This window comes from Rhodococcus zopfii NBRC 100606 = JCM 9919 (assembly GCF_001895025.1).
GTDB classification, from domain to species: domain Bacteria; phylum Actinomycetota; class Actinomycetes; order Mycobacteriales; family Mycobacteriaceae; genus Rhodococcus; species Rhodococcus zopfii.
Genome location: NZ_BCXI01000011.1, coordinates 171,767 through 214,567 on the forward strand (window position 1 = coordinate 171,767; position 42,801 = coordinate 214,567).

Sequence of the window (42,801 nt, forward strand, 5' to 3'; positions counted from 1 at the left end):
CCTACGCGCACACCGTCGAGGCGGTCTGCGAGACGCTGCCCCCGGCGACCGATCAGGAACTGCGGCGCGCGGAGCGGCTCGCGCAGGCCGGGCCGCCCGCCGAGGCCATCGGTCTGCAGCCGTTCACCCTCACAGTTCCACCCCGACGAGACGAAGGAGACCGGTGAGATGTCCGCAGGGGAGATCTTCTGGGATGTCGTGCCGTACGTGACGCTGGCGATCGTGATCGTCGGCACCTGGTGGCGCTACCGGTACGACAAGTTCGGCTGGACCACCCGCTCGTCGCAGCTGTACGAGTCCCGGTTGCTGCGCATCGGGAGCCCGCTGTTCCACTTCGGCATCCTTGTCGTGATCATCGGGCATGTCATCGGCCTGGTGATCCCGCAGTCGTGGACGGACGCGCTCGGACTGAGCCAGCACGCCTATCACATCCAGGCGATCACGCTCGGTTCCATCGCCGGGATCGCCACCCTCGTCGGTATCGTGCTGCTGATCTACCGGCGCCGCACCCGGGGTCCGGTGTTCCTCGCGACCACCGCGAACGACAAGCTCATGTACGTCGTGTTGGTCGCCGCGATCGTCGCCGGCCTGGCGACGACGCTGCTCGGCTCCGGTTTGGTCGGCGAGGAACACAACTACCGCGACACGGTCTCCCCGTGGTTCCGCTCGATCTGGATTCTGCAGCCGCGCGGTGACCTCATGGCGGAGGCTCCGCTGTACTTCCACATTCATGTGCTCATCGGGCTCGCATTGTTCGCGCTGTGGCCGTTCACCCGGCTCGTGCACGCCTTCAGCGCCCCGTTCGGCTACCTGTTCCGTCCGTATGTCGTGTACCGCAGCCGGGACGTGGCGGGGAAGGGACAGCTCGTCGGGTCGCAGCCTCGGCGCCGCGGCTGGTGAGATCCCCGGCGCAGCCGGTGTGCCCATCGGCTGCGAGGCGCCGCGTGTAGGGTGTGCTTTTCCCGCTTCGTACCCACGTGCCGATCGCCTCAGGACCACAGAACACTTCCATGGCTTCCAACCGCCGTACTCCTTCCGCCACCTCCGCCGACCTTGCCGCAGCCGTTGCGGATTCCGGTGTGCGGCGAACCGTCCTGCCGGGCGGCGTCCGTGTCGTCACCGAGCACGTGCCGGGCGTGCGGTCCGCCGCCGTCGGCATCTGGGTGGGGGTCGGTTCCCGCGACGAGCACCCGTCCGTCGCCGGGGCCGCCCATTTCCTCGAGCATCTGCTCTTCAAGGCCACTCCGACTCGCACCGCGCTCGACATCGCCGAACTCGTCGACGGAGTCGGCGGTGAACTCAACGCGTTCACGTCCAAAGAGCACACGTGTTTCTACGCGCACGTCCTCGACGACGACCTGCCGCTCGCCGTCGATCTGGTTGCCGACGTGGTGCTGCGCGGTCAGTGCCGCAGTGTCGACGTCGACGTCGAACGGCAGGTGGTGCTCGAGGAGATCTCCATGCGCGACGACGACCCCGAGGACCTGCTCGGCGACAGCTTCCTGACCGCGCTGTACGGCGACCACCCGATCGGACGGCCGGTCATCGGCTCCGTCGAGTCGGTCGAGTCGATGACCCGCAACCAGCTCCACTCGTTCCACGTCCGGCGCTACACACCGCACCGGATGGTCGTCGCGGTCGCCGGCAACGTCGACCACGACCACACCGTCGATCTCGTGCGCCGCGCATTCGGCGCCCACATCGACCCGGGTGCCCAGCCGGCGCCACGCCGGGAGGGAACGGCGCGGCTGCGCACGCCGCCGGCACTGAGCATCACCGACCACGACGGGGAGCAGGCTCACCTGTCGCTCGGGGTGCGCGCGTTCGGACGGCACGACGGCCGCCGCTGGGCGCTGTCGGTGCTCAACGCCGCGATCGGCGGCGGCCTGAGCTCGCGGCTGTTCCAGGAGGTGCGCGAGAAGCGCGGCCTGGCGTACTCCGTCTACTCCGGGGTCGACACATTCGCCGACACCGGCGCGTTCTCCATCTACGCCGGCTGCCAGCCCGAGAACCTCGGCGAGGTCACGACCGTCGTCCGGGAAGTGGTGCGCGACGTCGCCGACCACGGCATCACCGACGCCGAATGCGCGCGGGCCAAGGGGTCGCTGCGCGGCGGACTCGTCCTCGGGCTCGAGGACACCGGTGCCCGGATGCACCGGATCGGCCGCAGCGAACTCAGCTACGGCACCCACTGGAGTGTGAGCTCCACCCTCGAACGCATCGCCGAGGTCACCTCCGACGAGGTGCGCGCGGTCGCGGCGGAACTGCTGAACAGGCCGTTCGCCGCGGGCGTTGTCGGACCCTACCGTCGCGCCCGGGACCTGCCCGCGTCGGTGCGCGGCATCGTGGCCTGAGCGGCGACCGTTCGCCGGCGACCGGCTGACCGGCCGGGCCACCGGATTGCGTACGCTCTTGTGCGACGGACGTGACGGAAGGGCGTGACGAGACAAGTGAACGCAGCAGCTATCCGGGTGGGTGTGCTCGGAGCCAAGGGCAAGGTCGGGCAGGCGATCTGCAAGGGCGTCGAGGACGCGGCCGACCTCGAGCTGGTCGCGACCGTCGACAAGGACGAGCGCATCGACGCGTTCGTCACCTCGGGCACGCAGGTCGTCGTCGACTTCACCAACCCCGACGTCGTCATGGGCAACCTGGAGTTCCTGGTGCGCAACGGCATCCACGCCGTCGTCGGCACCACCGGCTTCGACGAGGAGCGACTCGAGCAGGTACGCGGCTGGGTCGCCGAATCACCCGGAACCGGTGTGCTCATCGCCCCGAACTTCGCGATCGGCGCGGTCCTGTCGATGCGCTTCGCGCAGGCCGCCGCGCGGTTCTTCGACTCCGTCGAGGTCATCGAACTGCACCACCCGAACAAGCTGGACGCACCCTCGGGCACGGCCTACCGCACCGCCGCCCTCATCGCCGAAGCCCGGGCCGCCGCGGGCGTGGGCCGCAGCCCCGATGCCACCGCCACCGAACTCGACGGTGCGCGCGGCGCCGACGTCGACGGGGTTCGGGTGCATTCGGTGCGGCTCGCCGGCCTGGTCGCGCACCAGGAGATCCTGCTCGGCACCCAGGGCGAAACCCTCACCATCCGCCACGATTCGATCGACCGGACCTCGTTCGTGCCGGGCGTACTGCTCGGCGTCCGGGAGATCGGCGCGCGGCCGGGTCTGACGGTCGGGATCGACCCGCTCCTGAATTTCTGACGGCGCGGTTTTCCGGCGGAGCGGGTCGCCCTACGGCTCATGCCGAGGGGATCGTGGCGCGTGCGTACCAGGCGCGGGCGTCGAGCGAGAACGCGCCGGACGCCGGCAGGTTCTCTCGGCAGGCTTCACGGACGGCGGTTCGCTGCTGCTCGGTCAAGGTCTGCAGGTAGCGGCCGGCCGGTCCGACCTCGAACGTGAACGGCTCCCAGAAGTCGTCGAAATCGGCGTAGTCCGCGCGGGCGGTCAGTTTGCCCGCGATCACCTCGTGGAGACCGGCCCGACGGAACCGGTCGGCGATGTCGCCCTCGGTGGTCCCGGCCATGGCGGCCTCGCCGGTGACATCGGGGACGACGGTGCGCACCGCCGACCAGAACACCCGCAACATCGTCATCCCCCCGGAGGCGATATCCCACATGCACCCTGCGACGGTGCCGCCGGGCCGGGTGACGCGGGCCATCTCGCGCACACCGCGGTCGGGGTCGGACATGAATCCGATCACCAGCGACGCGGCGGTGACATCGAACGTGTCGTCCGGCCAGGGCAGGTCCTCGGCCACGCCCACACGCACGTCGACACCGGGATTCCGTTCCCGGCACGCCGCCGCGAACTGGGGTGCCGGATCGATCGCGGCGACGTGGTCCGGTCCGACCCGGGACACCATCTCCGCCGTCAGACCGCCCGGGCCGCAACCGACATCGCACACCCGGAGCCCGGAGGTCACCCCCGCGGCGTCCGAGAGCGCGGTCGCGAGGGTCGGGGTGTATCGGCCCATGAACCGGTCGTACAGCTCGGCGGGGGCGGCGAATTGCATGAGACCAGTGCACGCTGTGGGCGCGGGACCGTCAAGGGTGGGTCGGCGTGGGCGCGCTCACCCCGGCGGTGTTCGGCCGCGGGCCACGAAACGCGGCCTGCGACAATCGGGACGTGAAGAACGAACTGACCAAGGTCCTCGTGCCGATCGCGTTCATCGTGGTCGCGCTCGTCTTCTACTTCGTGCTGCTCGGCAGGGTGGGGATCGAGCTGGTCGGTACGGGCGGAGTTGCTGCGGTCGGTCTCGGCATCGGCGTGCTGCTGCTGCCGCTCATCGGCGCGTGGATCCTCTACGCCACGATCCGCGCGGGCCTTCAGCATCAACATCTCGCGCGCCGCATCCACGACGAGGGCTTGGACCTCGACGTCAGCGACCTTCCGCGGATGCCGTCCGGGCGCGTCGACCGGGCCGCTGCCGACGAACTGTTCCAGCAGGTCAAGCAGGAATGGGAAGCGGACCCCGACAACTGGCGCAACTCGTACCGGCTGGCGCGGGCGTACGACCACGCCGGTGACCGCCCCCGCGCCCGGGAGACCATGCGCCGCGCGGTGGCACTCGAGAAGCACGAACGCGACGGCGAGCCGTCGTAGTCTGCACCGTGTGACCGATCTCGACGCTCCGAACGATCCGGGCGAGCGAGTCCTGCTCGTCGTCCACCACACGCCGTCGCCGCCTACCAGGGAACTGCTCGAGGCGGTGCTGGCCGGCGCGACGGACCCCGACATCACCGGGGTGCGGCTGCATTCGGTTCCCGCGCTCGGGGCGACCGTGCCCGATGTTCTCGCCGCCGACGGCTACGTGTTCGGCACGTCCGCGAACTTCGGATACATGTCGGGTGCGCTCAAGCACTTCTTCGACACCGTGTACTACCCGTGCCTCGACGCGGTCGCCGGCCGGCCGTACGGACTGTGGGTTCACGGCAACAACGACACGGCCGGTGCGGTGGCGTCGGTACGGAAGATCGTCAGCGGACTGGGGTTGGTCCAGGCCGCCGCGGATGTCGAGGTCACCGGTCCGATCGACGGTGCTGTGCGGGAGAAGTGCTACGAGCTCGGGGCGACCGTCGCGGTGACGGTCGCGGGCGAGGCGGGCTAGCGCGCGGGTGCGTACTTCGGGCCGTCAGGGCACCCGAAGTACGCACGAGCCGCAGCTTCAGACGGTCTTGGCGACGAACGCGGCCAGTCCCTTGCTCGCCGTCTCGACCGCCATCTTCTGGGCCTTCTTCACGAGGAATCCGGGCAGCGGGATCTTCGGGTCGATGGTGAGCGAGAACTCGACGCTGGTGCCGACGGCAGTCGACACCAGGGCGTACGCGCCGTCCTGCTGCCTTTGCTGGCTGCTCTCGACGAGCGTCCACGACATCGATTCGGTGCCGTTCCACTGATAGTCGACGACCTGCTCGTCGGTGATACCGATGATCGACACCGTCATGCGCACACGATGCGGGAGCCCGTCCGGATGTGTGCTCTCGATGGTCACCGACTTGTGCGCCGAGGACCACTCGGGAAGGCGGTCGACTGCCGCGATCGCGGCCATCACCTGCTCGGGGGACGCCTTGATCTCCGAGGTGTGGGAACTGCTGACGGCCATCCGGTTTCGCTCCTTGGTCCAGGTTCGGTGCGTCGGCAATCTACCGCACCCGAGGGGAATTCACTTGTCGTCGCGACCGGCGTCGTCGCTCTCTGAAGGATGTCCGGACTGCTGAGGGCCGGAATCGCCGGGGGCCGAGTCCTTCGGGGCCTCCGACGTGCCGGAGCGCGGAGCGCCGGGGCGCCGGGGCGGACCGTACGAACCCCAGTTCCGGTCGAATCCGGAGGCCTGGTAGCGCATCTGATCGCGCAACGCACCCTGCACGGCCTGTGCGACCCAGGTGTTGAGCGAGAGGCCGTTCTGCGCTGCGGCCTCCTCGGCGCGGGACTTGATCTGCTCGACGAGTCGCAGAGTCACCCGGCTGATGTCTCCGGTGACCTCCTCGAAGGTCGGGTGAGGGGTTTCGGATTCCGGTGCCGGACCGTGATGGACCTCGACGACGGTGTCGCGTCCGTCGAGCCGGACCGTCACGCGCCGGTCCCCGAGTCGGTCGGAGACCTCGGTGGCGAGGTCGGAGAGGGCGTCGAGCAGCGCGAGCCGGACGGGGGCGGCGATCGCGGTGGCGAGTGCTGCGGCGGTGCGGCGGGTCTGTTCGTCACCGAGTTCCGCCGCGGCGAGCACGGCGTCGGTCACAGCGGCGGTGTAGGTGTCGATGTTCATGACGCCATAGTGATGCCATAGTTGACGTCGGTCAAGCATCGGAGTGGCGTCACCGTGGCCCCGTCGGGTGTGATCGGCACGGCGCGGCTACCGTTCGCATCGGAGTTAGTGGGCGAAGGCAGGAGGCAGCGATGACGCCCGAGGTTGTCACACCCGAGATCCGGCTCGTTGCCAGAACCGAATTCGTCGCGCCCGACGACGTGCCGTGGGACACCGACGCCGACGGCGGCGAGGCACTCGTCGAGTTCGCCGGTCGCGCGTGCTATCAGAGCTGGTCCAAGCCGAACCCGCGCACCGCGACGAACGCCGGATATATCCGGCACCTGCTCGACGTCGGGCATCTGTCCGTGCTCGAGCACAGCTCGGCGAGCTTCTACATCACCGGCATCTCCCGGTCGTGCACCCACGAGCTGATCCGGCACCGCCACTTCTCCTACTCACAGCTCTCCCAGCGATTCGTGCCCGGTGGAGACACGCCCGTCGTGGTGCCCCCGGCGATCGAAGGCGACGAGGAGCTCGAGCGGTTGTTCCTCGCCGCTGCCGAGACCAGCCGCGAGGCCTACGCCGAACTGCTCGAGGCACTCGACGAGAAGCTGTCCCACGTCCCCGCGGGCCCGCTGCGTGCGAAACGGGTTCGGGAGGCCGCCCGGGCGGTGCTGCCCAATGCAACCGAGACCCGCGTCGTCGTCACCGGCAACTACCGGGCGTGGCGGCATTTCATCGCGATGCGCGCCACCGAACACGCCGACGTCGAGATCCGTCGTCTTGCGGTCGGGTGCCTGCGCCGCCTGCAGGAGGTCGCACCGAACGTCTTCGGTGACTTCACCGTCACCACACTGCCCGACGGCACCGAGGTTGCGGTCAGCCGGTTCACGACCGAGGGTTGAGCAGCGCGTCGGGTGGGCAGCCGTGTGTCGCAGCGCCTTCTGCACGCGGTAGCCTTCTGACCATGACCAACGGTGATTCCGCTTCAGCTGTCGAGCTTCCGTTCGGCACCATCGCCACGGCGATGGTGACCCCGTTCACTGCCGACGGCAAGCTCGATGTCGATGCGGGAGTGCGTCTGGCGACCTATCTGGTCGACGGCGGCTGCGACGCACTGGTTCTCGCCGGCACCACCGGCGAGTCGCCCACGACGACCGAGAACGAGAAGCTCGAGCTGATGCGCGCGGTTCTCGCCGCGGTCGGCGACCGGGCGAAGATCATCGCCGGCGCCGGCAGCAACGACACCGCGCACAGCGTCGAGCTCGCCCGCGATGCGGCTCGTGCGGGTGCGCACGGTCTGCTCGTGGTCACCCCGTATTACTCGCGGCCCCCGCAGGCCGGTCTCTACGCGCACTTCACGGCCGTCGCCGATGCGACCGACCTGCCCGTGATGCTCTACGACATTCCACCGCGTTCGGTGGTGCCCATCGAAACCGAGACGTTGCGGCGTCTCGCCGAGCACCCGCGGATCGTCGCGGTCAAGGACGCCAAGGGCGATCTCAACGCCGGCGCCGAGCTCATCGGAACCACCGACCTCAAGTTCTATTCGGGTGACGACCCGCTGAACCTGCCGTGGCTCGCGGTCGGCGCGGTCGGCTTCGTCAGCGTCATCGGCCATCTCGTTCCCGGCCGTCTGCGTGAGCTGCACACCGCGTTCGAAGCCGGCGACCTCGTCCGTGCCCGCGCGATCAACCTCGAGCTCGTGCCGATCCTGCGCGCCGTGGCGCGTCTCGGCGGTGTGAGTGCCTCAAAGGCCGGGCTGCGTCTGATGGGCATGGACGTCGGTGAACCGCGGCTTCCGCAGGTGGCACCGACCACCGCGCAGATCGACGCGCTCGCCGCCGATCTGCAGGCCGCGGGGGTGCTGTCGTGAGCCGCCCGTCGCGCGGCCGCGCCACCCGCAGCGCGGGCCCGCCCGCCACCCGTCCGCGCCGCACCCCGCAGAACTCCGCGGCGACGCAGCGCCCCGACCGGCGGCAGCCGGTCGATCCGACAGCGCGCCTGGGCACACCGCCCAAGGCGCCCACGAAGGGCCTGCGGGTCGTCGCGCTCGGCGGCATCGGTGAGATCGGTCGCAACATGACCGTTTTCGAACACCAGGGCAAGATCCTGATCGTCGACTGCGGCGTGCTGTTCCCCGAGGACCAGCAGCCCGGCGTCGACCTGATCCTGCCCGACTTCCGGTACATCGAGGACCGGATGGACGACGTCGAAGCGATCGTTCTGACGCACGGTCACGAAGACCACATCGGCGCGGTGCCGTTCCTGCTGCGGCTGAGGCCCGACATCCCGGTCGTCGGTTCCAAGTTCACGTTGGCACTGGTCTCCGCGAAGTGCCGCGAGCACCGGCAGCGACCGGTGCTCATCGAGGTCACCGAGGGAGAGCGCACCACGCACGGCCCGTTCGAGTGCGAGTACTTCGCGGTCAACCACTCGATCCCCGACGCCATCGCCGTCGCGATCCGCACCGACGCCGGTCTCGTCCTGCACACCGGCGACATCAAGCTCGACCAGTTGCCGCTGGACAACCGGCTCACCGACCTCGCCGGGTTCTCCCGCCTCGGTGATGAGGGCGTCGACCTGTTCCTCGTCGACTCCACCAACGCCGAGGTGCCCGGATTCGTCACCCCCGAACGCGAGATCGGCGCCGTGCTCGACGGGGTCATCGGCAAGGCCACCAACCGCGTCATCGTCGCGTCGTTCGCCAGCCACGTCCACCGCATCCAGCAGGTCGTCGACGTCGCCGTCCGGTACAACCGGCGCATCGCGTTCGTCGGCCGCTCGATGGTCCGCAACATGCAGATCGCCCAGGACCTCGGATACCTGCGGGTGCCCGACGGTCTCGTCGTCGACATCGACACCGCGGCGAGCCTGCCGGGCGACCGGCTCGTGCTGGTCTCGACCGGATCGCAGGGCGAACCGCTCTCGGCCCTGTCCCGCATGGCCCGCGGCGAGCACAGGCAGATCAACATCCGCGCCGACGACCTCGTCGTGCTGGCATCCTCGCTGATCCCGGGCAACGAGAACTCGGTGTTCGCCGTCGTCAACGGCCTCGCCAAGCGCGGCGCGACCGTCGTCACCCAGCAGAACGCCAAAGTTCACGTCTCCGGCCACGCGTCGGCCGGTGAGCTGCTGTACCTGTACAACGCGGTGCGCCCGACCAACGCGATGCCGGTCCACGGCGAGTGGCGGCACCTGCGCGCCAACGCGAAGCTCGCCGAGGCCACCGGTGTGCCGCCCGAGCGGATCGTGCTGGCGGAGGACGGTGTCGTCGTGGACATGGTCGACGGTCTCGCCGAGATCGTCGGACAGGTTCCCGTCGGCCACGTGTATGTCGACGGCCTGTCCGTCGGCGACGTCGGCGAATCGACCCTGTCGGACCGGCTCATCCTCGGCGAGGGTGGCTTCATCTCGATCTCCGTCGCCGTCGACGCGACCACCGGTCGTGCGGTCAGTTCCCCCGAGGTGTCCGGCCGCGGTTTCTCCGACGACCCGACGGCCCTGTCCGAGGCCGGGCTGCTCGTCGACAAGACACTCGACGAACTCGCGGCGGAGGGCATCACCGAGGTCCACCGCATCGCGCAGGCTATCCGTCGCGTCGTCGGACGCTGGGTGTCGGAGACCTATCGGCGCCGGCCGATGATCGTGCCGACCGTCATCGCGGTGACGCCGCACGAATGATGCGGTGCCCCGATACACGGTGCCGCAGTGTCGGTGTCGCGTCCGGGGCGATGACGGTGTCGATGGGGCCGTGTACCGTCGGCGCGGTGAGCCTGGCCCAACGCGAACGAGCAGCCCTGGTCCGCACGATGTCGGAGGTGGGTCCGGACGCACCGACCCTGTGTGGTGATTGGACCACCCGGGATCTCGCCGCGCACCTGCTGGTGCGCGAGCGCCGGATCGACTCGATGCCCGGTATCGTCGTGCCGCAGCTCGCGGACCACACCGAGAAGGTCCGCCGATCGGCCACCGACCGGCCGTGGGCATACCTGCTCGCGGACATCGAGTCCGGGCCGCCCAGATGGTCGCCGCTGTTCCTGGTCGACGCGGTCGCGAACGCGGGGGAGATGTTCGTCCACCACGAGGACGTGCGGCGTGCCGCCGAAGGCTGGGAGCCGCGGACCCTGCCGGCCGAGGACCAGGACCATCTGTGGCGGCTGGCCCGGCAGATCGGCCGGCGCAGCTATCGCGGGAGCGACGTGAGCGTCGTCTTCGAACGTCCCGACGGCACGCGTGCGACCGTCCGCAAACGTGGCCCGCGCACGGTCGTTCTGCGCGGTGAACCGGCCGAGCTGCTGCTGCACGCGTTCGGTCGCGACCGGGTGCGGCTGGAGACGGACGGCGAGCAACGCGACATCGACGACCTCACCGCATCCTCACGCGGCGTGTGACGGTGCACATCGCCGTGGCCGGTGCGTGAAGGCGCAGGTCACGGTCACGTCTGTGACATGAACCGCGACCTGTTGCCGGTGTTGCGGATGGTTCGGATGGGGATCGAACGGCTAACCTGAGGGGCATGGCAGGAAAGTCGAGCAGTCGCGGATCGTCCCCGACCTCCCGGTCGAGGTCGACAGCGCGACGCTCGGCCGGGACCCCCGGCGGCTCCACGAAGAGCGGATCCGCGAAAAGCAGCACAACCAGGAGCGGCACTGCGAAGGCAGGGGCCGCGAAGAACGGTGCTCCCAAACGCCGGCCCACGTCGTCCACGCGGACCCCGGCACGGCGTCCGGCCGCGCCCGCACGTCCGTCCCGCCCCGCGGCCACCTCGAGAACCTCGGCGTCCGGCCGCCGCGGTAGCAGCGTGCTCGACTCCATCGGCCGCGGCATCGGCGCCGGCTGGTTCATGATCGCCCGCGGCCTGGGTGCCACCATCCGCACGGTGGGCAAGGCCGGCGACATCGAACACGGTCACCGTCGCGACGGCATCGCGCTCGGACTGATCGCGCTCGGCGTCGTCGTCGCCGGCAGCGTGTGGTTCGGGGTCGGTGGCCCGGTCGGAGGGTGGATCGAATCGGGGGTGCGCGCGGTCACCGGCGGTGCCAGCGCCGTGGCACCACTGGTCGCGATCGGCATCGCCGTGGTGCTCATGCGCACCGAACCGCGGCCCGAGATCCGCCCCCGCCTGATCCTCGGTGGCCTGCTGGTCGGGCTGCCCGCGCTCGGGCTGTGGCATATCGCCTCCGGATCACCGACCACCCCCGAGGGGCGAGCGGAGGGTGCGGGATTCGTCGGCGGCGCGATCGGCGGACCGCTCACTTCCGGCCTGACCGTCTGGCTTTCGGTGCCGCTGATGGTGCTGGCGGCCGGTTTCGGGATCCTGCTCCTCACCGGCACGACCGTCCGTGAACTGCCCGGCCTGTTCCGCGACTACTTCGGGCTGTCCTATCGCGCCGACGACGAATACGGCGACTTCGACGAATACGACCACGACGGGTACGACGAACCGCCGTACGACGACCGTGACCCGACGCTGTTCGACGCCGACGGCTATCCCACCGAACGCCGCTCGCGTCGTCGTCGCACCCCGGCGGAGAACTACCCGACCGACGAATTCGACGGCAATGCCCGCACCGAGGTGCTGCCACTGTGGGACTCTCCCGCGACCAAGCCGTTCGAGGCGCCGCCCGCGCCCGAACCGGAGCCGGAGCCGACGCCGGAACCGCCCAGGCAACGGACCAGGCCGAAGCCGACCCCGAAGCCCACACCGCCGCCGACCCCGGCCGTCGACGAGGCGGACGAACTCGACGCGATGATGCCGGAGCGGGTCGTCGAAGGCGACTACACGTTGCCGTCGGTCGCGCTGCTCGTCCAGGGCGATCCGCCGAAGACACGCTCGTCCGCGAACGACCAGATGATCGACTCGATCACCGAGGTCCTCGAACAGTTCAAGATCGACGCGGCGGTCACCGGGTTCACCCGCGGCCCGACCGTCACCCGATACGAGGTCGAACTCGGTCCCGGCGTCAAGGTCGAGAAGATCACCGCGCTGGCACGCAACATCGCCTACGCCGTCGCGACCGACAACGTGCGGTTGCTCGCCCCGATCCCGGGCAAGTCCGCGGTCGGTATCGAGGTGCCCAACTCGGACCGCGAACTGGTCCGCCTGGCCGACGTGCTCGCCGCGCCGAGCACCCGTAAGGACCGGCATCCACTGGTGATCGGTCTCGGCAAGGACATCGAAGGCGACTTCGTGCACGCCAACCTGGCGAAGATGCCGCACCTGCTCGTCGCCGGCTCGACCGGATCGGGTAAGTCCAGCTTCGTCAACTCGATGCTGGTATCGCTGCTCATCCGGGCGACACCCGAGGACGTGCGGATGATCCTCATCGACCCCAAGATGGTCGAGCTGACACCCTACGAGGGCATCCCGCACCTCATCACCCCGATCATCACGCAGCCGAAGAAGGCTGCGGCCGCGCTGGCGTGGCTCGTCGAGGAGATGGAGCAGCGCTACCAGGACATGCAGGCCAACCGGGTGCGGCACATCGACGACTTCAACACCAAGGTGCGCTCCGGTGAGATCACCGCGCCGCTCGGCAGCGAACGCGTGTACCGGCCGTACCCGTACATCCTCGCGATCGTCGACGAGCTCGCCGACCTGATGATGACCGCGCCGCGTGAGGTCGAGGAATCGATCGTGCGGATCACGCAGAAGGCTCGCGCCGCCGGCATCCACCTGGTGCTGGCGACGCAGCGACCGTCTGTGGACGTCGTCACCGGCCTGATCAAGACGAACGTGCCGTCGCGGCTGGCGTTCGCGACGTCGTCGCTGACCGACTCTCGCGTCATCCTCGATCAGCCGGGCGCCGAGAAGCTCATCGGCATGGGCGACGGCCTGTTCCTGCCGATGGGCGCGGGCAAGCCGCAGCGCCTGCAGGGCGCGTTCATCACCGACGAAGAGATCGCCGCGGTCGTCGACTTCACCAAGAACCAGGCCGAACCGGAATACACCGAGGGCGTCACCACGCAGAAGGCCGGGGAGAAGAAGGACGTCGATCCCGACATCGGCGACGATCTCGACGTCTTCCTCCAGGCGGTGGAGTTGGTGGTGTCGAGCCAGTTCGGTTCCACCTCGATGCTGCAGCGCAAACTGCGCGTCGGTTTCGCGAAGGCCGGCCGGCTCATGGATCTGATGGAGACCCGCGGTGTGGTCGGCCCGAGCGAGGGCTCGAAGGCCCGCGAGGTGCTGGTCAAGCCGGACGAACTCGACGGCCTGCTCTACTCCATCCGCGGTGGCGGTGGAGACGACGAGACCGGCTCCGACCAGGGCTGACGCGGCCCGGTCCGCAGGTGTGGTTGAATGGTGCTCGCTGTGGAGGGGAGTATCCCCGTCATCCGCGGCAGTTCCGTCAACACGTGCGGCACCGTTGCCGCTCCGGGACTGTCGGTCTGCGCTGATGCAGGCGGGAGAGACCTCCGGTGCCCGTTCAGGTCTACCGGAGGAATTCAAGGCCCATGCATGTGACACCCCTGATCTGGCTCGTCACCATTGCGGTGATCGCCGCACTGTTCGTGTTCGACTTCGTCTCGCACGTCCGCAAACCCCACGCCCCGAGCCTCCGCGAATCCGGATTCTGGTCCGCCGTGTTCATCGGCATCGCGATCCTGTTCGGAGTCGTGGTGTTCGCGCTGTGGGGCCCGCAGTACGGCGGAGAGTACTTCGCCGGCTACGTCACCGAGAAGGCGCTGTCGGTCGACAACCTGTTCGTATTCGTGGTGATCATGGCGACCTTCGCCATCCCCCGCGAGTACCAGCAGAAGGTGCTCACCATCGGGATCGTCCTGGCCCTGGTGATGCGCGGTGCGTTCATCGCGGTCGGTGCCGCCGCGATCAACGCCTACAGCTGGGTGTTCTATCTGTTCGGCGTCTTCCTGCTGTACACGGCGGTCAAGCTGATCATCGACCACAACAAGGACGAGGACGCCAGGCCCGACGAGGGCCGGATCGTCAAGCTCGTCCGCAAGGTGGTTCCCACCACCGACCACTACGACGGCGATCGCCTGGTTACCCGGATCGACGGCAAACGCATGATCACCCCGCTCATGCTGGCGCTGCTCGCCATCGGTTTCGCCGACGTGCTGTTCGCGCTCGACTCGATCCCGGCGATCTACGGTCTGACCCAGGAGCCGTACCTGGTGTTCACCGCGAACGCCTTCGCCCTGATGGGCCTGCGCCAGCTGTTCTTCCTCATCGGTGGCCTGCTCGACCGCCTCGTGTACCTGTCCTACGGCCTGTCGATCATCCTGGCGTTCATCGGCGTCAAGCTCGTGTTGCACGCGCTGCACGAGAACACCCTGCCGTTCGTCAACGGTGGTGAACACGTCGCGGTCCCCGAGATCTCCACCGGACTGTCGCTGACGGTGATCATCGGGGTGCTCGTCGTGACGACCGTGCTGAGCCTGCTCAAGAATCGCAGCGACGCCAAGCGCGCAGAGACCGAAGACGTGCGGTGACCGTCAGGCGTTGAACACGCCCATCACCGGCTGCCAACCGGTGATGCGGACGGCGTCGATGAGGTTGCGCTGCGCGAACGGGTCCTGGGCCATCAGCTCGTGCGCAGCGGCCTCGTCGGCCACGTCGATGAGGATCAGGGCACCCGAGCCGTCCACCCACGGACCCGTCGCCCGGACCGTGCCCGCGTCGACGAGGCCGCTCAGCCAGCCGCGATGCGTCGGGCGATGCTCGTCGCGCGCGGCAACCGTGGCTTCGGAGTAGGTGTACTCGACGGCGAACAGGGCCATGGTTCCTCGCTTCGGATTCGGGACGTGACGTTCGGGGGCGCTGTCCGGATCCGCTCACAACGTGAGCAGCATCCGCGTGTTGCCGAGAGTGTTGGGTTTGACGTAGCTCAGATCCAGGAACTCGGCGACGCCGGTATCGTACGACCGGCACATCTCGGCATAGACCTCGGCGGTGACCGGGGTGCCCTCGATCTCGGCGAAACCGTGCCGGCCGAAGAAGTCCACCTCGAAAGTGAGCACGAACAGCCGGTCGAGTTCCAGTTCCCGCGCGACCTCGATCAGCTTGGCCACCACGAGGTGCCCGGCGCCGCGGCCCTTGGCCCGCGGATCCACCGCGACCGTGCGCACTTCGCCCAGATCCGACCACAGCACGTGCAGCGCGCCACAGCCGATGACCTCGCCGCCGGTCTCCGCTACCCAGAACTCCTGCACCGCCTCGTACAGGGTCACGAGGTTCTTCTCGAGAAGGATGCGCCCGGCGTAGATGTCGATGAGTCTCTTGATCTCCGGGACGTCCGACGTTCGCGCCCGGCGCACGATGATCCGGGCGTCTTGTTCTTGATCGGGCGTCGGAGAAGTCATGCGGTGAACAGTAGCGGGTGCTCGGAACGATATTGTGGGACACGTGCCGGTCGGATCGTCGCGTTCATCCCTGATTCCGGGGGAACCGCGTCCACCGGCCCGACCTGTGCCGACTTCCGGTACGTCACCACGCTGCACCCGGAGGTCCGCATGAGCACGCCCCGCCCCCATGTCGCCGCCGGGGCTGATAGCGGCACCGCCGCCGGGGCTGACAGCGGCACCGCCGCCGGGGCTGACCGCGGCGGCGCCGACCCGGGACCGCATGCAGGCGCCGCACACAACCCGGTGCCGTTGTGGAACATCGCGAACATCCTCACCATGCTGCGGATCGCGCTGGTCCCCGTGTTCCTCGTCCTGCTGTTCGTCGGCGACGGCCACGAGACGGGATGGCGCATCGCGGCGACGGTGGTGTTCGCGATCGCCGCGATCACCGATCGTTTCGACGGTCAGCTCGCCCGCCGCCGGGGCCTGGTCACGGACTTCGGCAAGCTCGCCGACCCGATCGCGGACAAGGCGCTGATCGGCGCCGCACTCGTCGGTCTGTCGGTACTCGGTGACCTGTCGTGGTGGGTGACCGGCATCATCGCCGCCCGTGAGCTCGGCATCACCGCACTGCGATTCGCGGTGCTGCGGCACGCGGTGATTCCGGCCAGCCGCGGGGGGAAGGCGAAAACCCTCGTGCAGACCCTCGCGATCGGGGTGTACCTGCTGCCGTTGCCGGACGCGGTGATGCCCGTCGCGGTCACATTGATGGTGCTGGCGGTTCTGCTGACCGTCGGCACCGGCATCGACTACGTCGTCCAAGCGGTGCGGTTGCGGGCCGGGGTGCGTACGGAAGTGCAGCATCACCGCGCCGAACAGGGCGGAGCCGACGCCTAGATGGCCACCGCCGATCCTCTCGTCGCCGCCACCCGGGCCACCGAACTCGTGGGGGTCCTCGTCGAGCGGGGCCAGACCGTCGCCACTGCTGAATCGCTCACCGCGGGCTTGCTGTCGGCGACGATCGCCGGCGTGCCCGGAGCCAGCGCGGTGCTCCGCGGCGGTCTCGTGGTGTACGCCACCGATCTGAAGGCGTCGCTCGCCGGTGTCGATGACGATCGTCTCGGCCTGGACGGTCCGGTCTCCGAGTCGACTGCTGCTGCACTCGCGCAGGGTGCCGCGGTGCGTTGCGGGGCAACGTGGGGTGTGGGACTGACCGGGGTCGCCGGCCCCGACGATCAGGACGGGCACCCGCCGGGAACACTCTTTCTCGGGATCTGCGGCCCGGACGGCACCGTGGTGACATGCCCCGCGGTAGGCGGAGATCGGTGGTCCATCCGGCTCGGTGCGGTGGCCGCCGCCGTGTCGGGGCTACTCGCGCGTCTGACATCGGACTCGGCGTTGTAGTGTCTGCTCACCGCGGTTTCGGTGCACGGTGTCGCGACCGCGGGAACCCGGCGGCGCGGTCGCGCGTTGTCCGGGATAAGGCATGACGGACGAAGGAGGACGCGATGGCACTGTTGTTGCGTGAGGCAATCGGTGACAGCCTTCGGCGCACCCGGGTGTCGCAGAGCCGCACATTGCGCGAGGTGTCCAGCAGCGCGCGGGTCAGCCTCGGCTACCTCTCGGAAATCGAACGCGGACGCAAGGAAGCCTCCAGCGAACTCCTCGCGGCGATCTGCGGTGCACTCGAGGTGCCGCTGTCCGACGTACTGTTCGACGTCAGCGAGTCGCTGGCGGATGCGACACCGCATCGCGACCGCAAGGACGCCGCCGCTTCTGCGGCGACCCTCGATTCCGGTGTGGCCGTGCACGGTCCTGCCGGCGATCCGGCCGCGCGAATCGCTCAGGAGACCCGCGTGGTGATTCCCGCACCGGCGACGCGGGCGCTGGCTGCCGCCTAACATGGATCACGACCGCGCCGGCTTGCCGGATGCGGACGAAAGCGACAAAATTTTTCGGGTCACCACCGGGGGGTGGCCCGGACACGACAGGTGGGACCGCCCGATGAACGGTGTAGGTGCGGCGGTCCGAATCGGTGCGCGAGGGCCGCGCATCGGGTCGCGTTCGGCGCGGCGTACCAGATGGAGGCAGGATCACACCCATGGCTAATCCGTTCGTCAAGGGTTGGAAGTACCTCATGGCGCTTTTCAACTCCAAGATCGATGAGAAGGCCGATCCGAAGGTCCAGATTCAGCAGGCGATCGAGGACGCCCAGCGCCAGCACCAGGCCCTGTCCCAGCAGGCCGCGTCGGTCATCGGCAATCAGCGGCAGCTCGAAATGAAGCTCAATCGCCAGCTGGACGAGGTCGAGAAGCTCAACGCCAGCGCGCGCCAGGCCGTGCTCATGGCCGACCAGGCCACCGGCGCCGGCGACACCGAGAAGGCCATCCAGTACACCAACGCCGCCGAGGCGTTCGCGGCCCAGCTGGTGACCGCCGAGCAGTCCGTCGAGGACCTCAAGGTGCTGCACGATCAGTCGCTGCAGGCCGCGGCGCAGGCGAAGAAGGCCGTGGAGCAGAACGCGATGGCCCTGCAACAGAAGGTTGCCGAGCGCACCAAGCTGCTGAGCCAGCTCGAGCAGGCCAAGATGCAGGAGCGCGTCAGCGAGTCGCTGCGCTCGATGGACTCGACCCTGTCGGCTCCCGGCACCACGCCGAGCCTCGACGCCGTGCGCGAGAAGATCGAACGGCGCTACGCCGACGCTCTTGGCTCGGCCGAACTCGCCCAGAACTCGGTGCAGGGCCGCATGCTCGAGGTCCAGCAGGCCACCGTCCAGATGGCCGGGCACAGCCGCCTCGAGCAGATCCGCGCGTCGATGAAGGGCGAGGCCCTGCCCGGCGGGGCGGCCGGTACCTCCGCACCGGCCGTGAACACCGCCAAGGAACCGCCGGCCACGGGCGCCGCGGGAACGCAGTAGTCGACATCCGGAACGTGATCCAGAAATGAGCACTCCGGGAGACGGCCGGGTCGGGAACCTTCCCGTCCCGGCCGCCGCCGCGTTCAGGGAAGTCGCCGACGGTGTCGTCGAAGCGGCGCGGCGTTGGCGTGATCCGTCGGCCCGGTTGCGGCGGAAGAAGCGGCGGGCCCGCCGGCGAGCCAGGATCTTCGGTGCCGCGTCCGGGATGTGGGGTATCGGCACCGCCACCCTCGTCGCCGCGTCCGCACCCGATTGGACGATCGTCGCGACCGGTGGCACCACCGCCGCACTCGCGGTCCCCGCGGTCCTGGCGGTGCGCACGGCGCGGCGGCTCGACGCGCTGCCTCTGCCGCCGGCTCCTCCGCGTCGGCGGGCGCTGCCCCCGCAGGGGTCCGTGGCACGCGCACCTTTGGCGCGGCTGGCCAGCAACGAGCAGAGCCTCGCACAGTTGCTCGGGGTTCTCGCCCGATCCCAGGCGGTCGAGGCGGAGGATCTCGACGAGATCGGGGAGGCCGCTCAGGCCGCGTCGTCGGCGCTCGAGGCCGTCGCGGTCGACGTCGTCGCACTCGAATCGGCTGCGAGCGGGAGCGCCGCGGCCGGTGCGCAGCTCGGCCCGGCACTCGCCGCGGCCGGTCACCGCCTCGAGACCGGTGTCGATCAGTTCGAGGAACTGGTGGCGGCCGCCGCACGGTTCGCCGGGGCGCCCGAGGGCAGTCGGCCCATGGCGGTGCTCGAGCAGCAGCGCGCCGAGCTGATCTCCGCGTCCGACCGGCTCGAAGGTTGGGCCCAGTCGTGGCAGGACGTCGACCGGATCCAGCAGCGTTACCGGTCCTGAGGTCGGTCGGTGGTCACCGCGAGCAACGGGGTCCTGCTCGTCGCACAGGACCCCGCCGCCTGCGGGTCGCCGGCTGCCGAGGCGGTCAGGTGGTGACCCGGCCGGGGTAGGCGTCAAGGAGGGTCAGCGGCTCACTGCCGGCCGGTGGTTCTGCCGGAGTTCGGTCTTGAGGATCTTCCCCGCCGCGGAGGTGGGCAGTGCGCCGGTGAAGTGCACTTCGCGCACCTTCTGATACGGCGCCACCTGTGCCGCCACGTGGTCGAGCAGTTCCTGAGCGGTGTCGGCGTCCGGGACCGTGCCCGCGGTCGGAACGACGTAGGCAACCGGGATCTCCCCGGCGTCGCCGGCCGGAACCCCGATCACCGCGGCCTGGGCGACGGACGGGTGGGTCGCAAGGATCTCTTCGAGCTGCCCGGGATAGACGTTGTAGCCCTTGTAGATCAGCATGTCCTTGGCGCGGCCGACGATGAAGATGTTGCCCTGCTCGTCCCGGCGGGCGAGGTCGCCGGTGAGGAGCCATCCGTCCCGGAACTGCGCCGCGGTCAGCTCGGGATGCCCGAGGTATCCGTCGGCGATCTGCGGCCCGCGCGCATAGAGTTCACCGACTTCGCCGGTGGCGACGGTCGTGTCGGGGGCCGAGGGGTCGCGGATCTCGACCTCGGTGTCGAAGACCGGTACCCCGACCGATCCGACGGGAGTCGGGTCGCCCGCATCGAGGAGTCCGGAGCACAGACCCATGGTGGCTTCGGTGAGACCGTAGGACTCCACGACGATCGCGCGGGGGAACGGGCCGCGCAGCGCGTCGAGCGTGGAGGTGTCGATCGGTGCCGCACCCGACGTCAGGGAACGCACGGAGGGGAATTCGCGATCGGCGAGCGCCGGAGAGGCGAGCAGAGCGTGGAAGAACGCCGGCGACCCCGACAGTTGCGTCGCCCGGTGCTCCTCGACGAGGTCGAGGAACCGTGCCGGATCGAACCGGCCCATGATCACCGAGGTGCCGCCGATGATCACGTTGAGGTTCTGGGTAACCAGGCCCATCGCGTGGAACAGCGGTGCGACGGTGACCGCACATGCCTGCCCGAGCGGCGACATGAACTCGGTCCGGGCGCCGGGGACCTCCTCGAGGTACACCGCCCCGTCGTCCTCGACGACCGGTAACGCGCCGGAACGCCAGGTCGCCATCTGCAGCGCGTTGGCGACCACGTTCCGGTGCAGGACACGGACGGCTTTGGATCGTCCGGTGGTGCCGCCGGTGAAGGAAAGATGTGCGAGATCGTCCGGTGAGATCCTCTGTGCCGGTTCGGGTTCGAACGCCAGCAGCTCGTCCAGCGCGACAGCCGGGGGAGTGGATGCCCCGGGTGCGGGCGCCGCCGCCGTGGCGGGCACCGCGACGACCAGGCGCACGGTCGGAGCTGCTGCCGCCTCGATCAGCGGGGCTGTCGAGGCGTGCACGATCGCGGCGGTCGCCCCGACCTCGTCGATCTGATCCCGGATCGCAGCGGGGGGAAGGGTGGGGTTGATCGGTGCCACGACGGCTCCGGCGAGCAGGGAGCCGAAATAGGTCACCGTGAACCAGGCGGAATTGGGCTGACATAAGGCGACGGCGTCGCCGCGTCGGATTCCGAGTTGCCGCAGACCATGGGCGACGCGCAGCGCGTGCTCGTGCAGCTGGGCGAACGTCAACGAAAGGTCGCCGTCGATGAGGGCTACGCGATCGGCGTATCGCCGCGCGGCACCGGAGAGGAGAGCGTCGATGCCGACGGCCGGATAGATCAGACCGTCGGGCATACCGACGGGAAGTCGCAGAGCAGTCACGGATGTCCTTGTCCCGAGCGAAGTGCGGTGCGCAGTGATCGGCGTCGCAGGGCGGGCCGAGTCGTTGCCGACGCTACCTTACGATCGTTCAGTGTGGAAGGTCCGATTTCCGCCGATTTCCTTCTTCTGCCCCGTCGATGTCCAGGGCCTTGGGCCCTTGGCTATACGCTTGTTCAGTGCGGTGCGTGAGCGAGGGCGCGGAGCGTCCATGTCGTACCCCTGTCGATCCGCCCGGCTCCGGGCCGGACTCGTCCCCGACCGAACGGAGTCCGATGAATTCACAACCCCCGGGGCACGCCGCCATCCTCGATGCCGCTCGCGCGGAGTTCGCCGAGCGGGGATACGCCGCCGCCACCATCAGGAACATCGCGCAGCGCGCCGGTTTGAGTCTCTCGGCGTTGTACTACTACTACCGAAGCAAGCAGGAGGTGCTCGTCGCGCTTCTCGAGGACGGACTCACCGCCTACACCGAGGCGTGCGACAGGGCCCTCGGGCAGGCCGGTCCCGGCGCCGCGGACAGGCTCGACGCACTGGTCGAGGCGACAGTGCGGTTCCGGGCCACCCATCCTGCGAAGAGCACGATCGGGCGGACGGAGCGGCGCAGCCTCCAACCCGAGCATCAGCAGGCCTATCGCGACCACGAGGTGCGCGGCACCGAGCGGTTCCGGACGATCATCGAACAGGGAATCTCCGCCGGCGAGTTCCGGACGTTGTTTCCGGACGAAGCGCGCCGCACCATCATCGCGACGTGCAACGCAATCGCCGAATGGTTCGACCCGGACGGAGACGTCTCCCTCGACGAGCTCGTCGAACGGTACGTTGCGATCGCTCTCACCGTCGTCGAGTACCGGCCACGGCGGGCGCCGCGCCGGCAGCCGTGGGTCGAGGGGACCGGCTAGTCGTCGACGCCGCGTGCGGAGAGCGCTTCACCCATCGCGTCCGCGGCCCGCAACGCGCCCACGACCACCGGCACCACCAGTGCGCGCAACGAGAACCCCAGGCCGCGCGCCTTGCGGGCGTCGCTCACCTGCGTCACCAGCTCCCCGAGCAGCGGAATGCACCGAATCGTCATGACCAGCACCAGGCCCACGCGTTCCGGATCCACCCCTATCCGGCGCAACGGTCCAAGCCCCGTGAGGATCGCGTCGAGCATGTCCGTCACCCGCGTCGTGAGCGTCACCAGCGCGGCGAGCGCGACCGCGAGCAGCAGCGAACCGCACACCACCACCGCGCGTTCCCAGCCCGCCACCACGATCTGGAACACGGCGATGAACGCAAGCATCCACAGCAGCGGCCGCAACTGGACGACGGCGAGCCGGACCGGAATGTGTGCCACGGCGTAGAGCCCCGCCACCGCCGCCGCGACGGGCAGCACCTGCCATGGCCGGTCGATCCACAGCGTCAGCGCGACGATCGCCACTGCGGTGACGACGAGCTTGGGGCCCGCCGGGAGCCGGTGCAGCGGCGAGGTGGCCGGGTGGTAGAGCCCCAGCGTCGTCATCCGACGAGGGCCCGGTAGAAGTCGACGGCCGGGCCGGGCGCGTCGTCGGCGACGATCCGGCCGCCGTCGACGACAAGCACCCGATCGAAGTCGGCGAGCAGATCGAGCTGGTGGGTCACGACGATCAACTGCTGATCGAGGTTCGCGAACGTGCGCGAGATGAGCCGAGCATTGCGGAGGTCGAGCAGGGTGGTCGGCTCGTCCGCGACGAGGACCTGCGGATCGGTGACCATGATCGCGGCCAGCGCCAGCAGTTGCTTCTGGCCGCCGGACAGCAAATGACTCGGGTGGTCGTGGTGTCCGCCGAGCCCGAAGTCGTCGAGGACGCGCCGCACCCGTTCGGCGCGTTCGGCCCTGTCGAGGCCGCTGCGGCGCAACGAGAAGGCCACATCCTCGGCGACGGTCGGCATGACGATCTGGTGGTCGGGATCGGTGAACACGAACCCGACGCGTCGTCGTACGTCGCGCCCCTTGCGGGCGGTGTCGAGTCCGTCGACGGTGACCGTCCCGGAGGTGGGGACGACGAGACCGTTGATCATGCGGGCCAGCGTCGATTTGCCGCTGCCGTTGGCGCCGACGATGCCGATGCGCCGCTCGGTGAGGGTCACGTCGACGCCGTCGAGCACGACCCGTTCGCCGTAGGCGTGCCGGACCGAAGCGAAGCGGATCTCACTCATCGGCGCTCGGTCAGGCTGCGAGGTCGCCGGCGGGCTTCGGCGTCACACGGGAGGAGATCAGACCCGGATAGGCCCGGTGCACCTGCGCGGCAACCGCAGCCGCCACGACCGCCTTGAGCAGGTCGCCGGGCAGGAACGTCACGTTGGCGCTCAGCGCGGCCCAGAAGGTCAGGTCGGTGCGCAGCAGCATCCCGGCGATGCCGAAGGCATACAGCACCACGATTCCGCCCAGCACGTTGATCGCGACTCCGGGCACCACCCGGTAGCGGGGCAGCATGCGCGCGGACAGCCAGCCGATCACCGCGACCGCGGGAATCCAGCCGATCAGGAAGCCGGCGGTGGGGGAGGCGAGCGACGTCAGGGTCGTGCGACCGCCGGCGAGAACCGGCAGCGCGAGACCCAGCACGATGACCGTCGCGACGGACAGCACGCCCTTGCGGGCACCGAGCAGCGCGCCGGCGAGCATCACGCCCAGCGTCTGCAGGGTGATCGGCACGCCCGACGATCCGATGGTGATCTGCCCCGGAAGTCCCAGCGCGATGATCAGTGCCGCGAACACGGCGATCTGCGCCAGGTCGCGGGCGGGAATGCGACGGGTCGACGACACGATTTCTCAGCCTTCTTCACGGGGGATGCGAACGGGTCGAGCCTAGGTGCACTGTGCGTGCCGTGCGTCACCACCCCGGTCCCGGCGCGACCCCGAACCGACGGCCGGCGGCTGGGGGTATCCCCCCATCTTTCCCTGATTTACGCGCTGACCAGGTGTTTTTGAGGGCTGGCACTGTCAGGATCGACGGTGTACGGCTGAGAGATACGGCATCCGAGTCAGGAGAAGACGATGTTCTGGAAGATCGTGGGTGTGGTGGCGCTGGTGTGGATCGGGCTGGCGTTGTTCGGCGCCCTGTTCGAGCACCTGTTCGGGATCCTCGTGGTGAGTGCGCTCATTTTCGGCGGATACCTGATCTACAAGGCGATCGCAGGTGACAAACACGACGACATCATGAAGGTCTGACACCCGACGGCCGGGTGCGTCACCTGCGCAGCAACCGGGCGAGCAGGCGCCGCCCCTGCCCGAGCGAGACGTCGGGGAGGTAGGCGTGGCCCACGGCGACACCGATCGCGGGCAGCGCCGCGGGATCAGGGAAGACCATGTACACCGGCCGGTACTCCGGCTGGAACTTGGACTTGAACGCGAGCAGCGACCGGAACCCGTAGACCGGTTCGAGGGTGCGCCCGAGCAGCTCCAGGAGGGCGTCGAGGGTCGTGCGGTCCATCGCGTCCGACCGTGCGGCCGCGGCCAGGGGAGCGCCGGACAGGCTCAGGTACTCGAGCCCCTGCTCCTGGGCGGCCGACGCGGCAGACGCGATGAGAAACTCCATCGACGGGCGGAACCCGTCGGAGCGGCGCCGCATGAAGTCGAGGGTCAGCGCGACGAGGGCGCCGTCGCGGTAGACCGGCATCCACGAGGTGACCGCGTGGACGTGCCGGTCCTCGTCGATCGCCAGCAGTAGCCGGACCTCGGGGTCGCGGAGTTCCTCGAGACCACCGAGCGTGAACCCCATCTCGGGCAGGCCCTTGTCGGCGACCCATTCCTCCGAGATCGCCACGATCTGCTCGACGACGGCGAGCGGTGCGTCGTGCAGGCTCGTCCACTCGGCGGTGACGCCGTCCTTGCGGGCACGGTTGAGGGCGGTGCGCACGTCCTGGAACTTCTTGCCGGTGAACGCGAGTCCGTCGAGCTGGATCACGGTTTCCTCGGCCACCTGCAGACACGTCCAACCGTGTTCGCGGGCGATGACGGCGGTCGGCTCGCCGACCGAGTACAGGCACGGCGTCCATCCGTTCTCGGCGCAGAACGCGGCGAACTCGTCGATCGCGGCGAGGAGGGTCCCGCGGTCGCCGATCGGATCGCAGGTCGTGAGTGCGACGCCCGCATGCACGCGATACGCGACGGCATGCCGGTCGTCGGACGAGAACCAGTAGTGGTTGCCGTCCCACGTGGTCATCCACGACAGGGACGAGCCGCCGGGGGAGTGCAACAGCCGGCGGACACGGCGTTGCGCGTCGACATCGTGACCCAGCGCCGGCACCCGGAAGCTGCGCAGCATCAGGACGCAGAACACCAGCCACACCAGGACACCGGCCCATTCGAACAGCAGCGTCGCGGCGGACGTGAGCGGAAGCACGGGCGGCTCGAACAGCTGGAGGTAGACCGGCGGGATCAATCGCCGCGGCATGTCCCGCAGCAGGGTCCATGTCCCGGGATCGCGGTCGAACCCGCCGGAGAGCAGCGAACCCGCGCCCACGTAGACGAGCGTCGCCACGGCGAGGGCCCCGAGCGTCCCCAGCCATACCGGCGGATAGGTGCCACGCGGGGCCCGGACCTCGAACAGTCGCCGGCTCGCCAGCAGCACCATCAGGATCGCGACGAGGGCCAGCAGCGGCGTCAGCTCCATGTACACCGAGCTGTGCCGATGCTGCCCGTACAGCAGCGACCGGGTCTCGTCCTGCTCGGTGGCCTCGGCGACGAGGCTCGCGGCGGCGGTCCCGATCAGCGCGATGTGGGCCCACACGGACAGCAGCCACCCGGCGTGGCGCCCCCGGCGCAGTCCGTCCGCGGACACGAGCAGCACGATCGAGGGCATCAGGTTCATCATCAGCGGTCCGAGCCCGGACAGCCGCAGCGCCTGCTGCCCCTTGCGGCATTCGTCGTGCAGCGCCGGGTCCGCACACACGTCCACCAGTTCGCGGGCCGAATAGGGCACCTGGTCGAACAGCATCCGCAGCGCCGACAGCGGTCCGATCGCGTGCGGCGAGAAGGCGGCCACGATCGGGCCGAGCACACTCGCGGCCACGACCAGCGCGATCAGCGTGCGCTGTTCACGGACGGAGCCGCCGAGCGCCGGGCCCCGAGCCGAGCGTCCGCACAGCCACGGCCCCAGAATCACGCCGGCCACGGCCGCACACAGCCGCGTCACGTCCTGCAGGTGCCCGGCGAACAGTGCCGCAGTCACCAGGAACACCAGCACCAGCGTCCGGATCCGGCGCCGCCACAGGGTGTCCATCACCGCGGTCGACGCGAGCAGCGTACCCAGCACCCACGCGAGAGGATCTTCGACCACGTGCCCGTGCAGTTCGATGCCCCACGTGTTCGGGACGGTCGACGCGAGCAATGCGATCAGCAGCGCCAGCGCCGCACCGACTCCCTGCGTCACGACGGCGGCCACCACGAATCGTCCGGTGCCGATCCGGTGTTCGACGGGCACGGCCACCGCCAGGACCACGACGGTCACGAGGACGTACTCGACGATGCCGGACGCGAACAGGCCCGACGACCACAGCACCCACGGGTGCCCGTCCCCGAAGCTCTCGACGCCCGACGACACCCACCGCGCGATGTCGGGGGACGGTCCGTGCCGGAGCGAGCCGGTCATGAGCCCGAGCACCCACAACAAGGCGAGCAGAGCCAGCGAAGCCGGTGCGCGGCGCAGTGCTGTCGCCGTGCGCCGCGCGGGCCCACCGAGCACGCGCCGTGTGGTCAGGACGTGAGACCCAGTCGCCGGCTCAGCCACGGCAGCTCCTTCTCGAGTGCGGCGGACCACAGTGAAAAGGTGTGGCCCCCGGGTAGTTCCGTCAAATGCACGTCCATGCCGGCGGCGCGCGCCGCGTCGGCGAGCCGCTCGATGCCGCCGCGGTATTCCCGATCGTCGAGACCGACGACGAACGCCCCCGCGCTGCCCGGGTAGCTGTTGTGGGCGAGCAGGTCCGCCGGGTTGTTGCGGGAAAAGGCCGCGGCGTCGCCACCGAACGCTTCCTGGACGGTGCGGCCGCGGTCGCCGAGGGTGGGCTCGGCCTGCCCGGAGATGTCGAGGAACGTCGGATACACGTCGGGCCGGACGGTCGCCAACTGCAGCGCGCACGTGCCGCCGTAGGACAGCCCGCCGACCGCCCACGCGCGTGGATCCGGATCGACCTGAAGGTTCTGCTTCACCCACGCGGGTACGTCGACGGTCAGGTAGGAGGCGGCGTTGCCCAGGCGTGAATCCATGCACAGCGGGTTGGCGAACTGTCCGCCGGTGCCGTCGGCGAGCACCACCACCGGGGCGAGTCCGTCGTGCGCGGCGGCGAACGCGTCCATCGTCTGCGTCAGGCGTCCGCCGACGAGCCAGTCGTCGGTGCTGCCGGGCTGTCCCGCGAGCAGGACCAGCACGGGCAGCGTGGGACGAGGATCGGTGGAATAGGCCGGGGGCAGGTAGATGTGTGCCTCGCGCGCCGGGAACCCGGATGTCGCCGCGGGGATCGGTGCCGAGACGACCGCGCCCGACGACGGCATGTCCGGCGGCGGCGACCACTGCGCCGACAGCGGTGTACCGCGCACGGTCGTCGCCGTCCGGGCCTGCGCGTCGGTGAGAGGAACCGTGCGGAATTCGGGTATGCCGAGTGCGGATCGGACCGTCGGGTAGGCATCGAAGATCAGGTTGATCTGTCCCGCCGCCGCTGCGACCGCCAGCGCCGCCGCGACGACGAGGCCCACCGCGACCGGAACGCGCGGGCGGTCCCGGCGGCGGAACGGCCATCGGGTGATCAGCAGTGCGACGGCGAGAACCGCGGTCGCGGACCACCAGTACACGGCGTGCGGCAAGGGATCCGGGAACGGTCGCCACACCCGCTCGATCAGGACGGCCGCGAGCCCGGTCGGAACCAGCGCCCCCGTGATCGCGACGGGGATGCCGATGGCCACCCAGCGCCGATCCCGGCGGGCCACGAGCACCGCGAGGCCGAGCACGGTCAGACACCAGAACGTCACCGCCGCGGCGGTGGTGATCAGCTGTACGTCGAGGACCGCATCGGCGACCCCGGACCACGACATGATCATCAGTATGGGCGAGCGCCCCCGCGGGGCGGTTTCTTCGCAGATAGTGGACGGTATGGAATCGATACCGGAGGACTGGGAACGCGGATTGGTGATCGCCGCACATCCCGACGACATCGAATACGGCGCGGCCGCCGCGGTCGCGCGATGGACCGGTCAGGGCAAGGACATCCGGTACGTGCTGGCCACCAGCGGCGAGGCGGGCATCGCCGGTCTGCCGCCGGCGGAATGCGGGCCGCTGCGCGAAGCGGAGGAGCGGGAGTCGGCACGGATCGTCGGTGTCGAGCAGGTCGAATTCCTCGGCCGCCGGGACGGCACGCTCGTCGCCGGACCCGACCTGCGGCGCGACATCGCCGCCGCGATCCGACGGCACCGCCCGCACCTGGTGGTCACCGGAAACTTCGGGCTCACCTGGTTCCCGGGGATCCTCAACAGCGCCGATCACCGCGCGCTCGGGCTCAGCGTGCTCGACGCGGTCGCCGATGCCGCCAACGAGTGGATCTTCCCGGAACTGACCGAACAGGGGCTCGCACCGTGGACCGGAGTGCGGTGGGTCGCGGTCAACACCACCACACCGACACACGCCGTGGATGTCACCGACACGGTCGAGATCGCGGTCGCCTCGCTCGCCGCGCACCGGCGTTACCTCGCCGCGCTGAGCGATGTGCCCGTCGAGGAGCAGGCGCGCGCCCAGGTGACCAGGGCATCGGGCCCGTTGCCCGGGTTCGGCGCCGCCCACGCCGCCGGGTTCGAGCTGTACACGTTCGGATAGGCCGGAGTCTCGATACCGGTCGAGGACCTCCCCGAAGAATCCAGGGGTACCCGGCTCGGAACCGGCGACTGGCCGGGTCGACCGAGGAAGTGCAGTGCGAGCACCTCGGTAGGCCGGTACCTCCGGCCGGAGGTGAGAGCGCCGGACCGCATCCGGGGGGCGTCCCGCCGGGATCACCGCCGGCGGCTGCGGACCGTCTTGTACACGAAGTCCGCGGTGAGGATCGCGGGGATGCCCAGCAGTGCGACGCCCAGCGCCTCCCACGGCGGAACAGCGTGGCCCAGCACGGCGGCGACCGGGGCAACCCCCAGAAAGACGACCAGTGCGACGAGTTCGACGAGCACGGCCCACAGCAGCAGCCGATTCGAGCCCCACCCGAGCTGCCACGGCGGCCGCGACGCGCTGCGGCAGGCGAACGCGGCGCCCACCTGCCCCAGGACGACCGCCGCGAACGCTGCCCCCGACGCCGCGAGAAGTGCTGGTCCGGTGGGGAATTCACTTCCGGGACGCCAACCCGCGACCAGCAGCGCCACGAGGAACGCGCTCATCTCGACGATCGCTTCGATCGGCCCGAGGACACCGAACACCCGGACCAGCAGGGTCCGATCGACGAGATGCCGCTTTTCCGGTGGTCGCTCGAGGGTGTTCCGGCTCGGAGGTTCGCCACCGAGGGCCAGCGCCGGCAGCAGATCGGTTCCGATGTCGATGCACAGAATCTGCAGCACCCCGAGGGCGAGGGGGAACTGCCCGCCGGACAGACCCCACAGCGCGAACGGCGTCAACTCGGCGACGTTCGAGGTCAGGTGATAGCTGAAGAAGCGGCGAATGTTGGCGTAGGTGGCCCGGCCCTGTTCGACCGCGGTCAGGATGGTCGTGAAGTCGTCGTCGAGCAGCACCAGGTCCGCGGCCTCGCGCGCGACGTCTGTGCCGCCCTCACCCATCGCCACCCCGATGTCGGCCTGTCGCAGGGCGGGCCCGTCGTTGACTCCGTCGCCGGTCATCGCGACGACATGTCCGCGGTCCTGCAGGGCTTTTGCGACGCGCAACTTCTGCTCCGGGGAGACCCGGCTGATCACGATGCCGTCGCGGTCGAGCATGGCACCGAGCATCTGATCGTCCTCGGGGAGATCCTTGCCCTGCACCACCTTGCCCTCCACGCCGAGCAGGCCGATCTCGCGGGCAATGGCGCGCGCTGTCTCCGGGTGGTCACCGGTGAGCATCGCGATCTTGATGCCGGCGCCGCGGGCGGCCTGCAGAGCGGCCGGGACTGCGCTCCGCGGCGGATCCTCCATGCCCAGCAACCCGAGGAGTTCGAGGTCGCGTTCCGCGAGATCCGGGTCGGTCATCGCACCGGGATCGGTCAGGGCCCGGCGAGCGACGGCGAGTACCCGCAGGCCTCGGGACGCCATGTCCGCCAGCGCCGCCTCCGCCCGATCGATCCGCTCGCCGCGGTCGGCGCAGCGCGATAGCACCGCGTCCGGTGCTCCCTTGAGGAGCAGTTGCCCGTCCACAACCACCGATTCGCGGCGGCGTCGGGGATCGAACACGAACCGGAGGGTGACCGGCCCGGGCTGTGCGTCGGAGCCGGCGAGGCGGGCGGCGAACGCGGCGATGGCCGCCTCCATCGGATCACCGACCGCGCGCCACTCGTCGCCCTCGAAGGTGATTCCGCCCTTCGATGCGGCCGCACCGGCGAGCCCCGCGGTGGCGGCCGCCGCCACCGCGGGCTCGGGGCCGGCCACCGTGCCGGTGGGCGCGTACCCCTCCCCGCGTACCGTGACCGTCCCGGCGGATGTCCAGGCCTCGACGACGTTCATCCGGTTCTCGGTGAGGGTGCCGGTCTTGTCGGTACAGATGAACGTCGTCGATCCGAGAGTTTCGACGGCCTCGAGGTTGCGTACCAGCGCGTTGTCCCGGGCCATGCGCTGCGCCCCGAGCGCGAGTGACAGCGTCACCGTGGGCAGCAGGCCCTCGGGCACCAGCGCAACGGTGATGCCCACCGCGAAGAGGAAGGCATCCTGCCAGGAGATTCCCACCAGGATGGAGACGGCGAAGAACACCGCGCCGACGCCGACGGAACCGAACGCGAGGATCCGGACGATCCGCTGGATCTCCAGGTCGAGCGGACCGGGTGGGCGCCGCACCGCAGTGGTCAGGGCCGCGATACCGGCAAGCCGGGTGTTCGCACCCGTGGCGGTCACGACGCCCTCCGATTCGCCCTCGGCGACGAAGGTCCCCGCGAACACGTCCGCGCCGGTTCGGCGGAGCACCGGTTCACTCTCCCCGGTGAGGGTCGATTCGTCGAAGGTGCAGCGGCCCGCGACCGTGAGCCTGAGATCGGCCGGGACCCGGTCGCCACCGGCGAGCACGACGAGGTCGCCGACCACCAGGTCGCGGGCGTCGACGGTGCGCAGCGCGCCGTCGCGCCGCACCACGATGGTGGTGGGCAGCAACTCGCCCAGGCGTTCGGCGGCCTTCTCCGCGCGTTCCTGCTGCACGAACGCGAAGATGCCGTTGACCGCGATCACCACGATCACGGCGATGCCCAGTTCCGGCATGCCCGCGACGAACGCGAGCGCGGAGGCGAACCACAACAGCAGCGCGAAGAAATGCGTCAGCTGCGCGACCAGCCTGCGCCACCACGGCACCCGGTGCGCGGTAGGGAGTTGGTTCGGTCCGTCCCTGATCAGCCTCGCGGCCGCATCGCTGCTGGTGAGACCGCCGTTCCGGAGCGCCGGCGGATCATGATGTGCCTGCACAGCGCCTCCTTGCCCATCCGGGCCGATGCGTCTCCGCCGACCTGGGGTGAGGGACCCGTCTCTTTCCCGGAGACTGTGCTGTCGGCCCCGGGAAAGTCCGGATCGGATGCTACGCCGCCTTCGCGCTCTCCGGCGGCCGGCGGACGCCTGCTCGTGCTCACGACGGTTCGTGCTCGTCCGGTGGCGCCGTGGTCCAATGGAGCCACCGTCCCGAGAGGAGCCGAGCATGACGACCTTCACCGTGGAGACGATCGAACCCCGAACCGCGGCAGGCATCAGGTCCGAAGTGCCGATGGCGGAACTGAGTACGGTCTTCGAGCGAGGATTCGCGGCGATCATGCGCACGGTCGAGACTCAAGGCATCGCGATCGTCGGGCCACCGTTCGGCTACTACCCACGGATGCCGGCCGAGACAGTCGAGGTTGTCGTCGGCTTCCCGGTGGCCGGACCGATCACCCCCGACGGTGAGGTCGAGCCCTTCGAGCTCCCGGCCGGGCGGGTGGTCACCGGCACCCACGTCGGCCCCTACGAGACGCTCGAGCAGACCTACGGAGAGCTGATGGCCTGGACCGGCGCCCAGGGCCTGACGCTGGCCGAGGGAATGTGGGAGTCGTACCTGAGCGACCCGAGCACCGACCCCGGTACCTGGAAGACCCTCATCGTCTGGCCGCTGGCCTGAGGACGATCCGCCGGCCGTGGCGGCACAGGTGCCGCTCCGCTCGTCTTCGAGGACGCGGTCTCGCCGCGACATTCCGCTAGGGCACGAAGACGCATCCGGCGTCGGGCACGGAGTCGATGTCGACGGGCAGCGGCCCGATGCGTTCGCCGTCGGCATAGGCGGTGATGCCGGGGCAGTCGAGCCGCACCGACCGTGCCCGGTGCACCGTCACTTCGTCGAGGTCGACGTGGGTGCCGCGGTAGACCGTCGGGAACAGGCGTAGCAGCCGCGACCGGCTCGCCGAGGTCACCACGACCACGTCGAACAGGCCGTCGTCGAGTCGCGCGTCCGGTGCGATTCGCATCCCGCCCCCGTATGTCGACGAGTTGCCCACCGACACCATCGTCGCTTCGGTGTCGAATGTGTTGCCGTCCAAGGTGATTCGGTAGGGAAGCAGGCGCAGGTTGGCGAGTTCGGCCAGCGTCGCGGCGTTGTAGCGCAGGTGACCGCGCGGCCAGCGCATCCGATTCGCGCGGTCGGTGACGAGGGAATCGAACCCGCTGGCGAGCACCGTGCCGAACCACAGCGGTCGGAGCCCGGTCGAGGTTGCCCGGCCGAGATCGATCGTGCGGGTACGGCCGCCGGCGATCACGTCGACGGCTGCGACCGGGTCGGTGGGGATTCCGAGAACCCGCGCGTGGTCGTTGCCGGTTCCGGCCGGGACGATGCCGAGCGGAATCCCGGTGCCGGCCAACGCCTGCCATGCCAGGAATGTCATGCCGTCGCCGCCGATCGAGACCAGCGCCTCCGTTCCGTCCGCGACGGCCTGCGCGGCAAGTTCCGACGATTCGGTGGCCGAGGCACCTGCGATCTCGGTGATCGCGAATCCGAGGTCGCGCAGACGGCCCAGGGCCGCGGCGCGGACCTCCGTGGACCGCCGGTCGCGGGCGGTCGGGTTGGTGAGGACGGTGACGGAACCGGTCACCCGATCAGCTTCCCAGGATTGAGGATTCCGCGTGGGTCGATCGCGTGCTTCACCGCGACCAGGACGTCGTGCCCGAGATCGCCGATCTCGTCCTCCAGCCACGGCAGGTGGTCGCGACCGACCGCATGGTGATGGGTGATGGTCCCACCCGCCGCGACGATCGCATCGCCCGCAACGCGTTTGGCCTGTGACCACTGCGCGATCGGGTCGTCGGACTGGGCGCACACCACCGTGAAGTACAGCGACGCGCCGGTCGGATAGGTGTGGGAGATGTGGCTCATCACCAGCGGAGGCGTGCCCTGGGCGGTCAGGCTCGAGGTGAGTGCCTCGGTCACGGCGCTGCGCAGCGACAGCAGGTTGGACCACGTCGTCGCGGTCTCGAGGGTTTCGGCGAGTGCACCGACGCGCAGCAGGGCGTCGCGCAGGTGCGGGGCGTCGAACCGGCCGTGCTGCCAGGCCCGGGCCGGTCCGTCCCCGAGATCGGTGCCGCCGGATGCCGCGAGCAACGCCGCGACCTCGCCGGCGCGGGCCTGCACATGCGCCTCGGTGCCCTCGACGGTGGTCACCGCCAGGCAGCCGCCGGGAGCGTCACCGCCGATGCTCTGGTGCAGTGCGAGATTCATGCCGGTTTCGGCCTCGTCCGACAGTCGCAGCACCGTCGGCAGAGCGCCGGTCTGCGCGAGTGCGCGCAACGCCGCCGCGCCGGTCGCGAAATCGGGGAACGACCACGCCCGGAACGCGGTGGTCGCGGGCAGGGGATGAATGCGCACCCCGATCTCGGTGACGATGCCGAGCGTGCCCTCCGAGCCGAGGAACACCCGGCGCAGGTCGGGACCCGCCGCGGACGCCGGCGCCCGGCCCGCCCGCACGGTGCCCTGCGGTGTCGCGACGACGAGGTGGTCGACCATGTCCTCGAACCGCCCGTAGCCGGCCGACGCCTGGCCTGCGGACCGGGTGACCGCGAACCCGCCGAGGGTGGCGTGCCGGTAGCTCTGAGGAAAGTGGCCGAGCGAGAAACCGTGCGCGGCCAGCACTTGCTCGGCCTGGGGTCCGGTCGCGCCGGCCTGCAGGGTCGCCAGCCCGGACACCGGGTCGAGGTCCGTCAGCGCGGTCAGCCGGCGCAGGTCGACAGCGACCACCTCGTCGAAGGGGCCGGACACCGGATCGACACCGCCGACGACGCTGGTGCCGCCGCCGAACGGAACCACCGCGATCGCTTCGGCCGTGCAGTAGGCGAGCACGGCGAGGACCTCGTCGTGGCTGCCCGGGAAGAGCACCGCATCGGGTGCGTCCTGCTCCGCGCGGCTGTGCCTGCGCAGCAGGTCGAGGGTGCTCTTGCCGCCCGCGTGCCGCAGCCGGGCCGCGTCGTCGTCGGCGAGGTGGTCGTCGCCGACGATGCGGGTGAGCCCGTCGCGGTGCTCGGTCCGCAGCCGGCTCACGGTCAACCGCACATCGGATTCGGGAAGGTCGCGGTCGCGGCGGGTGTCGACGCCGAGCGCCTGCTCGAGCAGGTTGCGCACCGGCGCGGAGAGTTCGGTACGGCGGTCTTCGGTCCCCCACGCGTCCCAGGCCATCGGCGGGGATTCGTCGGGACGTTGCGGTGTGAACGGCGCGCTCATGAGTTACAGTCTTACATACGATGTCGATCCGTAACGATGATTCAAGAACTGCCGGTCCGCGCGGGACGGTCCCGATCGAGGACCAGATCCTCGACGCCGCCTACTCCTGCGTGCTCGACTTCGGGCTGCGCCGCACCACGCTCGCCGAGGTCGCCCGCCGCGCCGGCGTCAGCCGCCCGACCGTCTATCGCCGTTGGCCGGACACCCGCGCGATCGTCGCGGACCTGCTCACCCGCGAGATCCGCCGGGTCGCCCCCGAGCCGGCCGGCGGCGGCCCGGCGCGGGACCGGCTCGTCCGCGCGGTCGTGACCACCGCCGACGCGATCGGCTCCCACCCGCTGTTCGAGAAGATCCGCAGCACCGACCCGGACGTGCTCACCACCTACATCGTCGACCGGCTCGGCACCAGCCAGCGAATGCTGCTGGACACCCTGACCGTCGGCGTCGCCGACGGTCAGCGCGACGGATCGATCCGCACCGGCGATCCGCACCGGATCGCCGTGATGGTGCTGCTCACCGCGCAATCGGTGGTCCAGTCGGCACGTGCCGTCGCCGACACGACAGCCCGCGGCGACCTGCTGGCCGAACTCGGCCACGCCGTCGACGCCTATCTGACCCCCGTCCAGGAAGGACCACCGTGACCGGACCCGGATCCGGCGCGCTGTCCGCGGCGCGCCGCCACCACGAACTCGACCGGCTCGCCGACGACCCCACCGTCGACGTCCTGGTGATCGGCGGCGGGGTCACCGGTGCCGGTGTCGCGCTCGACGCCGCCGCCCGCGGACTGAGCGTCGTCCTCGCTGAACGCCACGACCTTGCGTTCGGGACCAGCCGGTGGAGTTCGAAACTCGTCCACGGCGGACTGCGTTACCTCGCGACCGGCAACGTCGGGATCGCGCACGAGAGCGCCGTCGAACGCGGACTCCTCATGACCGTCGTCGCCCCGCACCTGATCCGGTCGATGCCGCAACTCGTCCCGCTGCTTCCGTCCGTCGGCCGCGGTGAATCCGCCCTGGTCCGGGCGGGTTTCCTCGCCGGAGACGCGTTGCGTGCGGCGGCCCGCACCCCCGCGGCGTTGCTGCCGCGGTCGTGCCGGGTGGACGCGGACCGTGCCGCCGCCCTCGTCCCGGCGGTGCGCCGCGACGGACTCCGCGGGGGCCTGCTCGCCCACGACGGACAACTCGTCGACGATGCCCGGCTCGTCGTCGCACTCGCCCGCACCGCCGCGACCTTCGGTGCACGCATCCTCACCCGCGTCTCCGCGCACGCCGCCACCGCCGAGACGGCGGTCCTGCACGACGAGATCACCGGCGGCGATTTCACGGTGCGGGCCCGGGCGGTGATCAACGCGGCGGGCGTGTGGGCCGGCCACGTCGATCCCTCGATCGCGCTGCGCCCCAGCCGCGGCACCCACCTGGTCCTGGACGCGGCCGTCCTCGGACATCCCACCGCGGCCCTCACCGTCCCGATCCCCGGCGCGACCAACCGGTTCGTGTTCGCCCTGCCCGCCCAGCTCGGCCGCGTCTATCTCGGCCTCACCGACGAGGACGCGCCCGGCGACATTCCCGACGTCCCGCACGCGACCGACACCGAGATCGACTTCCTGCTCGACACGGTCAACACCGCCCTCGCCACCGCGCTGACCCGCGACGACGTGCTCGCCACCTATTCCGGGCTGCGCCCGCTCCTGCGAACGGCCGACGGGGATGGTGCCACGGCGGACCTGTCCCGCAAGCACGCGGTCGTCCGCGCCGAGGGCCGTCCGATCGGCATCGTCGGCGGCAAGCTGACCACCTACCGGAAGATGGCCCAGGACGCGCTGGACGCTGCCGTCGCCGCGACCGGGCTGCCTGCCGGACCCTGCAACACCCACCGGATACCGCTGGTCGGGGCGGCGAACCGGACGTCGCTGGCCCGGCTGCCGGCTCCGGTGTCCCTGGTGCGCCGGTACGGGACCGAGGCCGCGCAGCTCACCGCCGATCCCGGGCGACTCGACCCGGTCGCGCCCGGACTGGACGTGTGCCGTGCCGAATTCGACTTCGCGATCACCCACGAGGGGGCGCTCGACGCCGACGACATCCTCGACCGGCGCACCCGCATCGGCCTCGTGCCCGCCGATCGGGCCGCGGCGCACGAGGCGGCCCTGTCCGTACTCGCCGAACACCGACTCGCTTGACCGCAGGGGGTGGGACGGGCGGCCTGATGTGACAGGCTGTGTCGATGCGAGTTGCGGTGGTGGCCGGACCTGATGCCGGACATGCGATCCCGGCGATCGAGCTGTGCCGGCGGCTGGCGGACGCGGGAGACGATCCGATCCTGTTCACCGGCGAGCGCTGGCTGGGCACCGAGATTCCGGGTGTCACGTTCGCGCTGCTCAAGGGGCTCGATCCGCGGCCCGGCGACGACGACGGTGACGCCGGTGCCAGGCTCCACGCTCGCGCCGCACACATCGCGACCGAGCTCCTGCCGGATCTGAGCGCGCTGCTGCCGGACCTGGTCGTCTCGGACGTCATCACCGCCGGAGGGGGCATGGCCGCCGAACGGCTCGGCATCCCCTGGGTCGAGCTGTCCCCGCACCCGCTGTATCTGCCCTCACGCGGCCTGCCGCCGATCGGAAGCGGTCTCGCGCCCGGGCGCGGGATCCGCGGCCGAGCCCGGGACGCCCTGCTGCGCCGCATGACCGCCCGCTCGATACGGCAGGGTGACCACGAACGCAGCGCCGCGCGGTTGGGTATCGGCCTGGCCGAGCAGGATCCGGGACCCGCCGCGCGTCTGATCGCGACGCTGCCGGCTCTCGAGGTGCCGCGACCCGATTGGCCGGCGAATGCACATCTGGTGGGCCCGCTGCTGTGGGAACCGACCGAGACCGTGCTGACCCCGCCGCCCGGCACCGGCCCGTTGGTGATGGTCGCCCCGTCCACGGCGACCACAGGTGTCGTGGGCATGCTCGACGCCGTGTGCACCGCGCTGGACGGAACCGGGATGCGTGTTGCGGCGACGATGCTCGACGGGGCCGACGGGGCACTGCCGGACTGGGCGGTCGCGGGCCGGGGCCGCCAGGACCTCCTGCTCGAGCAGGCCGACGTGGTGGTGTGCGGCGGCGGCCACGGGATGCTCGCGAAGGCGTTGAGTGCCGGCGTGCCTGCGGTGATCGTGCCCGGTGGGGGCGATCAGTGGGAGCTGGCCAACCGGGCGGCTCGGCAGGGCAGCGCGGTGGTGGTGCGCCCGCTCGATTCCGTGGCGGTGCTCACCGCGATCGAGACGATCCTGAGCGAGAAGCGGTTCGCGGCCGCCGCCCGTAGTGCCGCCGCGACCGCGAACCGGGTCGAGGACCCCGTGGGGATCTGCCGTGAGGTGGCGGGCTGAGCACACCTGTGCTGCCGGCCGGACAGGTCGTCGGCGCGACCGTTTCGACGTGATGCGTCGCCGCCCACTACCGTGGGCGGGGTGCGATTGACGGAATTCCACGAGCTCGTCCGGATCGAATTCGGGCAGCTCCACGGCGACGCGTTGCTCCGCGACCACGTGATCCTCTCGCTCGGGGGTCTCACCCCGGCCGAGGCGATCGAGGCAGGTCAGGAGCCGCGGGAGGTGTGGCGCGCCCTGTGCGAGGAGTTCGACGTCCCACCCTCGCGCCGTTGACGCGACGAGCGGGAACCGCACCGTTCGAACAATTGTTCGCCTATGCTGGTGTCGTGCACGGTGGCGTAGTTGTCCACAGGCGGCGGATCGATCCACAGATCCGGCGGCTCACCGGTCGCCACGACGAACTTGTCGGTGCCGGGCTCTAACGTCGTCGACAAGCAGGACGAGATTCGATGAAGGGGACCACGATGGCAGCACAGGCACACGACCGCGAGAAGGCACTCGAGCTCGCCCTCGCGCAGATCGACAAGAGTTTCGGCAAGGGCTCCGTGATGCGACTGGGGGAGGAGGCTCACCAGCCGATCGCGGTGATCCCGACCGGATCGATCGCGCTCGATGTCGCACTCGGTATCGGCGGTCTGCCTCGCGGCCGCGTCGTCGAGATCTACGGGCCGGAATCCTCCGGTAAGACCACGGTCGCGCTGCACGCGGTTGCCAATGCGCAGGCCAACGGCGGCATCGCCGCGTTCATCGACGCCGAGCACGCACTCGATCCCGAGTACGCTCGCAAGCTCGGTGTGGACACCGACGCGCTGCTGGTGTCCCAGCCGGACACCGGTGAGCAGGCGCTCGAGATCGCGGACATGCTGATCCGCTCCGGCGCGCTCGACATCATCGTCGTGGACTCGGTCGCGGCGCTCGTGCCGCGCGCCGAGATCGAGGGTGAGATGGGCGACAGCCATGTCGGTCTGCAGGCCCGCCTCATGAGCCAGGCGCTCCGCAAGATGACCGGTGCCCTCAACAACTCCGGCACCACCGCGATCTTCATCAATCAGCTGCGCGAGAAGATCGGCGTCATGTTCGGTTCGCCCGAAACAACCACGGGCGGTAAGGCTTTGAAGTTCTACGCCTCCGTCCGGCTGGACGTGCGGCGGATCGAGACGCTCAAGGACGGCGGCGACGCCGTCGGCAACCGCACCCGCGTCAAGGTCGTCAAGAACAAGGTTTCGCCGCCGTTCAAGCAGGCTGAGTTCGACATCCTGTACGGCCAGGGCATCTCCAAGGAGGGCTCGCTCATCGACATGGGCGTCGAACAGGGCATCGTCCGCAAGTCCGGATCCTGGTACACGTACGAGGGCGACCAGCTCGGCCAGGGCAAGGAGAACGCCCGCAAGTTCCTGCTCGAGAACACCGATATCCGCGACGAGATCGAGAAGAAGATCAAGGAGAAGCTCGGCATCGGCGCCGTCGTCACCGCCGACGGCGAGGAAGCCGCCGACTTCTGACGCACGAGTGCCTCGGGTGGGCGCGGTCGTCGACCGCGCCCACCACCCTGGCATCATGGCCGCCATGACTGCGCGGCCGATTCGATTGTGTTTCTTCGGTGATTCGTTCGTCGCAGGGGTCGGCGATCCCGCTCACCGCGGCTGGGCGGGTCTGCTCGCCGAGCATGCCCGACCGGTGCTCGGCGACATCGACTTCACCGTCTACAACCTCGGTGTCCGCCGCGACACGACCGCCGACGTTCGGGCCCGCTGGTCACACGAGGCCCGCCGCCGCTTTCCGGATGGATGTGACAATCGGCTCGTCTTCTCCTTCGGTGTCAACGACACGACACAGCAAGGGGATTCGACGCGGGTGCGGCCCAAGGACTCGGTGACCAACCTCACCGCGATCCTCGACGACGCCCTCGCCTGCGACTGGCTGGTACTCGTCGTCGGGCCGCCGCCGGTCGCCGACGAGCAGCAGAACGCGCGCACCAGGCACCTCGACGACCTGTTCGCCGGTGCGTGTGCCGTCCGGAACGTGCCGTACTGCTCGGTCATCGCCCACCTCGACGGCGACACCGCGTGGATCCGGGAAGCGGCGGCGGGGGACGGGGCGCACCCGTCCGTGCAGGGATACCGGGACCTCGCCGATGTCGTACTCGATGCCTGGATCACGTGGATCGGCTCGGCCGCCGCTGTCGGTGGGGCCCGCTAACGTGCCGGCCATGGACGATCCCACGCCTCCGGACCCGCACCCGACCCCTTCGGCCGGGCCGGGCCGACGGCGCGCACGCCCCGAGCCCGGGGGAGGTACCGAAGCGCAAGCCAAGGACGTGTGCCTGCGCCTGCTGACCGACCGGGCCCGCAGCCGTGCCGAACTCGCCACGAAACTCGAACAGAAGGGCTACACGGCCGAGGTTGCGGAGCGGACCCTCGACCGGCTTGCCGCGGTGGGCCTGATCGACGATGCCGACTTCGCCCAGCAGTGGGTGCGCTCCCGGCACCTGTATGCGGGCAAGGGCAAACGCGCGATCGCACTCGAACTGCGCCGCAAAGGAATCGGGCAGCAGGACGCGGCGGAGGCCTTGGATCAGATCGACGGCGACGACGAACGCGCTCGCGCGGTCGATCTGGTCCGCAAGAAGCTGCGCACCCAACCGCCGCTGCCCACCGAGGGTGATCGACGCGAGATCGCTGCCGAGCGGGACAAACTCGTGCGCCGGCTGGTCGGGATGCTCGCACGACGCGGCTATTCCCAGGGCATGGCCTTCGACGTGGTGCGCGGCGCACTCGCCGACTTCGGCTCCGACGGTCTCGCGGACGACTGACGCGGTCCGGTCACCGCCGGACGGGTTGCGTCACGGCCTCTTCTCGTCACCGGTGATGTCCATGCCGGGAACCGCCATCACCGGCATGGTCTGGGGCTCTTCGGGTATCACGGCGCCCTTCTTGCGGCGGCCGGCCCGAAGACGCTTCTCGACCCTGGTGGCGAGTACAGTCAGGGAACTGTTCAGCACGATCATGATCGCGGCGACCACCAGCAGCGACGGCAGATAGTTGCCGAAGGCCGCGCCGAGCTGCTGACCGGATCGCACCACTTCGACGTAACCGATGAGATAGCCGAGCGCCGAATCCTTCAGGGCCACGACCATCTGGGAGATGATCGCCGGCAGCATCACCGTGACGGCCTGCGGCAGCAGGATCAGGCGCATGATCTGGTTCTTGCGCATCCCCAGGGCGCCTGCCGCCTCGGACTGGCCGCGCGGCAGCGACCGGATACCGGCACGCACCAGCTCCGCGATCACCGAGCCGTTGTAGAGAGTCAGGCCCGTGACCACCGCGGCGAGTGCGAGGTAGGACGATTTGAACACCCGATACTCGGCGAAGATCTGATACAGGAAGATCATCAGAATCAGCACCGGCACGGCCCGGAACAATTCGACGATCGTGCCGCACACCAGCCGCATCCAGCGATGATCGGACAGCCGGCCGATGCCGAGGGCGAACCCGAGAACCAGCGCCAGCACAATCGACAGCGCGGCGGCGATCAGGGTGCCGCGGATACCGGGCAGCAGATAGGTCGTCCACGACGTCGACTCGGTGAACGGGTCCCATTTGGCCGCGGTCAGCTGCCCCTTGCTGTCCAGCGCGCGGTACACGACGTAACCGGCCGCGACGAGTAGGACGACGACGAGCGCGGAGATCGCATGGTAGGTGGCGCGGGCCCGCGGGCCGGGTGCGTCGTAGAGGACGGTTGCGCGGGCGCTCATCGGGCCACCTCGTAGCGCTTTCCGAGCCAGCCGAACAGCAGGCCCATGGGAAGGGTGAGAATCACGAAGCCGAGCGCGAAGATCCCGCCGACGAGGAAGATCGCCGCTTCGGTCTCGATCATGGACTTCATGAGCAGTGATGCCTCGGCCACACCGATCACGGACGCGATCGTCGAGTTCTTCGTCAGGGCGATGAGCACGCTGCCGAGCGGTGCGATGACGGCGCGGAACGCCTGGGGCAGCACGATCAGCCGCAGATTCTGGGCGAACGTCAGGCGCAGCGAACGGCCCGCCTCCGACTGCCCGACGTGGACGGTGTTGATGCCGGACCGCAGCGATTCACAGACGAACGCGGCTGTGTAGACGCTGAGGCCGAGCACCGCGAGCCGGAAGTTGTTGTCCACCAGGAAGGTCGCCGAATCGGTCGGGGCGAGGTTGACACCCAGGGTTTGCGAGAGGCCGAACAGGCAGAACAGGATGATCAGGGTCAACGGCGTGTTGCGGAAGATCGTCACGTACGCGGTGCCGACGGCCCGCGCGATCGGGACGGGCGAGACTCGCATCGCGGCGAGGATCGTGCCGAGGATCAAGGCGCCGATCGCGGACAGCACGGTGAGCTGGATCGTGGTCCAGAACGCCTCGATCAGTTGACTGCCGTACTTGTTCAACAGATCCACTGGGGGACTCCAGGATTCGGTGGACGAGACGC

44 protein-coding genes (1 of these 44 running past the window's edge) are annotated in these 42,801 nt (G+C 69.8%); 28 read left to right on the forward strand and 16 right to left on the reverse strand.

Annotated features, from left to right (window positions below):
* The 4 genes from narJ to dapB form a co-directional block, all read left to right on the forward strand.
* Positions 1-167, forward strand: partial view of a nitrate reductase molybdenum cofactor assembly chaperone gene (gene narJ / locus RZ1_RS08480; RefSeq protein ID WP_072810927.1) — the 3' end only. The gene continues 502 nt to the left of window position 1, outside the view; the window shows 167 of its 669 coding nt (coding positions 503-669); the start codon falls outside the window, past its left edge; it ends in the stop codon at positions 165-167.
* 1 nt (position 168) lies between these two features.
* Positions 169-900, forward strand: a complete 732-nt coding sequence (narI, locus tag RZ1_RS08485; RefSeq protein ID WP_072810929.1) for a respiratory nitrate reductase subunit gamma — start codon at positions 169-171, stop codon at positions 898-900.
* A 110-nt stretch (positions 901-1,010) separates the two neighbouring features.
* The gene (locus RZ1_RS08490) at positions 1,011-2,354 is read left to right on the forward strand and encodes a M16 family metallopeptidase (RefSeq protein WP_072810931.1); all 1,344 of its coding nucleotides are present in this window, start codon (positions 1,011-1,013) and stop codon (positions 2,352-2,354) included.
* A gap of 96 nt (positions 2,355-2,450) precedes the next feature.
* Positions 2,451-3,206: a 4-hydroxy-tetrahydrodipicolinate reductase gene (dapB, locus tag RZ1_RS08495; protein WP_238071815.1), complete on the forward strand. Its 756-nt coding sequence runs from the start codon at positions 2,451-2,453 to the stop codon at positions 3,204-3,206.
* A gap of 37 nt (positions 3,207-3,243) precedes the next feature.
* Here dapB and RZ1_RS08500 read toward each other — a convergent pair whose 3' ends face one another.
* Complete coding sequence (locus tag RZ1_RS08500) at positions 3,244-4,017, reverse strand: class I SAM-dependent methyltransferase (protein WP_072810934.1); 774 nt, start codon at positions 4,015-4,017, stop codon at positions 3,244-3,246.
* Between the two features lie 113 nt (positions 4,018-4,130).
* Between RZ1_RS08500 and RZ1_RS08505 the strand changes: the two genes are divergently transcribed.
* The gene (locus RZ1_RS08505; protein WP_072811020.1) at positions 4,131-4,607 is read left to right on the forward strand and encodes a tetratricopeptide repeat protein; all 477 of its coding nucleotides are present in this window, start codon (positions 4,131-4,133) and stop codon (positions 4,605-4,607) included.
* A gap of 10 nt (positions 4,608-4,617) precedes the next feature.
* Complete coding sequence (locus RZ1_RS08510; RefSeq protein ID WP_072810936.1) at positions 4,618-5,112, forward strand: flavodoxin family protein; 495 nt, start codon at positions 4,618-4,620, stop codon at positions 5,110-5,112.
* A gap of 57 nt (positions 5,113-5,169) precedes the next feature.
* Here RZ1_RS08510 and RZ1_RS08515 read toward each other — a convergent pair whose 3' ends face one another.
* Both RZ1_RS08515 and RZ1_RS08520 read right to left on the reverse strand, forming a co-directional pair.
* The gene (locus RZ1_RS08515) at positions 5,170-5,607 is read right to left on the reverse strand and encodes an SRPBCC family protein (protein WP_072810938.1); all 438 of its coding nucleotides are present in this window, start codon (positions 5,605-5,607) and stop codon (positions 5,170-5,172) included.
* A gap of 60 nt (positions 5,608-5,667) precedes the next feature.
* The gene (locus RZ1_RS08520; protein WP_072810940.1) at positions 5,668-6,267 is read right to left on the reverse strand and encodes a toxin-antitoxin system HicB family antitoxin; all 600 of its coding nucleotides are present in this window, start codon (positions 6,265-6,267) and stop codon (positions 5,668-5,670) included.
* 131 nt (positions 6,268-6,398) lie between these two features.
* Between RZ1_RS08520 and thyX the strand changes: the two genes are divergently transcribed.
* The 6 genes from thyX (at position 6,399) to RZ1_RS08550 (ending at position 14,706) form a co-directional block, all read left to right on the forward strand.
* Complete coding sequence (thyX, locus tag RZ1_RS08525) at positions 6,399-7,154, forward strand: FAD-dependent thymidylate synthase (protein ID WP_072810942.1); 756 nt, start codon at positions 6,399-6,401, stop codon at positions 7,152-7,154.
* A 62-nt stretch (positions 7,155-7,216) separates the two neighbouring features.
* A complete protein-coding gene (dapA, locus tag RZ1_RS08530; protein ID WP_072810943.1) occupies positions 7,217-8,125 on the forward strand; it encodes a 4-hydroxy-tetrahydrodipicolinate synthase in 909 nt (302 codons plus the stop codon).
* Entirely contained in the window at positions 8,122-9,933 is a 1,812-nt protein-coding gene (locus RZ1_RS08535) for a ribonuclease J (RefSeq protein WP_072810945.1), read from the forward strand. The genes dapA and RZ1_RS08535 overlap by 4 nt, the downstream gene beginning before the upstream one ends.
* A gap of 86 nt (positions 9,934-10,019) precedes the next feature.
* Positions 10,020-10,643 (forward strand): TIGR03085 family metal-binding protein, encoded by a 624-nt coding sequence (locus RZ1_RS08540; protein ID WP_072811022.1) that lies wholly within the window; start codon positions 10,020-10,022, stop codon positions 10,641-10,643.
* A gap of 125 nt (positions 10,644-10,768) precedes the next feature.
* The gene (locus RZ1_RS08545; protein ID WP_174565175.1) at positions 10,769-13,525 is read left to right on the forward strand and encodes a DNA translocase FtsK; all 2,757 of its coding nucleotides are present in this window, start codon (positions 10,769-10,771) and stop codon (positions 13,523-13,525) included.
* 182 nt (positions 13,526-13,707) lie between these two features.
* Positions 13,708-14,706 (forward strand): TerC family protein, encoded by a 999-nt coding sequence (locus tag RZ1_RS08550; RefSeq protein ID WP_072810947.1) that lies wholly within the window; start codon positions 13,708-13,710, stop codon positions 14,704-14,706.
* A gap of 3 nt (positions 14,707-14,709) precedes the next feature.
* Here the strand turns inward: RZ1_RS08550 and RZ1_RS08555 are convergent, their stop codons facing one another.
* The gene (locus RZ1_RS08555) at positions 14,710-14,994 is read right to left on the reverse strand and encodes a YciI family protein (RefSeq protein WP_072810949.1); all 285 of its coding nucleotides are present in this window, start codon (positions 14,992-14,994) and stop codon (positions 14,710-14,712) included.
* A gap of 54 nt (positions 14,995-15,048) precedes the next feature.
* The gene (locus RZ1_RS08560; RefSeq protein ID WP_072810951.1) at positions 15,049-15,576 is read right to left on the reverse strand and encodes an amino-acid N-acetyltransferase; all 528 of its coding nucleotides are present in this window, start codon (positions 15,574-15,576) and stop codon (positions 15,049-15,051) included.
* A 150-nt stretch (positions 15,577-15,726) separates the two neighbouring features.
* Here RZ1_RS08560 and pgsA point away from each other — a divergent pair, with 150 nt between their 5' ends.
* The 5 genes from pgsA to pspM all read left to right on the forward strand — a co-directional run bounded on the left by pgsA (position 15,727) and on the right by pspM (position 19,310).
* A complete protein-coding gene (gene pgsA, locus RZ1_RS08565; RefSeq protein ID WP_072811025.1) occupies positions 15,727-16,455 on the forward strand; it encodes a CDP-diacylglycerol--glycerol-3-phosphate 3-phosphatidyltransferase in 729 nt (242 codons plus the stop codon).
* Positions 16,456-16,962, forward strand: coding sequence for a CinA family protein (locus RZ1_RS08570; RefSeq protein WP_072810953.1), 507 nt, complete (start codon positions 16,456-16,458; stop codon positions 16,960-16,962). It abuts the gene before it with no gap.
* A 104-nt stretch (positions 16,963-17,066) separates the two neighbouring features.
* Positions 17,067-17,459 carry a helix-turn-helix domain-containing protein gene (locus RZ1_RS08575; protein ID WP_072810954.1) on the forward strand — a complete coding sequence of 131 codons (393 nt, stop codon included), beginning with the start codon at positions 17,067-17,069 and terminating at the stop codon, positions 17,457-17,459.
* 200 nt (positions 17,460-17,659) lie between these two features.
* Positions 17,660-18,475 (forward strand): PspA/IM30 family protein, encoded by an 816-nt coding sequence (locus RZ1_RS08580; protein WP_072810956.1) that lies wholly within the window; start codon positions 17,660-17,662, stop codon positions 18,473-18,475.
* 25 nt (positions 18,476-18,500) lie between these two features.
* Positions 18,501-19,310, forward strand: a complete 810-nt coding sequence (pspM, locus tag RZ1_RS08585; RefSeq protein ID WP_072810958.1) for a phage shock envelope stress response protein PspM — start codon at positions 18,501-18,503, stop codon at positions 19,308-19,310.
* A 123-nt stretch (positions 19,311-19,433) separates the two neighbouring features.
* On the opposite strand, the gene RZ1_RS08590 is transcribed toward pspM, so the two are convergent.
* Positions 19,434-21,125 (reverse strand): class I adenylate-forming enzyme family protein, encoded by a 1,692-nt coding sequence (locus tag RZ1_RS08590; RefSeq protein WP_238072164.1) that lies wholly within the window; start codon positions 21,123-21,125, stop codon positions 19,434-19,436.
* 272 nt (positions 21,126-21,397) lie between these two features.
* Between RZ1_RS08590 and RZ1_RS08595 the strand changes: the two genes are divergently transcribed.
* Complete coding sequence (locus tag RZ1_RS08595) at positions 21,398-22,024, forward strand: TetR/AcrR family transcriptional regulator (RefSeq protein WP_072810961.1); 627 nt, start codon at positions 21,398-21,400, stop codon at positions 22,022-22,024.
* On the opposite strand, the gene RZ1_RS08600 is transcribed toward RZ1_RS08595, so the two are convergent.
* Genes RZ1_RS08600 through RZ1_RS08610 form a run of 3 tightly spaced genes read right to left on the reverse strand, consistent with a single transcriptional unit; the run spans position 22,021 to position 23,910 of the window.
* The gene (locus RZ1_RS08600) at positions 22,021-22,626 is read right to left on the reverse strand and encodes an energy-coupling factor transporter transmembrane component T family protein (protein WP_072810963.1); all 606 of its coding nucleotides are present in this window, start codon (positions 22,624-22,626) and stop codon (positions 22,021-22,023) included. The genes RZ1_RS08595 and RZ1_RS08600 overlap by 4 nt on opposite strands.
* Positions 22,623-23,303, reverse strand: a complete 681-nt coding sequence (locus RZ1_RS08605; protein ID WP_072810965.1) for an energy-coupling factor ABC transporter ATP-binding protein — start codon at positions 23,301-23,303, stop codon at positions 22,623-22,625. Before RZ1_RS08605 ends, RZ1_RS08600 begins: the two co-directional genes overlap by 4 nt.
* Before the next feature lie 10 nt (positions 23,304-23,313).
* Positions 23,314-23,910, reverse strand: coding sequence for a biotin transporter BioY (locus RZ1_RS08610; protein ID WP_072810966.1), 597 nt, complete (start codon positions 23,908-23,910; stop codon positions 23,314-23,316).
* A 231-nt stretch (positions 23,911-24,141) separates the two neighbouring features.
* Between RZ1_RS08610 and RZ1_RS30455 the strand changes: the two genes are divergently transcribed.
* A complete protein-coding gene (locus RZ1_RS30455) occupies positions 24,142-24,315 on the forward strand; it encodes a hypothetical protein (RefSeq protein ID WP_169917886.1) in 174 nt (57 codons plus the stop codon).
* Positions 24,316-24,334: 19 nt separating this feature from the next.
* Here the strand turns inward: RZ1_RS30455 and RZ1_RS08615 are convergent, their stop codons facing one another.
* Positions 24,335-26,830, reverse strand: a complete 2,496-nt coding sequence (locus tag RZ1_RS08615) for an MprF family protein (protein ID WP_505358111.1) — start codon at positions 26,828-26,830, stop codon at positions 24,335-24,337.
* Between the two features lie 11 nt (positions 26,831-26,841).
* Positions 26,842-28,173: an alpha/beta hydrolase gene (locus RZ1_RS08620; protein WP_072811028.1), complete on the reverse strand. Its 1,332-nt coding sequence runs from the start codon at positions 28,171-28,173 to the stop codon at positions 26,842-26,844.
* Positions 28,174-28,231: 58 nt separating this feature from the next.
* Here RZ1_RS08620 and RZ1_RS08625 point away from each other — a divergent pair, with 58 nt between their 5' ends.
* Positions 28,232-28,948: a PIG-L deacetylase family protein gene (locus RZ1_RS08625; protein ID WP_072810968.1), complete on the forward strand. Its 717-nt coding sequence runs from the start codon at positions 28,232-28,234 to the stop codon at positions 28,946-28,948.
* Between the two features lie 173 nt (positions 28,949-29,121).
* On the opposite strand, the gene RZ1_RS08630 is transcribed toward RZ1_RS08625, so the two are convergent.
* Complete coding sequence (locus tag RZ1_RS08630; protein WP_072810969.1) at positions 29,122-31,707, reverse strand: cation-translocating P-type ATPase; 2,586 nt, start codon at positions 31,705-31,707, stop codon at positions 29,122-29,124.
* A gap of 226 nt (positions 31,708-31,933) precedes the next feature.
* On the opposite strand from RZ1_RS08630, the gene RZ1_RS08635 reads away from it, so the two are divergent.
* Positions 31,934-32,386 (forward strand): GyrI-like domain-containing protein, encoded by a 453-nt coding sequence (locus tag RZ1_RS08635; RefSeq protein ID WP_072810970.1) that lies wholly within the window; start codon positions 31,934-31,936, stop codon positions 32,384-32,386.
* A gap of 76 nt (positions 32,387-32,462) precedes the next feature.
* On the opposite strand, the gene RZ1_RS08640 is transcribed toward RZ1_RS08635, so the two are convergent.
* Together RZ1_RS08640 and RZ1_RS08645 are read right to left on the reverse strand one after the other, a co-directional pair.
* Positions 32,463-33,350 carry a diacylglycerol kinase gene (locus tag RZ1_RS08640; protein WP_072810971.1) on the reverse strand — a complete coding sequence of 296 codons (888 nt, stop codon included), beginning with the start codon at positions 33,348-33,350 and terminating at the stop codon, positions 32,463-32,465.
* Complete coding sequence (locus tag RZ1_RS08645; RefSeq protein ID WP_072810973.1) at positions 33,347-34,969, reverse strand: FAD-binding oxidoreductase; 1,623 nt, start codon at positions 34,967-34,969, stop codon at positions 33,347-33,349. Before RZ1_RS08645 ends, RZ1_RS08640 begins: the two co-directional genes overlap by 4 nt.
* 20 nt (positions 34,970-34,989) lie before the next feature.
* On the opposite strand from RZ1_RS08645, the gene RZ1_RS08650 reads away from it, so the two are divergent.
* From RZ1_RS08650 to recX, 7 genes are all read left to right on the forward strand, one after another.
* Entirely contained in the window at positions 34,990-35,610 is a 621-nt protein-coding gene (locus RZ1_RS08650) for a TetR/AcrR family transcriptional regulator (protein WP_072810974.1), read from the forward strand.
* Positions 35,607-37,145 carry a glycerol-3-phosphate dehydrogenase/oxidase gene (locus RZ1_RS08655; RefSeq protein ID WP_072810976.1) on the forward strand — a complete coding sequence of 513 codons (1,539 nt, stop codon included), beginning with the start codon at positions 35,607-35,609 and terminating at the stop codon, positions 37,143-37,145. Before RZ1_RS08650 ends, RZ1_RS08655 begins: the two co-directional genes overlap by 4 nt.
* Before the next feature lie 44 nt (positions 37,146-37,189).
* Positions 37,190-38,335: a glycosyltransferase gene (locus tag RZ1_RS08660; protein ID WP_072811030.1), complete on the forward strand. Its 1,146-nt coding sequence runs from the start codon at positions 37,190-37,192 to the stop codon at positions 38,333-38,335.
* An 81-nt stretch (positions 38,336-38,416) separates the two neighbouring features.
* On the forward strand, positions 38,417-38,611 hold the full coding sequence (locus RZ1_RS08665; RefSeq protein WP_068162470.1) for a DUF3046 domain-containing protein: 195 nt from the start codon (positions 38,417-38,419) through the stop codon (positions 38,609-38,611).
* Between the two features lie 191 nt (positions 38,612-38,802).
* A complete protein-coding gene (gene recA, locus RZ1_RS08670) occupies positions 38,803-39,840 on the forward strand; it encodes a recombinase RecA (protein ID WP_072810977.1) in 1,038 nt (345 codons plus the stop codon).
* A 55-nt stretch (positions 39,841-39,895) separates the two neighbouring features.
* A complete protein-coding gene (locus tag RZ1_RS08675; protein ID WP_238072144.1) occupies positions 39,896-40,537 on the forward strand; it encodes a GDSL-type esterase/lipase family protein in 642 nt (213 codons plus the stop codon).
* 10 nt (positions 40,538-40,547) lie between these two features.
* Positions 40,548-41,150, forward strand: coding sequence for a recombination regulator RecX (gene recX / locus RZ1_RS08680; RefSeq protein ID WP_072810978.1), 603 nt, complete (start codon positions 40,548-40,550; stop codon positions 41,148-41,150).
* A gap of 30 nt (positions 41,151-41,180) precedes the next feature.
* Here recX and RZ1_RS08685 read toward each other — a convergent pair whose 3' ends face one another.
* Positions 41,181-42,092, reverse strand: coding sequence for an amino acid ABC transporter permease (locus RZ1_RS08685; RefSeq protein WP_072810979.1), 912 nt, complete (start codon positions 42,090-42,092; stop codon positions 41,181-41,183).
* Positions 42,089-42,769, reverse strand: coding sequence for an amino acid ABC transporter permease (locus tag RZ1_RS08690; RefSeq protein ID WP_072810981.1), 681 nt, complete (start codon positions 42,767-42,769; stop codon positions 42,089-42,091). Before RZ1_RS08690 ends, RZ1_RS08685 begins: the two co-directional genes overlap by 4 nt.
* Positions 42,770-42,801: the final 32 nt, after the last annotated feature.

Bases quoted from the DNA above. Each gene is read 5' to 3' on its own strand.
- RZ1_RS08675 (WP_238072144.1), top strand. From the start codon at position 39,896: ATGGCCGCCATGACTGCGCGGCCGATTCGATTGTGTTTCTTCGGTGAT.
- RZ1_RS08620 (WP_072811028.1), bottom strand. From the start codon at position 28,173: ATGTCGTGGTCCGGGGTCGCCGATGCGGTCCTCGACGTACAGCTGATC.
- RZ1_RS30455 (WP_169917886.1), top strand. From the start codon at position 24,142: ATGTTCTGGAAGATCGTGGGTGTGGTGGCGCTGGTGTGGATCGGGCTG.
- RZ1_RS08605 (WP_072810965.1), bottom strand. From the start codon at position 23,303: ATGAGTGAGATCCGCTTCGCTTCGGTCCGGCACGCCTACGGCGAACGG.
- RZ1_RS08555 (WP_072810949.1), bottom strand. From the start codon at position 14,994: ATGGCCCTGTTCGCCGTCGAGTACACCTACTCCGAAGCCACGGTTGCC.
- RZ1_RS08645 (WP_072810973.1), bottom strand. From the start codon at position 34,969: ATGAGCGCGCCGTTCACACCGCAACGTCCCGACGAATCCCCGCCGATG.
- pspM (WP_072810958.1), top strand. From the start codon at position 18,501: ATGAGCACTCCGGGAGACGGCCGGGTCGGGAACCTTCCCGTCCCGGCC.
- RZ1_RS08625 (WP_072810968.1), top strand. From the start codon at position 28,232: ATGGAATCGATACCGGAGGACTGGGAACGCGGATTGGTGATCGCCGCA.
- RZ1_RS08515 (WP_072810938.1), bottom strand. From the start codon at position 5,607: ATGGCCGTCAGCAGTTCCCACACCTCGGAGATCAAGGCGTCCCCCGAG.
- RZ1_RS08595 (WP_072810961.1), top strand. From the start codon at position 21,398: ATGAATTCACAACCCCCGGGGCACGCCGCCATCCTCGATGCCGCTCGC.
- recX (WP_072810978.1), top strand. From the start codon at position 40,548: ATGGACGATCCCACGCCTCCGGACCCGCACCCGACCCCTTCGGCCGGG.
- RZ1_RS08660 (WP_072811030.1), top strand. From the start codon at position 37,190: ATGCGAGTTGCGGTGGTGGCCGGACCTGATGCCGGACATGCGATCCCG.
- dapA (WP_072810943.1), top strand. From the start codon at position 7,217: ATGACCAACGGTGATTCCGCTTCAGCTGTCGAGCTTCCGTTCGGCACC.
- RZ1_RS08490 (WP_072810931.1), top strand. From the start codon at position 1,011: ATGGCTTCCAACCGCCGTACTCCTTCCGCCACCTCCGCCGACCTTGCC.
- RZ1_RS08550 (WP_072810947.1), top strand. From the start codon at position 13,708: ATGCATGTGACACCCCTGATCTGGCTCGTCACCATTGCGGTGATCGCC.
- pgsA (WP_072811025.1), top strand. From the start codon at position 15,727: ATGAGCACGCCCCGCCCCCATGTCGCCGCCGGGGCTGATAGCGGCACC.
- RZ1_RS08600 (WP_072810963.1), bottom strand. From the start codon at position 22,626: ATGACGACGCTGGGGCTCTACCACCCGGCCACCTCGCCGCTGCACCGG.
- RZ1_RS08520 (WP_072810940.1), bottom strand. From the start codon at position 6,267: ATGAACATCGACACCTACACCGCCGCTGTGACCGACGCCGTGCTCGCC.
- RZ1_RS08560 (WP_072810951.1), bottom strand. From the start codon at position 15,576: ATGACTTCTCCGACGCCCGATCAAGAACAAGACGCCCGGATCATCGTG.
- RZ1_RS08650 (WP_072810974.1), top strand. From the start codon at position 34,990: ATGTCGATCCGTAACGATGATTCAAGAACTGCCGGTCCGCGCGGGACG.
- narI (WP_072810929.1), top strand. From the start codon at position 169: ATGTCCGCAGGGGAGATCTTCTGGGATGTCGTGCCGTACGTGACGCTG.
- RZ1_RS08685 (WP_072810979.1), bottom strand. From the start codon at position 42,092: ATGAGCGCCCGCGCAACCGTCCTCTACGACGCACCCGGCCCGCGGGCC.
- RZ1_RS08575 (WP_072810954.1), top strand. From the start codon at position 17,067: ATGGCACTGTTGTTGCGTGAGGCAATCGGTGACAGCCTTCGGCGCACC.
- RZ1_RS08635 (WP_072810970.1), top strand. From the start codon at position 31,934: ATGACGACCTTCACCGTGGAGACGATCGAACCCCGAACCGCGGCAGGC.
- RZ1_RS08570 (WP_072810953.1), top strand. From the start codon at position 16,456: ATGGCCACCGCCGATCCTCTCGTCGCCGCCACCCGGGCCACCGAACTC.
- thyX (WP_072810942.1), top strand. From the start codon at position 6,399: ATGACGCCCGAGGTTGTCACACCCGAGATCCGGCTCGTTGCCAGAACC.
- RZ1_RS08580 (WP_072810956.1), top strand. From the start codon at position 17,660: ATGGCTAATCCGTTCGTCAAGGGTTGGAAGTACCTCATGGCGCTTTTC.
- RZ1_RS08545 (WP_174565175.1), top strand. From the start codon at position 10,769: ATGGCAGGAAAGTCGAGCAGTCGCGGATCGTCCCCGACCTCCCGGTCG.
- RZ1_RS08500 (WP_072810934.1), bottom strand. From the start codon at position 4,017: ATGCAATTCGCCGCCCCCGCCGAGCTGTACGACCGGTTCATGGGCCGA.
- recA (WP_072810977.1), top strand. From the start codon at position 38,803: ATGGCAGCACAGGCACACGACCGCGAGAAGGCACTCGAGCTCGCCCTC.